The organism is Pseudomonas sp. B21-032, from assembly GCF_024748965.1.
In the GTDB taxonomy this organism is placed as follows: Bacteria; Pseudomonadota; Gammaproteobacteria; order Pseudomonadales; family Pseudomonadaceae; genus Aquipseudomonas.
The window spans coordinates 3,299,947-3,357,617 of the sequence record NZ_CP087180.1 but is presented as its reverse complement, the minus strand read 5'-3'; the positions used below and the strand labels follow the sequence as shown (position 1 = coordinate 3,357,617).

The window sequence follows — 57,671 nt, the reverse complement described above, 5'->3', positions numbered from 1 at the left end:
ACAAAGTACAGCGCCGCCGGCAGCAGCAGGCACATGTCGGCCCACAAGCCGCCGAGGTGGTCGGTCGCGCATTTGCGCCGCAGCACGAAGTACAGCGGGTAGCCTGCGGCGACCAGCAAGGTCTCCCAGGCAAAGCTGCCGTGTTGGTAGAGCTCATGGCCGACACCGGTCATCGCGCAGGCGACCGCGACTTTCTGCAGCCGCGACAATTGTTCGCCATACACCAGGCGGCCGGTCAGGACCATGGTCAGCGGCAACAGGAAGTAGCCCAGCGACACTTCCAGGCTGCGTCCGTGCAACGGCGCCCAGAGGAACAGCCAGAGCTGCACGCCCATCAATGATGAAGTACCCAGCAGGCCGAGCAACAGCACCGGCGTGCGCCTAACCCGCGCGAGCAAGCCGGTGACCAGCGGCCAGTCGCGGGTAAACAGCATGAACAGGGTAACGCAGGGCAAGGTCAAGAGCATGCGCCAGCCGAACACCTCCTCGCCGTCGAGCGGGGTGAGCAGCGAGGTGTAGTAGTACATCACGGCAAACAGGAACGAGGCCGTGACCGATGTAATGATGCCTTTTGACACAAATGCCTCGGTTGCAGAAAAAACAGAGCGGGGAACCCGCCATGATCTCAGGGCGCAGGCCTAACCGGCAACCTTCGCGACCTGCGGCGCGGTTTCGGCCTGGGCCGCCAGGGCGGCGACAAAGTCCTCGATCGGCATCGGCCGGGCAAACAGGTAACCCTGCTGGAAATCGACATTGTGGCGCGCCAGGTAATCGCGCTGGGTTTCGTTCTCGACGCCTTCGGCGACGATGCCCAGCTCAAGCTTGGCCGACAGTTCGATAATGCTGTCGAGAATGTGCAGCGACAACGCATCGACCCCGATCAGGGCGACGAAGCTTTGGTCAATCTTCAGGTAATCGACCTTGAACTGGCGCAAGTAGCTGAGGCTGGACTGGCCGGTGCCAAAGTCGTCGATGGCGATCATCACCCCCAGTTCGTGGAGTTTGCCGAACAGCGTCTGGGTAACTTCGCTGGGGGCGATCAGCTTGCGTTCGGTCAGCTCCAGGGTCAGCAATACCCGACCAGGCGGGAAGGCGCCGAGAAAGGCCCGGCAGTCGTCGTACAGGGCCAGGTCCTGGCAATGATCGGCGGTGATGTTGATGCCGACATGAAAACCCTCGCCCATCAATGCTGCATGCGGCGCCAGCAATTGCGCAGTGCGCTGCATGAGCATGCGCGTCATCGGTACGATCTGGCCGCTGTGCTCGGCGTAGGGAATGAACAGGTCGGGGCGCACCAGACCGTCGCGCGGGTGCTGCCAGCGCATCAGCACTTCGGCGCCGGCCCAGCGGTAGTCGCCCTTGCGCACCACCGGCTGGAAGTACGGCAAGAACTCGTTGGCTTCCATGGCCCGCTGCAACTCGGCCCGTGGTGAGCTGGCACGGCGCAGCATCCAGCGGCATACGGTACCGGCAATCACCCCGAGAAACACCAGCAGGCCGAACAGGGCAGGGTATTCATCGCGCATTACCTGGCCGACCTTGCCTGGCGCATAACCGCTGTGGATCGAGAACGGGTAGTGGCTGGAGGTCAGGCGCACTGGCGCGACCTCAGCGGCGGGGGCGATCCCTTCATGGACCACGCCGTCCTTGCCCATCCAGTAACGGCCCACCTGTAGCAGCAACTGGGTCTGCGGGCCGATCAGGCGCAGGGCGGTGAGCAGGTGGTCACCATCGACGGTAGTGATGGCGCCGCGCTCGCCTTCATAGACCCGATACACCAGCAATGGGTGGCCAGGAGTCACCGAGTTGCCGTTCATCAGCCAGAGCTTGCCGTCGACATAGTCGCTGGCATTGACCGGTTCGCTGTAGGGGCCGAACAGCGAGCTGCAATACAGCTCGTTGCGGTACACCAGGTTGGTCGAGCGTACGAACGAGCGGCGGGTGACCTGGTCGCGCAGGGCCAGTTTCTCTTCCACGCACGGCATTCCGGCCAAGGGCAGCAACGACCTGGCCGCGCCAGAAATGTTGTCGAGGATCAGCTCTACCTGGGCCACCACTTGCTGCGCCGTGGCGCGGCTGCGGGCGTCCAGCTCGCGCTGGGCCTGCAGGTGCATGATCAGCAGCCCGCACAGCACCGGCACCGCGCCCACTACCCAGGGCAGCAGGGCACGCAGGGTCCAGCGTCCGGGGCGTTTTACCGTGAGCGGCATGGCGGCTAACCTGTACAAGCGGAGGGAAGTAAACGGCTGTGTGCCAAGGATAGCCGTTCGTCGCCGCTCGGGCGTCAACTAAAGTGCGGACAAAACGGTTTACGCACTGTAGAATCCCGTTACGCATACAATAATAAGGTTCTCCACCTTCGGGGAATCAACCCGCCGAGAATGGGTCCATATGAAGTGTCATGGGTTCAAGCTGATCTATGGTGACTACCTCGCCAGAAGTGTGAGGGGCATCTCTTGCGCGCCACCACGCCTGCTCGACATCGATAGCAATTAACGACCGTTATTTACCCGCTTTGATGATGAGGAAACGAGCATGGCTGATATCTTTGAAAACCCGATGGGCCTGATGGGCTTTGAATTCATCGAGTTCGCATCGCCGACCCCGGGCGCCCTGGAACCGATCTTCCAGATCATGGGCTTCACCAAGGTGGCCACCCACCGTTCCAAGGACGTGCACCTGTACCGCCAGGGCGGTATCAACCTGATCCTGAACAATGAACCGAAAAGCGTCGCCTCGTACTTTGCCGCCGAGCATGGTCCGTCGGTGTGTGGCATGGCCTTCCGTGTGCGTAACGCCCACGAAGCCTACGCCCGCGCCCTGGAACTGGGCGCCCAGCCGGTTGAGATCGAAACCGGGCCGATGGAGCTGCGTTTGCCGGCGATCAAGGGCATCGGCGGTGCGCCGCTGTACCTGATCGACCGTTTCGAGGAAGGCAGTTCGATCTATGACATCGACTTCAACTTTATCGAAGGCGTCGATCGTCACCCGGTCGGTGCGGGCCTGAAGATCATCGATCACCTGACCCATAACGTTTATCGCGGGCGCATGGCCTACTGGGCCGGCTTCTACGAGAAGCTGTTCAACTTCCGCGAAATCCGTTACTTCGACATCAAGGGCGAATACACCGGCCTGACCTCCAAGGCCATGACCGCGCCGGATGGCATGATCCGTATCCCGCTGAACGAAGAGTCGTCCAAGGGCGCCGGGCAGATCGAAGAGTTCCTCATGCAGTTCAACGGCGAGGGCATCCAGCACGTGGCCTTCCTCAGCGACAACCTGCTCGAGAGCTGGGATGCCTTGAAAAAGCTCGGCATGCGCTTCATGACCGCGCCGCCAGAAACCTACTACGAGATGCTCGAAGGGCGTCTGCCGGGCCATGGCGAGCCGGTCGGCGAACTTCAGGCCCGTGGCATCCTGCTCGATGGTTCCTCCGAGGCCGGTGACAAGCGTCTGCTGCTGCAGATCTTCTCCGAAACCCTGATGGGCCCGGTGTTCTTCGAGTTCATCCAGCGCAAGGGAGACGACGGCTTCGGCGAAGGCAACTTCAAGGCCCTGTTCGAGTCGATCGAGCGTGACCAGGTCCGTCGTGGTGTACTCAGTACCGACTGATCCGGACCGTCACTGAAAAAGGCCATTGAGCAAACGCTCAATGGCCTTTTTTCATGGTGGAGCTCACGCTGTTTTTCGTCGTTGCCTGAACAGCCCCCAGTAGGCCACGGCGCTGGTGATAATGCCGACCAGAAGCAGGGAAGGCGCTGTGGAGGCCATGGCCTGGCTGAGCATCTTGCGGGTGTGGCCATCGGGGTAGCCGGCGTGGACGGTGTAGCCGTACTTCTCCGAGACCATGCGCTGGCTGTTTTCTTCATGGTTGGGTACCTGCTTGGCGCTGCCACTGCCGGTTGCCCAGACAAAATCGCTGCCGAACTGCAGGGCCAGGACAATGGCGTTCTTGAAGCCCTGCAGTTCTGTTTGCAGGGAGCGCGCATCGCTGATGGCGATGACGCCCATGGGATACTCCTGCAGGCGGTAGTGCAGCACCGGCATGTCCGGGGTGATTTCGTTGCGCGAGTCCAGGCGCAGGCGCTGGTTGAAGTAGCTGCCCGGGTCGATTGCCGTGTCGATGCTGCCGAGCAGGGTGCTGCAGTAGGCACGGTTTTCCCGGGTCAGCACCAGCGAGCGCACGCTTGGCTGCCTCAGCGCTTCCTGGCGCAGAGTCGGGAGGATTTTCTCGCAGGGTTGCCCGACCAACCCGAGCACAGCATTGCTGGAGCCGTGCATGGCATCGAAGACCCGGTCGATAGCATAGATAGCCTCGACCACAGACACCTCGGCGGTTTCTTCCTGCTTGCGCTCGACCTGCAGGGCCAACACCAGAAGGCCACAGGCCACGGGCGCCAGGCCGATCAGCAAGGTTATCAGAAACTCGAGCAGGCTGCGGCCGGCAAGACGGGTTGGAGCCATGAGTGCACCTCTATGCTGAACAAGAGCCCGACCTTCCTGGTCGGGTGACACTCGTCAGCATAAAGAGCGCAATCAGCGGCGGATGTAGGCCGCGTTTACCCTCGGCGAAGTATCTATCGGCAAGCCAAGTAGGCGCCTCAGCGCTTTTTCAGTGCGGCCACCACCAGGTCAGCCACCGCGCCCCCGGAGGCGGGATTCTGTCCGGTAATCAAGCGTCCGTCTTTCTGGTCGGCGATGGCGAAGGCCTGCCACGGCTCTTCTGCCTTGCGGTACAAACCGCCGCGGGCCTTGAGCTCGGTTTCGGTGAGGTAAGGCACCACTTTGTCCAGTTCGGCCAGTTTCTCTTCGGTATCGGAAAAACCGGTGACTTCGCGGTCCTTGACCAGCAAGGTGTTGTCACTGAGCTTGATATTGAGCAGGCCAACCGCGCCATGGCACACCGAGGCCACTACGCCGCCGGCCTCGAAGATGCGCCGGGCCAGGTCCTGCAGCCCACTGTTGTCGGGAAAGTCCCAGATCACCCCATGACCGCCGGCATAATAAATGGCGCTGTAGTCCTGGGCCTTGACCTCGCCGGGGCTCAGGGTCTTGCCCAGGCGGTTCATGAACGCCTTGTCCTGGTACCACTGCCAGTCGATATCCGCGGCCATCTGCAGGCTATGGGGGTCAATCGGCACGTAACCGCCGCTGGGGCTGAGGTAATCGACCTTGTAGCCGGCGTTTTCGACCTTGTCGACAAAGTGCACCGCCTCGCCCAGCCACAATCCGGTGGCGCGCTTAAGCGTCGGGTATTTGGCCGTATTGGTCAGCACCACCAGTATTTTCTTGCTCATCGCAACGCTCCCTATACTGGAACGGACCCGGACTGCCCAGGTCGCAGAGGAGAAACCTGTTCAGCATAGTAGCGACTGGCATGGATGCCATTCCTTGCTGGCGGTATGCTAGCCTGCGAAGAAAACCGCTTTGCCACAGGGAGTCGACCAACCGATGAGCACGTTGAACCAAGACGTAGATGCGTTCATGCAGGCTGCTATCGATGAGGCCCAACTGGGCCGCGAAGAAGGCGGCATACCGATCGGTTCGGTGCTGGTACACAATAACCAGATCATCGGCCGTGGCCACAACCGCCGGGTTCAGGAGGGCAGCGCGATCCTGCACGGCGAAATGGACGCTCTGGAAAACGCCGGCCGCCAGCCGGCCAGGGTTTATCGCGAGGCGACCCTGTACACCACCTTGTCGCCATGCCCGATGTGCAGCGGGGCGATCCTGCTGTATGGCATCAAACGCGTGATTGTTGGTGAAAACCAGACTTTCATGGGCGAGGAAGCGCTGCTCAAGGCCCGCGGCGTCGATGTGCAGGTGCTGCACAATGATAACTGCGTCAAGATGATGCGCGCTTTTATCAAGGACAGCCCCGAACTCTGGAACGAAGATATCGGCGTTTAGGTCCGATTGTTCAGGCCCCCACCGTCAGCCGAGCTTGCCCATGCCAGGATCAATGAGTGTAAAGGTGCGTAACCACGACTGGGCCAGTACCGCCCTTGGGCCTTTGCACCTGTGGCCGGCGCCCTTGCGCATTGCCGTGGACATGCTGCTGGCGTCGAAATTCCCCGGTTGCCTGGTCTGGGGGCCGCAGTTGGTGACCATTTACAACGATGCTTTCAAGCCGATCCTCGGGGCCAAGCCCGAGGCACTGGGACGCGGGTTTGACCAGGTGTGGAGCGAGGCCTGGGAGAACATCGGCGCGCTGGTCTTCCGTACCCTGTCGGGGGAGGCGATCTTCATCGAGAACTTCCCGTTGATGATCAATCGCAACGGCAGCCTCGAACAGGCCTATTTCACCTTCTGCTATAGCCCCATTCGAGACGAGCGCGGGGCGGTGGCCGGCTTTCTCGACACGGTGATCGAAACCACCGCCAGCGTCGAATCGGCGCAGCAGTGGCGTCACCTGGCCAATACCTTCGAGCGCCAGGTGCAGGAGCGCACCTCTGATCGAAACCATTTCTGGGACTTGTCCGGCGACATCATGGTGATTGTCCTGCCGGATTTGCGCATCAGTGCGGTCAACCCGGCCTGGAGCCAGATCCTTGGCTGGGCAGCAGACGAGGTGCTGGACACCTCGATCATGGACTTGCTGCATGCCGACGACCAACCGCAAGTCGCCTCGCTGGTTGAGCGCCTGCGCGCCGGCCAGCGCACCGAGAACACCATCAGCCGCTTGCGTCACAAGGACGGGCACTACCGTTGGTTCAACTGGGCAGCGGTACCCTCGGAGCTTGGTTTTACCGCCGTGGGCACCGACATCAGCCAGGAGCGCGAGCGCGAAGAGGCGCTGCGTCACGCTGAAGAACTGTTGCGCCAGAGCCAGAAGATGGAAGCCATCGGCCAACTGTCCGGCGGCATGGCCCATGACTTCAATAACCTGTTGACCGGCATCAGCGGCAGCCTGGAGTTGCTCGAGCGACGCATTGCCCAGGGAAATGTGGACAACCTGCAGGTCTACCTTGATGCCGCTCGGGGTGCGGCCAAGCGCGCCGCCACGCTCACCCACCGCTTGCTGGCCTTCTCCCGGCGCCAGGCGCTCGACCCTAAGCCCGCTTGCGTCAATCAGCTGGTGCAGGACATCGAGCAGTTGGTCCAGCAGACCGTGGGTAGTCATATCGACCTGCAGGTCCAGGTGGAGCCGGCGCCCTGGTGGGTACTGATTGATGCCAACCAGCTGGAAAATGCCCTGATCAACCTGTGCATCAATGCCCGCGATGCTATGGGCGCCGGTGGCTGCCTGCGCATCACCACCGCTAACGAACGTCACGAGCTGGCCCTGGAGGGCGAAGACAGCCTGGGCCCGGGCGATTACTTTGCCTTGCAGGTGCAGGACAACGGCCACGGCATGAACGCCGATATCGTCGCACGGGCCTTTGACCCGTTCTTTACCACCAAGCCGGTCGGCCAGGGCACCGGGCTTGGCTTGTCGATGGTCTATGGCTTTGTCCGTCAGTCAGGGGGCCGGGTGTGGATCGATTCGAGCCCTGGCCAGGGTACCCGGGTGAAGGTCCTGCTGCCGCGCTATGTGGGCGAGCTGCCGCAGCCACTGGCCGGCGAGCCGGGGCGCAAGCGCTACCCACGCGCCAATGGCGAACGCATCCTGCTGGTCGACGACGAGAGTACCTTGCGCTTGCTGATCAAGGAGGCGCTGGAGGAGGAGGGCTTCGAGGTGTTTACCGCCGCTGACGCCAACAGCGCGCTGCAGCAGTATCGCCAGTTGGGTACAGTTGACTTGCTGATCACCGATATCGGCCTGCCGGGCGGCTTCAGTGGCCGTCAGCTGGCCAATGCCCTGCGCATGCTGCAGGCGCAGCAGAAGGTGCTGTTGATCACCGGCTTCGCCGAACAGGAAGTGACCGACCAGAAGGTGCTGGAGCCCGGCATCGCCCTGATGACCAAGCCCTTCGCCCTGGAAGACCTGGTGTACCAGGTTCACGAGATGCTCGAACCGGTTCAGCCGGTGGTTTGCGAACTTTCCCCGCTGGCGCGCTGACTGGCCAGGCGCTCGAGCATCAGGTAGGTCAGCGTGGCTACCAGCAACGGCAACAGAAAGTAGATCGCCCGGTAGCCAATCAGCGCCGCGAGCAGCGTGCCCTTGCCGTAGGTGCCTTGCAGCAGGGTCAAAAACACCGTCTCGAGTACCCCAAGCCCGGCCGGAATATGAGTAATGACCCCGGCAATGCTGCTGATCATCAGTACTGCCAGCATGGTCGGGTAGCTAGCCCCCTTGGGCAGCAGGATGAACACCACCAGCGCCATCAACGACCAGTTCAGAGCGCCCATCACCACTTGCAACGCTGCCAGGCGGATGCCTGGCAGGGTGATCTGCTGCTTGCGAAAGTGCCAGGTGCGGCGAGTCGCGAAGGCGCAGGCCAGCAGGTAAGCGATGACCACCAATAACAACGCTGCACCGATCAGGCGCAGGCCGGTATTGCCGATCTCCATGCCCGCTGGCAACTTCGGCAGCCCGCAGACGAACAAGCTGCCGGCCACCGCGAAATAGCCTGCCCAGTTGGTCAACAGCCCCAGGCTGAGGATGCGGGTGATGGTCGCGACCTTGAGGCCGAGGCGGCTGTACAAACGATAGCGCAGGGCGATGCCGCCGACCCAGGCGCTGAGGTTGAGGTTGAAGGCGTAGCACACGAAAGCCAGCGGCAACACCTGGTGCGCCGGCAAATGATGCCCGGTGTAGTAGCGCCCGAGCAGGTCGAAGCTGCTGAACAGGGCAAAGCTGCACAGGGTTACGCCTGCGGCCATTGCCAGGGTGCGCCAGCGATAGGAGGCCAGGGCTTGGTACACCTCTTGCCAGTCGAGGTTTTTCAGCACGCTGAACAGCAGCACCGGCACCAGAATGAAGAATGCCAGGGTCAGCGCCTGGCGGGCACGGCGCCAGTGCTTATGCTGCTTGCTCATGTCGGCTTGCCCGCAGGTTGCTCGCCGTCATACAGCGGCTTGAGCCGTGGTACATGGGCTGGCAGCCAGCCGATCACGGCCGGGAATCGGCGGATGAAGTGAAAGGTCAAAAAGATCAGCGGCGCCCGCCACCAGTAGCCACGCAGTGCCCGCTGCAGGCTCACCGGTATGCAGCGGTGGGCGGTAAGCTCCTGCAGGTGTTCATGCAGGCGGCTGTTGAAGGTCTGGTCGCGGATGACCAGGTTGGCCTCAAGGTTCAGGGCCAGGCTCAAAGGGTCGAGATTGCTTGAGCCGACCGTCGACCAGTGCTGGTCCACCAGTGCCACCTTGCCGTGCAAGGGCCGTTCGCAGTATTCGAAAATGCGAACGCCGTCGCGGATCAGGTAGTTGTACAGCAAGCGCGAGCACAAGCGCACCCAGGGCATGTCGGGCATACCCTGCAGCACCAGGGTAACCTTCACGCCCCGGCGCGCGGCGTTGCGGATCGCCCGCAGCAGGCGGTAGCCGGGAAAGAAGTAGGCATTGGCAATGGTGATCCGCTCGCGGGCGCCGTTCAGCGCCCGCAAGTAGTGCTGTTCGATGTCGTTGGGGTGATCCTGGTTATCGCGGATGCACAGGGTCATGCTCGCCTGTTCGCTGTCGGCGGCGATCGGCACCCGGCGTTGCCACCAGCGCCGGGTTCCGGGCTTGAGCGCGCTCTGTTGCTCCAGCAGGGTCAAGGTGGCGCGCTGCAGGTCGGCGACGATCGGCCCGCGCACTTGTACCGCGTAGTCCTGCTTGGCCATCGGTCCGAAATCGGCCAGGTGATCGGCGCAATAATTGATGCCGCCAACAAAACCGACCTCGCCATCGACCACCAGGATCTTGCGGTGCAGGCGGCGAAACAGATTGGTGCGCATGCCCAGGCGTTTCGGGCTCGGGTCGAAGGCCTGCAAATGCACGCCGGCGTCGCTGAGCTCGCGCAGGTAGTCAAGGCTCAGGTCGGCGGTGCCATAACCGTCGACCAGCATCTCGACCTTTACCCCGCGCCGGGCGGCGGCGATCAACAGTTGCTGCAACTGCTTGCCGACCTTGTCTTCAAAGATGATGAAGGTTTCCAGGAGGATTTCTGCCCGGGCCTGCTCGATAGCGGCAAAGGCGCTGGCGAAATAGTCCTCGCCGTTGATCAGCAGTTGCACCTGGTTGTCAGGTCGCCATTGGCTGTTCACAAGAGCACCTCCACTGCCAATGGCAGGTGATCGGACAGGTGGGTCCAGGGCTTGCGCGCCATGACCTTGGGCGTCTGTGCGCGGGCATTGCGCAGGTAGATGCGGTCCAGGCGCAACAGCGGCCAGCGTGCCGGAAAACTGCGTGCCGGGCGACCATGGGCCTGGCTGAACACTTCATTCAGGCCGCATTCGGCCAGCACTGCATCCGCGCGCTGGCGCCAGTCATTGAAGTCGCCGGCGACGATCACCGGCGCGTCGATCGGCAGGCTGTGCAGTAATTCGCAGAGCAGGTGCAACTGCTGCTGGCGCTGGCGCTCGTCCAGGCCCAGGTGCACACAGACGGTATGCAGCTCGCACTCGGCGGGCAAGGCCAGTACCGAATGCAGCAAGCCGCGCTGCTCGGTGCCATGGACGCTGACATCGAGGTTGGCGTGGCGCCGGATCGGGTATTTCGACAGCAGGGCATTGCCGTGTTCGCCGTCCGGATACACCGCATTGCGGCCGTAGGCGAATTCTGGCCAGAGGCTGTCGGCAAGAAACTCATATTGCGGCACATCCGACCAGTTGCGGTGGCGCAGAGCGTGCTGGCGGTGGCTGCCGAGCACTTCCTGGAGGAACACCAGGTCGGCGTTTTCGCTGCGCACCGCCTCACGCAGTTCTGGCAGCACGTAATAACGGTTAAGCGCGCTGAAGCCCTTGTGCGCATTGACCGTCAGCACCCGCACCCTCTGCACGGCCGGCGCCGCCGCCAGGGCGGCGCTGGGTTGCACCTGGCTCATGAGGTGCTGCCCTTGCCAAGCATCTGCGCGACCTTGGCGGTCAACTGGGCGAACTCGAAGGGTTTGCAGATCATCTGCATGCCGGGGTCAAGAAAGCCGCCACGGGCCACCGCAGTTTCGGCGTAACCGGTGATGAACAGCACCTTGAGTTGCGGGCGCAGTTGCCGGCCGATTTCCGCCAGTTGCCGACCGTTCATGCCTGGCAGCCCGACGTCGCTGACCAGCAGGTCGACGGCTTCTCCGGCCTGCAGAATGGCCAGGGCGACATTGGCATCCTCGGCCACCTTGCACGGGTAACCCTGGTCACTCAGCACCTGATGCACCAACTGGCGCACAGCGGGGTCGTCCTCGACGATCAGCACCGTGTGGCTGTTGCCGCAAGGTGGCGCCGGCGTTGCTGGCTCTTCGCTTTCACGGTTGGGTGCGGCGTGGCGCGGCAGGTAGACATCGACCCGGGTGCCGTGGCCGATGCGGCTTTGCAGCGCCACATGTCCCTGGGACTGCTTGCTGAAGCCATACACCATCGACAGCCCCAGGCCCGTTCCCTGGCCGATTGGCTTGGTGGTGAAGAACGGGTCGAAAGCGCGGTCCAGGGTACTTTGCGGCATGCCACAGCCATTATCGTTGAAGCTGATCAACACATAGTCGCCAGCGGCCAGCGAGTGGCCACCGAACAGGCTGCCGTCCTGGCGCTGATTGCTGGCGCTGACGGTCAGGCGCCCGCCGTTGGGCATGGCGTCGTGGGCGTTGCTGAGCAAGTTGCCGAGGGCTTCCTGCAGCTGCGCCGGGTCGGCTTCCACGGCCCACAGATCCGCCTCGATATGCAGTTGCAGCTTGATCTGCGGGTCAAGCAACGGCTGCAAGCGCTCGGCCGTGAGCAGGGTGGCAACTTCCACGGGCTGGGCATCGAGCGATTGCCGGCTGGAAAACGCCAGCAGGCGGTGGGTCATGCTGGCGGCGCGCTTGACCGCCGCCTGGCTGAGGCTGAGCAGGGCGGGCAGGGCGTCGTGGCGACCCTGCTGCAGGCGTTTGCCGATCATTTCCAGGCTGCCGCCGATGCCGGTCAGCAGGTTGTTGAAGTCATGGGCGACGCCGCCTGCGAGCTGACCGATGGCTTCCATTTTCTGCGCCTGGCGCAGGTACTGTTCTTCTTCGCGCAACTGGCGCAATTGCTCTTCGACCCGTTGGCTCTGGCGCTCCAGTTCCTGGCCCTGGTTGCGTGCCTGGTACTGGCGCCGCCGCGCGCGCAACGAGGAATGGGTCAGGGCCAGCAGGTTGTCGGGTTCGAATGGATACTGCAGCAGGAACAGGTTGCCGAGCGCGGCGTGCTGGCTTTGCGGCGGGCTCTGGCCCTGGACTGGCGGGCCCGTCAGCAGCACCACCGGCAAGTCCGACCAAACCGGCTGCTTGCCAAGGTAAAGGTGCAAAGGCGAGCGTACGCTGCCGTCCAGGCAAGTGTCGGCAATGATCGCCAGGCCCACGCCTTGCTCCAGGGCAAGGCCCAGGTCTTCCATGCTGGCCGCTTGCAGCGCCTGGATGCCGGCCTGGTCGAGCAGGCGCTGGGCCAGCTGGCTAAGCTGGGCCGGGGCCAGGATCAGCGCTCGTTCGGCATTGGCTAACGCGTCGCCCACGGGTGTTCTCCTTTGATAACGCTCAGGCAAGCACCGCCGGTGCCTGCCGTGTTCGCACTATCTCTGGACCACAGGCTGGGTTGAGGGGTTCAACCGGGTTGTCAGACGGTCGTTTGCAAGCCTACAGGCCTTGCTGCACCAACGGATCGTCGGGATTCTGCTGCTCCAGCTGGGCCAGCAGCACCTGCACATTCTGCAACTGGCCGGTCTCTTTCCAATACTCGATCAGCAGCACCCGGGCCTTGCGGTTGGCCGGTTGCCGGGCAAGGATGGTTTCCAGTTGCTTTTGCGCGGCGTCGACCTGCTCCAACTGATGCAGGCTGGTGGCCAGGGTGTAGCGGTAGTCATTGTTGTCCGGCTCCAGCTCCAGGGCCCGGGCAAAGGCCAGCAGGGCGTATTCGTCCTGGCCGTGGCGCAGCAGCCAGCGGCCCAGTTCATGTTGTAGAAAGGCCGAGTCGGGACGTTGTTGCAGGGCCTTGGCCAGCACCTGGCGCGAGGCGTCGGTCTGGTTCTGGCGCTCCAGCAACTGCACCTGCGCGGCCAGTGCTTCGAGGTTATCCGGCGCCAGCTGCAAGGTGCGCTCAAGCGCCTGCGCGGCCTCCTGGTAGCTGTTTTCATGCAGGTACAGCTGCGCCAGGTGCAACTGCGCGCTGGCATCGTCGTCGCGCTGCGCCAGCACCTGCTGATACTGCTCCAGCACCTCTTGCAGCGGGCCGAAGTACAGGCCGATGTCATCGGCGCTGAGCCCCAGCAGGGCATCGACCACGGCGAAGCGTACGCTTTGCTCCTCATCATCGAGCAACGGCCCGAGCACCAGGCTGCGCTGGGCGCCGGGCAGCATCGTCTGGATACTGGCGATGGCCGCGCGACGCACCAGCGGCTCGTCATGCTGCAGGTCGCGGCTGGCCAGTTTCAATGCCAGCGGCGAGGGGTAGTTGGGCAGTTCTGCATACAGGCTGGCGCGGCGGATCGGCGACAGGTCATTGCGCCCCAGTTGCTGGTAGAGCACCCGGGCGGCGCCGGGCTGGCCGTCCTGGGCCATGGTCAGGGCCTTGGTGTAGCTGTGCTTGAGGGCAGGCGTCGGCGCCGGGCTGTCGTCACGCCAGAAATAGCCACCCAGGCCGAGGATGATGAGCAGGGTCAGGCTGATAAGCGTGTACTGGCGCTGTTTCGACATGGTGAATCCGAAGCGTGTCGCGGCTGCAAAGGCTTGAGCTTGGGTCACGAGGGCCGGTGGCGTCAAATGTAAAAGGGGGGTGGGGCCCTATCGCGGGGCAAGCCCGCTCCTACAGATATCGCAGCGATGCCAAATCTGTAGGCGCGGGCTTGCCCCGCGATCGGCCATAAAAAAGCCCCGCAAGCGGGGCAAAAGGCCGGTCAGAAACCAACCAAAGGAGCCGTTGAATCAGTTCGCCGCAGCCACGCTTTCGGCCTGCCAGCCGCCACCGAGGGCCTTGTAGATGGCGACGATGCCGCGGTACAGGTCGACTTCGCCCTGGGCCTGGGCATCTTCGGCGCTCAGGCGTTCGCGTTCGGCGTCGAGCAGCACCAGGTAGTCGACCGTGCCTTCGCGGTAGCGAATCGAGGCGAGGTCGGCCGCCTTGCGGCTGGCTTCGCTCTGGCGCAGCAGGGCCAGCAGCCGTTGCTGGCGTTTGCTGTAGTCGCTGAAGGCGTTTTCCGATTCTTCCAGGGCCAGCAATACCTGCTGCTCATAGTTGGCCAGCGCACCCTCGGCATCGGCGTTGGCGCCGCGCAGGCGGGCGCGCACGCTGCCCAGGTCGAAGGCCGCCCAGGTGATGCTCGGGCCCAGGGCCCAGGCCTTGGCGGCCGAGGAGCCCAGTTGCGAGCCGCGCCCGGCGGTAAAGCCGAGAAAGCCGCTGAGGCTGACCCGGGGGAACAGGTCGGCGGTGGCCACGCCGATGTTGGCGGTTGCCGCTGCCAACTGGCGCTCGGCGCTGCGGATATCCGGGCGGCGCTTGAGCAGCTCGCCGGGGTCGCCCACCGGCAGCGCCTTGGCGATGGCCGGCAGTTGCGCCGGCGACAGGTCAACCGCCAGGGCATCCGGGCGCTGGCCGAGCAGAGTGGCGATGCGGTTGCGCGCCCGTACCTGTTCGGCCTGCAGTTGCGGCACGCTGGCCTCGACCGCCGCCAGGCGGGCATCGGCCCGCACCACATCAAGGTCGTTACCGACCCCGGCGTCACGCAAGGTTTCGGTGATACCCCGCGAATCCTGCTGGGTCTTGAGGTTGGCCAGGGCGATCTTCTCGCGCAATTGCGCACCGCGCAGCTGGCCATAGGCATCGACCAGTTCGGCGATCAGGCTCACCTGCAGTTGCTGCAGGTCGGCCTGGGCGGCGTCCTGCTCGGCTTCGCTGGCTTCAAGTTGACGCTGGATGCGGCCGAACAGGTCCAGCTCCCAGGCCATGTCCAGGCCCAGGTCGTAGCGTTCGCTGTTGACCCGGTCCTCGCTCTGGCCAGGCACCTGGCCCTTGCCCAGGTCGGCGCTGGCACGGCTGGTGACGGTGGGCAGGGCGTCGTTGCTGACATCGTCGCGAATCGCCCGCGCCGCTTTCAGGCGGGCGAAGGCCACGCGCAGTTCGCGGTTGCCGTCCAGCGACTGGCTGACCAGTTTGTTCAGTACCGGGTCGTCGAACTGATTCCACCAGATGCTTTCAAAACGGCTGCGGTCGAAGGTGGCCTTGGCGCTCGGTTCGTTGGCCGCGCTCAATTGCGCCGCCGCGGTGTCCGGGGCCTTGTAGTCCGGGCCCACCGCACAAGCGGCCAGGGCCAGCACCAGCAGGCTGGGCATAAAGAGTTTAATACTGCGGTTCATGCATGAGTCTCCAGCTTCAGCGCACGCGCCGCTTTGCGGGCCTGGCTGCGTTCCACGTAACGGCGGATCAGAACAAAGAACACCGGCGTCAGCAGCAGACCGAAGAAGGTCACCCCGATCATCCCGGAGAACACCGCCACACCCATGGCATGACGCATTTCAGCACCGGCGCCGGAGGAGAACACCAGCGGCACCACACCCATGATGAAGGCGATCGAGGTCATCAGGATCGGCCGCAGGCGCAGGCGGCAGGCTTCCAGTACCGCGGCCAGCGGGTCGAGGCCTTCGGCCTGTTTGTCCTTGGCGAACTCGACGATCAGGATGGCGTTCTTGCACGCCAGCCCCACCAGTACGATCAAGCCGATCTGGGTGAAGATGTTGTTGTCGCCACCGGACAGAATCACCCCGGTAATCGCCGACAGCAGGGTCATCGGCACGATCAGGATCACCGCCAGCGGCAGGCTCCAGCTTTCGTACTGGGCGGCCAGCACCAGGAAGGCCAGCAGTACGCAGAGCGGGAAGACGAACAGCGCGGTGTTACCGGCCAGGATCTGCTGGTAGGTAAGCTCCGTCCATTCGAAAGTCATGCCGTTGGGCAGTTCTTCCTTGAGCAGTTTCTCGATGGCTTTTTCCGCTTGCCCGGAGCTGTAGCCCGGTGCTGCGGCACCGTTGATCTCGGCGGTGATGAAGCCGTTGTAGTGCATGACGCGGTCCGGCCCCGAGGTGTCGCTGACCTTGATGAAGGTCGCCAGCGGGATCATCTCGCCCTGGTTGTTGCGCACCTTGAGCTGGCCGATCTGCTCGGCTTCAAGGCGGAACTGCTGCTCGGCCTGGACGTTGACCTGGTAGGTGCGGCCAAAGCGGTTGAAGTCGTTGGCGTACAACGAACCCAGGTAAATCTGCAGGGTGTCGAAGATATCGCTGATCGCTACACCGTGGGTCTTGGCCTTCTCGCGGTCGATGGCAGCATCGACCTGCGGCACGTTGACCTGGTAGCTGGTGAACAGCCCGGCCAGCTCCGGCACGTTGTGGCTCTTGGCGATGATGTTCTGGGTTTCCTTGTACAGCGCTTCATAACCCAGGTTGCCGCGGTCTTCGATCTGCAGGCGGAAACCACCGATGGTGCCCAGTCCCTGTACCGGCGGCGGCGGGAAGATCGCGATGTAGGCGTCTTCGATATCGGCGAACTGCGCGTTCAGCGCGGCAGCAATCGCGGCGGCCGACTGGCTCGGGTCCTTGCGCTCGTCGAAGGGCTTGAGCGGGGTGAAGACGATGCCGCTGTTCGGGCTGTTGGTGAAGCCGTTGATCGACAGGCCCGGGAAGGCCACCGAGTCAGCCACGCCCGGTTGCTTGAGGGCGATCTCGCTCATTTTCTTGATCACCGCCTCGGTGCGGTCAAGGCTGGCGGCATCCGGCAGTTGCGCGAAGGCGACCAGGTACTGCTTGTCTTGCGCCGGTACAAAGCCGGTAGGCGTCGACGAGAAGCCCAGCCAGGTCATGATGATCAGGCCGCCATAGACGAACAGGGCGATGCCGCTGCTGCGGATGACCCGGCCGACAGCGCCGACATAGCCATGGCTGGCACGGTCGAAGAAGCGGTTGAACGGGCCGAACAGCCAGCCACCGAGCAGGCGTTCGAGCACTTTCGAGAAGCGGTCTTTGGGTGCGTGGTGCTCCTTGAGCAGTACCGCGGCCAGGGCCGGCGACAGGGTCAGGGAGTTGAAGGCCGAGATCACCGTGGAAATAGCGATGGTCAGCGCGAACTGCTTGTAGAACTGCCCGGTAAGGCCGGAAATGAACGCCGCCGGCACGAACACCGCGCACAGCACCAGCGCCGTGGCGATGATCGGCCCGGTCACTTCGCCCATGGCCTTTTGCGTGGCTTCCAGGGGCTTGAGGCCCAGGCCGATGTTACGCTCGACGTTTTCCACCACGACGATGGCGTCGTCCACCACGATACCGATGGCCAGTACCAGGCCGAACAGCGACAGGGCGTTGAGCGAGAAGCCGAACAGGTGCATCACCGCGAAGGTACCGATCAAGGAAACCGGAACCGCCACCAGCGGGATGATCGAGGCGCGCCAGGTCTGCAGGAACAGGATGACCACCAGCACCACCAGGATCAGCGCTTCGAACAGGGTGTGGACCACCGCCTCGATCGAACCGCGAACGAATACCGTTGGGTCATAGACAATGCTGTAGTCCATGCCTTCAGGGAAGTCCTTCTTCAGCTCGGCCATTTTCGCCCGGACCTCGTCGGAGATCTCGATGGCGTTGGAGCCTGGGCGCTGGAAGATCGGGATGGCCACGGCCGGCTGGTTGTTCAGCAGCGAGCGCAGGGCGTACTGGCTGGAGCCGAGCTCAACGCGGGCGATGTCCTTGAGGCGGGTGATCTCACCATCGGCGCCGGAGCGGATGATGATGTTCTCGAACTCTTCTTCGCTGACCAGGCGGCCCTGGGTGTTGACCGACAGCTGGAAGCTGGTGGCCCCGGGTGCGGGTGGCGCGCCAAGTTGACCGGCGGCTACCTGACGGTTCTGCTCGCGAATGGCGGCGACCACGTCGCTGGCGGTGAGGTTGCGCGAAGCGGTCTTGTTCGGGTCGAGCCAGACCCGCAGCGAATAGTCGCCCATGCCGAACAGTTGCACGTCACCGACACCGCCCAGGCGCGCCAGCTCATCCTTGATGTTGAGGATGGCGTAGTTGGACAGGTAGAGCATGTCGTAGCGGTTGTCCGGCGAGGTCAGGTGCACGACCATGGTCAGGTCGGGCGAAGCCTTGTCGACGGTAATACCGATACGCGTAACTTCCTCGGGGAGCTTGGGCTGGGTGCGGGTCACTCGGTTCTGCACCTGAACCTGTGCGTTGTCCAGGTCGGTACCGAGGGCGAAGGTGACGGTCAGGGTGACCTTGCCGTCGGCGGTGGACTGCGAGGACATGTAGAGCATGTTCTCGACCCCGGTAATCGCCTGCTCAAGCGGCGCGGCGACGGTTTCGCCGATCACTTTCGGGTTGGCGCCGGGGAAGTTGGCACGCACCACCACGGTGGGCGGTACCACTTCCGGGTATTCGCTGATCGGCAGCTGGAACAGCGAGATGCTGCCGGCGATCAGAATCAGCAGCGACAGCACCGCGGCGAAGATCGGCCGGGTGATAAAAAACTTGGAAAAATTCATCGGACTGATCCCTTAACCGCGCGGTGCCGAGGCACTGGCGAGTTTTACGCTGGGGGTGGCCACTGTTTTGCCCTGGATACTGGCTTCGAGCGCCTGACGTTGTTGGGCGAGGGCGGCGATGGTCGCGTCACTGGCCATTGGCGTGTCCTGCGGGTCGACTGGCGAGCCCGGGCGTACCCGTTGCAGGCCCTTGACGACGATGCGGTCATCCTTGCTCAGGCCGTTGCGCACGATGCGCAGGCCTTCGAGTTTCGGCCCCAGCTCAACGGCGCGGTAGGCGGCCTTGTTGTCCTTGTCCATGACCAGCACGAACTTCTTGCCAAGGTCGGTGCCGACCGCTTCGTCGTTGATCAGCACCGCCGAGTAGGTGGCGCTGCCGACCAGTTTCAGGCGTGCGTACAGGCCCGGGGTGAACTGCCCGTCGCGGTTGTCGAACACCGCGCGGCCACGGATGGTGCCGGTCTTGGGGTTGACCTGGTTGTCGACGAAGTTCATCTGGCCCAGGTGCGGGTTGCCGTTTTCGTTGGACAGCCCCAGGTACACCGGGGTGCTCTGGCCGCGCTGGCCGTCGCGCGCCAGCTGGGTGTACTTGAGGTACACGCGCTCGTCGGCGTCGAAGTAGGCGTAGACCTTGTCGGTGGAGACCACGCTGGTCAGCGGCGTGACGTCAGCCGTGACGATGTTGCCGGCGGTGAATTGCGCGCGGCTGACCCGGCCGCTGATCGGCGCGGTGACGCGGGTGAAGCTTAAGTTCAGGCGCGCCAGGTCCAGTTGCGCCTGGATCGCGGCAACGCCGGCGCGGGCTTCGGCAGCGGCGCTGGTGCGCGACTCGGCAAGCTCGGCGGAAATCGCGTTGCTGCTGCGCAGGCGCTCGCCGCGCTGGGCTTCGTTTTCGCTACGGATGGCGGTGGCGCGGGCTTGTTGCAGTTGGGCTTCGAGGCGGCGGACCTCAGCCTGGAACGGACGCGGGTCGATCTGGAACAGCAGATCGCCTTTTTTCACCTGGGCGCCTTCGGTGAAGGCCACCTGGTCGATCTGCCCGGAGACGCGCGGACGCACCTCGACGGTTTCCGGCGCTTCCAGGCGGCCGGTGAACTCGTCCCACTCGTTGATCGGTTGTTCCAGTACCTTGGCCACGCTGACCTTGGCCGCGGCCGGCGCCTGTACGGCCTCCGGGGTGCGACCGCAGGCACTCATCACCAATACAGCCAATAGAGCAAGGGGGTAACGCAAAGGTTTGAGTGACTGTTCCATGGGGAGTCCGCCAATTTATTGATAGTGGGCGGATTCTGCGATTTGAAACTATCAACGACGAATCGAATGGGGCGAAGGTTATTATCATTGGGAATGATATGAGGAGTGTAAGGGCAGCGTTTCGAGGGTATGCTCCTGGCGATTGATGGCTAGAGGCCATGCAGGGATAGGACCGGAGTAGCAATGCCAACGCATGAAGTACAAGGTGCAGTTGAAGGCCACGACAGAGCCGCGCAACAGCGCGAAGACGATTTGCTCGATCGCTGGAGCATCGCCCGATCGGTACTGCGCGCCGCCAGCGCAACACCCGCATGGTCGACGCGAATTGCCTTGTGCGGCAGGTGGGGTAGTGGCAAGACCAGCGTGCTGAATTTCATTGAGCGTCAGGCTGGGCAAGAGAATCGCCGACGTTGTCAGGCAGATAGGCAATGGGTGATTGTGCGATTTTCAGCGTGGAATGCCACCGAGCAAGGGGGGATCGGCAGTTTTTACCAGGCATTGCTTGGCCAGCTGGGTAAACAGCAGATCAAAGTACCCAGGCTGGCCCGATGGGCTAAAAACGCCGCTGCGAAACTGGGCGGTATGGCCGATGTCGTGAAGGTCGTTATCGACGCGGGGGTGAAGCTCCTGCCTGGCGCAGAGGTCACGACGGCCGCAGTCGGGGGAGTGCACAAGTTGCTCGCCAGGCTACCAAAATGGCTGCAACCAGGTGCCGAGGATTTGCGTGCTTTGCAGGCGGAACTGCATTCGGTTCAGGTGCTGGTATTTATCGACGACCTCGACCGCATCGACCCCAAATTGATCCCCAGCGTATTGATGAGCTTGAAAGAGCTGCTGGACTGGCCAAGGTTCGTCTTTGTCCTGGCGTTTGACCTGGAGGTTGTCAGCAAAGCGCTCAAGGATCATTCGCAAGCCTTCGGCCCTGATGCCCAGCGGTTTCTGGAAAAAATCATTGATATTCGCTTCCACTTGCCGGAACCAGAGGCCGAGCAGGCAGCCAGCCTGGCCTGGTCATTGTATGAGCAGAACTTGGCGTTCATACCCAGGCCGGCCTATGCCAGGGTCGTTGACTGTATGCCGGGTAACCCGCGCTTGGCGAAAGCGATTGTCCGGGAACTCTGTTTGTACCGGGAGGTGGCAGGAAGGCACGCCAGCCACGAGCTACGCTGGGAAGTCATTGTTTTGCAAACCATCTTGCGCCATGAAGCGCCGGCAACCGAACGTGCACTTGCGAGGGCTTTGCAATCTGCAGAGAGTGGCTTGAAAGCAAAAAAAGACAGTTTTGTAGCTGAATCCATCAAGGCAGACGAGGTGGGTTTCGAGGCATTGCAGCGCAAGGTTCAAGAGTTCCTCTTGCTGTGTGAGCGCGTGCCCGCAACATTGCTAGCAAAACAGGCAAAGTTGCTGATCAGCGAGCCCGTTTTCACTGACAAGGAATATCAGGACTTTCTTCGCCGATGGAACGCACAAGAAGAGGCCGAGCAGGTGTCTGCATTTATCAGACAGTGCGTTGACATTGCCTTCAAGCGGCCAGGTGATGTGGCCCGTGAATTTCTCGAAAAGGTTCTGGCTGACTACGGGGATGCTTCACGGAAAATGGTCGATCAGCACAGTGAAGGGTTGCGTCGGTCATCTACCGATGCGGCTCATAAGCAGCTTTCGTTACTTGAAACTAGCTGGCGCATGAGTGATCCGGCGATCCAGGAAAGTTGCCAGAGCCTCGACGCCTTCACGCGCCTATGGGGTAATACGTTGTTGAGCAGAATGTCCTTCATGTCGGCATCGGCGCCTCGGGACTTTGTGCAACGCGAAGAGCAGCTGCTCGAACGTGCGCTGGAGGGGTGTCGTAGCAAGATCGAGCTGTTCGAGTGGATGCAGGCGATGCTCTATCGGCATTCGCTGGAAAAAAGGACGAGCCAGCGCCAACTTCAGTTCATCGATAAACTGGCGCGGTCATTAGATTCTGAGGTTATCGACAGCACCCTGCAGGCGTTTATCCAAGCCAGGGGAGTGGCCCGTGCGCAGGCGCAGTCAGGCAATCCACACGGTTCGTTGTACTGGCGGTTAACCTCTGAGGATTCACCACTCTACACTCCGGCGGGATGCCGCCGGCTGTGCCAACTGTTCGAGGACGTGCCATCGGCGGTTACGGCGCGGGCTGATTTCACGGAGAACGTCGTTGATTATCTGGTTATGTTGGCAAGTCGCATCATGCCCACCCAGAAAATGGAAACCTACACTGCGCAGCAGGTACGGCAAATGCAGGACATTGCTGCGACGGCTTGGCGTACCTTGCTCTCGACCGCTCAGGATTATAAAGACCCGGGGAGGTTGATGGATAATCACAAGTACCTGTCCTCTTACCTTGATAGCGCGCTCATCCCAGTACCTGAATGGCTATCGCAATGGCATGAGCGTACGCGGATGAGCAGGGTCGAAAATTAGCAGCAATAATAATCGGGCCATGCCCAGCATGGCGGGCAGGATGTGGGAATGGAAACGGTAGACGAAGTGAAGGATGTATTGTTGGCAGGTATTCGTAGCGGTCTTGAACTCGGCTATGTAGCAATGGTGCTGCAGTACGCCGGTTTTATCTGCATCGCCGCAATCATTGGTTTTTTGTGGGTGACTCGCCGGGTCAAGGAAAATAAGGTTCCGCTCACCGAGAATAGCTTCCAAACGTTTTATTGGATCAATCGGCGGGGCGTTTTCTCGATCATCATACTGCTATCGATTTTTAGTTTATTGAATGCGATAGTTATTGTCTGTTCCGCAGAGGGCGGCGACTTCCATAATAGCCTGTCCGTGCACCCAGAGGTTTTGTTGTACTCGACGGTTATTGTGTTATTGATGGTCATTTTCATGCGCGGGCAGGGGTTCGCCCTTCCTTTGGGCGGCGGGGTTTCGCTGGGTGTCGACGCTACAGAGCTTCAGGCTGGCAAGCCAGTCAAGCGCGTCATGAGTTTTCACCTGAGTTGCGATTTTGAGAAAAATCGGTCCTTTGTACTGGAGAAAGTTGAAAAGGCGGTCCGTGAAATTCAAGGTGGCGGGCCAGCGTTCGAGGTGGTACTGAAAAGCTGGTTTCTCGCCAGCAAACATGGAATGGATGACGCCTTGGTCAGGCAGTTTCGGCAGCACATGCGTGGCACACGATATGCTGTGCTATCCATTGTTGCTGCGTTGGTATCTCTGTTTGTGGCGATGGTGATATATGAACTCTTCACTTACGTTGCTGCGCAGCAGTGTGTGGGCTGGCAGTGCGTGTCCTACGCAGGGTTTATTGTAAAGGTCTGTGGTGCAATAACGCTGATCGGCATGTTCGATGTGCTAATCGAGTTGTTTTACGCTCGTAGAAAAATGAAGGAGATCATTAGTCGCTACCGAAAGGCGCCGTCACTGGTTAACAACCGCAACGCATTCGAAAACGGCAATTGTGAAGTGGTCGCAAAGCGAATGCAGCGTAAAGCCGCTGTTCACTGTCGGTTCATCAAACCTGAACCGATGAGCCTGAGAAATTTTCTTTCCATCAGTGTGTTGATGCCCAATGTTATGAACACCTGTGTCGGGGCTGAGGCCGGCTTAATTTTCTCCGGGTGAGGCGAGGGCTCTCAAGGGCACTGCACCTCTACAGTGAGCGCAGGAATTCCAGTAACTCCTGGCGCTCCTGCCGCGAATAGCCTGCAAAGCGCTCCCGCGCCACTGCCGCCTCCCCACCATGCCACAACACCGCCTCCTCAAGCGTACGCGCCCGGCCATCATGCAGATACCCGGCACCGGGGTTGATCCGTTCGAGCAAGCCCAGGCCCCACAGTGGCGGGGTGCGCCACTCGCGGCCGGTGGCCAGGTAATCGTCACGGCCATCGGCCAGGCCCGGGCCCATGTCATGCAGCAACAGGTCGCTGTAGGGGGCGATCTGTCGCGCTGACAGCAGCGGGAACAGCGGATGCTGGCCCGTGCTCAGGCGCGGGCGGTGGCATTGTGCGCAGCCAGCCTGGTTGAACAACTGCTCGCCACGTTGCACCTCGGGTTTGCTCCGGTCGCGGCGCGGCGGTGGCGCCAGGTGGGCCAGGTAGAAGTGCAGGTCGCTCAGTTGCACGGCATCGAGCTCCGGTTCGCCGCCGCTGGCGGCCTGGCGACAGGCCGTTTGCAACGGCGTGCAGTTCTGTTGGGGATACAGCGGCGAAGTGATCCCCAGGTCACCGTGCATGGCGCCGGCAATCTGCTGACGCAGGTCCGGCTGGTTGGCCTTGAGGCCAAAGCGCCCGGGCTCAAGGCGCTGGCGTTCGACGCTCCATACCTGGTTGATGCGGCCCTTGACGCCATCGGGCTTGGGCGCGTCGGCCAGTGCCTGCAGGGTGCTGGCCTCGATGGCTTCGAGCAGGCCCAGGCCGAACACCGGCGAGCCGACCCGCATCGAGGTGCGCACGTTACCCAACGGGCCGTAGGCCTGTTCGCTGAAGCTCAGGCGCGGCGAACGCAGGCCGATGCGTTCGCCATTGGTCAGGGTGGCCCACTGCTCTTGCCAGCGCACTTGCGCCCGACCTTCAGCGGCCACGCCGGGAACAGCCGATTCGCTGAGCTGATCACCATAGACCGGATGTGGCAGCGGCCCGCCGTGGGCATCGTGCCCGGGTAGCGACAGGCGCACCAGCATCGTGCGCAGCGGTTGCTGTTCACTGGCAGGTGCCTGCCCGCGACCATTCTTGGGGTGGCAGGCAATGCAGCTGATGCGGTTGTACAGCGGCCCCAGGCCATCGACCGCTTCGTCCCGTGAAGGCGCCACCACCCAGGCCTGGCGGAACAGGCTGCGGCCGTGAAAGAAACGCTCCAGTTGCTGCGCATCGTCCAGCCCCGGCAAGGGCTGGGCGAAGGCTTCACGGCTGACGGCGGCGCTGGCGGGCGTGCTCAGCAGCGTGGCGAGCAGCAAGCAGATACCGCGCTTCACAGGCCCATGGCCGACAGCAGGCGCTCGGCTTGCGCCTGTTGCCGGGCGCTATGGAACTGCCAGGCGATTTCCTCGCGGCCGAGGGCATCCTGGTCGCTCGCGGGCTGGCGCTGCATGCCATGGTCCTGGCGCTGGGCAAACAGTGCCAGCAACGGCGCCGACGTCGCTTGCTCCTCGTCGATCGGCGGCACGCTGAGAAACTCGCGCACCGCGGTCAGGTCGCGGCCCTGGGCTTCACCGGCATGCACCCGCGCCCACAACACGGCGAGGCGTTCATGGGGTTGGCCGAGCCATTGCTCGAACAGCGAGGTGATCAGCGCCAGGCGCTCGCGCGAGCTATCGTCGGTGTAGCCATAGGCGCCCTGGCGGGCGGCGGCGAAGGGGTCGTGATAGCCCGCCGGCAAGTCGGCATAAATGCTGGGGCGCACCGGCAACTTGCGAATGTCCGGGTCGGCCAGCAGGCGTTGCCCTTCAGGCGACAACACGAAGCGCACGAAGGCCCGCGCTCCCTCGACCTGCCTGGCCTGGCGAGGGATGGCGATATGCGCCGGGTTGAGCCCGCCGTGGGCCGGGTAAACAAACTCGACCGCTTCGCCGTTACTCACCGCCGAAGCCACGAAAAAGTCGATCGACACACCCACTGCCGAACGCCCGCTGGCGACCTCGTCACTGACCAGGGTGCCACCGCGACTCACCAGCCGCGATTGCCCGGCGAGCTCGCTCCACAGCGCCCAGCCTTGATCCCAGCCGTAGGCCTGCAAAACGATATCCAGCAGCACTGGGGCAAAGCCGACGCGCGCAGGGTCGGGCAAGGCGACGCGCCCGCGCAGGCGGGCATCGAGCAGGTCCGGCCAGTCTTGCGGGGCAGGCATGTTCAGCTTGGCCAGTTCTTCCGAGTTAATGGCAAAGCCGTAACCGGCAAGCTCCGTGGCCTGGTAGCGCGCCGCGCGATCGCGCAGGGCGATGCCGCCAATGCGCGGCGGCAAACCGTCCAGCTCGACCCCTAGCGGCTGCCAGCCGGCGTCCTGGGCCAGACGCTTGAAGTTGCCCGGTGACGGCGCCCAGTAGACATCGACCCCGCCCTGATCGGCCTGACGCAGATAGGGCAGGGCATCGAAGCCCTGGCGCCAGAGGATCTGCAGGCGATAATCAGGGTTGGCGCGCTCGAAGGCCTCTTCGAAGCGCGTCATCATCTCCTCGGGGTAGCTGGTCAACACCACCACCGGCTGCGGCGCGCCCGCCCGGGCACTGGCTGCGCCCAGCAGCAGCGCCAGCAGCCAGGCCTTAGAGCGGCACATTGAACTGTACGAAGTAGCTGCGGCCAATTTCCGGGTACCCCTCGCTGTATTCATAAAGGCGATCGAACAGGTTGCGGATGCCCGCTTCGATGCGCACGTCATTGCTCAAGCGATAGCCGCTTTTGAGGTTGTACAGCGCGTAGCCGCCGCTCATCTGGCTGCCATCGGACATGTTGTAACGCCGCGAAGCGGCTTCGACGCTGGCGGTGTGGCGCCAGGCGTCGAGGTTCAGGCTGGCCGAGGCGAACAGGTTGTGGCGCGGTGTATCGATCGGGCGCAGCTCGGGATTGCTGCGGTTTTCACGATCGAGGTAGGTGTAGCTGGTGTTGAATTCCCAGTTGCCCAGATCGCCGCGCAGGCCCAGTTCGACACCCTGGTTACGCGCCTTGGCGATGTTCTGGTATTGGCCGCACGGCGCTGCGCAACCGGCGACCGGGGCGACGGTGACCTGCTGGATGGAGTCTTCGATGTTGCTGACGAACAGCGCCGTGTCGAGGGTCCATTGGCGGCTGATCGCGCCGCTGTAGCCCAGCTCGTAGTGGGTGGCGCGTTCGGACTTCAGATCGGGGCTGGGGATCACCGTGCCAAAGCGGGTCGAGTAGCGGTCCTTGATGGTTGCAAAGCGGCTCTTGCGCGCCACGGTCAGGCGCACCTGGCCGTTGTGGTCGATGTCCAGCAAGGGACCTGTGTTGATGAACAGGCCCAACTGGCTGTTGACCGCATCGTCGCTGCCGGTCGGCTCGTCATACAGGGTCTTGACCCGGGGTGAGGCGGCGCTGGTACCGAAGTTTTCGGCCTCGAGGCTCTTGCGGTAGTTGTACGACACCCCGCCGACCAGGCTGAAGATGTCGTTCAGGCGCAGGGTATCTTCCAGGGCGATGGACTGGGTCTGGTCGCGAAAGTGGGTTTGCGGGTCGCTGCCATCGCGCGAGCGGTGCACATCTTCCTTGAAGTGATAAGCGATGCCCAGGCGGTTGCCGGTGCTCAGCGCCAGGTCGCCCTCGACCGAGAAACCGGTGGACTCGTCATCGTATTTGCTCGGGAACCCCGGCTGCATCGCGCCATGGATACCGTTGTTGTAGACAAAGCTTTCCAGCGAGTTCTTGAAGGTGTCGCGGAACACCCGGGTCTTCAGGCCGTGCTCGCCGAAGCGCGTATTGGTGGCCAGGAACAGGCTGGTCTTGTCCCACTGCGGCCACTCCCACCAGCGCTTGCGCTGGCCGCTGGCGGGCAGGTCGCCGGCGTAGGGCGGCTGGCCCTTGCGGCCTTCCTGCTGGACATAACCGAGCACGTACTCGTCGGTATCGTTGGGGGTGAAGCCGAGCTTGAAGCTGAACTTGCCGTCGCGCTTGTTACTGTTTTCCCGACGGCCCTTGCCTTGCTGGTTGTTGGTTGGCTCGAAGTCGTCGGGCAGCATCGTGTAGTCATAATCGACATACGATACGCCACCCTGCATCCACCAGTTGCCCTGGTTGGAACCCAGGTTGGCGTAGCTGCGATAGGCGTTGACGTTGCCGTGGTCGGTCAGCTCCAGGCCGCCACCGACTTCACCTTCGAAGGTTTCGGTGGGCCGCCGGGTGATCAGGTTGATCGCCCCGCCCAGGGTATTGGGGCCGTACAGCAGCGAGGCGAAACCCTTGGCCACTTCGATGCGCGACAGGTCGTAGGTGGTGAAACGTCCCAGGTCGATGTTGCCGTCATAGGGCACATAGGTGGGAATGCCGTCGATATACACCGGCACCTGCAGGCGGTCGAATCCGCGCACGTACACCACCTGCTCGGCGCGCCCGCCCATGTAGGCGAGGTTGACCCCAGGTGCCAGGGCCAGGGCGCGGTCGACGGTCTCGCGGTCATGCAGGCGCATGTCTTCGAGCTCGACGACGCTGCTGCCGGTGGCGAGTGCCTCATCCTGCGGGGCCCAAATCTGGATTTCACCGAGGCTGAAGGTTTTCTTCTGCTCGGCCACGGCAGCCTCGGCGCTGATGGCGGCCAGGGCGAGCAGCAGGGTACGGGGGGCGAACGGGGTCATGACGCTCCTTTGTCGGTATCGTTATATATTATTTTATATAGCGCGTGGCGCAAAACGCCCGACAGCTCCCTCCCCGGAGCCGTCTGATCGCATCGATCAAGCGGGTACGCGCAACGGCAGAACGCCGCCGATACTAGAGTCAGGCGAGCAAATTGACAACGCTATATAAGAATTTATATAGCGTATGGCTTACAGAGGGGCGAGGGTTTGTACGAAAAGTCGCCGAGCGGCGATCAGGCAAGGCGAGAACAGGCGAGGAACGGCCGGGGTCGCGCACGACTTTACGAGTTGTAAATGAGCATTCCGAGCCTGTTCTCAACGCCGCATGATCGTCGCGCAGGCACTTTTCGTACAAAGCCTAGCGTTTGCACTCGGCCAGCACCACCTTGCAGGTCCTGGGCTGGCCGCCGGAGCGCCCGGCGTAGCGGATGCAGTTGTTCATGGATTTCTGCCGGGCGATCTGCAAGGTCGGGCCCCACGCCAGGCCGCCTTCGCCGGCTGTGGGCACGGCTTTGGCGTGGCAGTTGGAACCGGCGTTGGCGGCCAGGTATTTGGCCTTGGGTTTGCTCGAGCAACCGGCCGTAAGTGCCAGGCAGAGGGCGAGCAGGCAGGTGGTGAAGAGGGTAGTGTTCATGTCAGAGGCAGTCCGGATCGCCGAAGGGGGCTGTGCCCGGGTTGGCTACCGGTCCAGCTAATTATAGGTTCTTAGTGCAAACGGTGGAAATTGGTCCTTGGGTCTGTAAGTTGGGGCACCGAGCTTATCCATTCGCTGTGGCGCTGCTGCTGGCCCCTTCCGCCTTTACGGCGGCCTACTTTTCTCTTGGGAAGAAGTAGGCAAAACCGCTCGCTCCAGCATACGGCCCTACGCTACGGCGCCTTCCGGGGCATCGCGGCCTACGACTTGCTACGCCAAGTCTACGTCTCGCGTCTTCGGCTGACGCCGAAGGTGCTGCGCACTGCCCCTACAGGCACCTACGCTCGGCCTCCTGAAGTCGCGAAGTTACGGGCGGTGCCTGTGCTGGCGTATCTACGAAATTGGATATCGGCAGAGCTTAGCGCCACGTCGAATGGATAAGCCCATCATCACCCCATTCAAGCCTGCAACGCCAACTGCATCCCCGCAAGCTTGATGCAGGTCTCCTCGTATTCACTGGCCGGGTCCGAGCAAGGCACGATGCCGCAACCGGCGAACAGACGGGCCTGCTCGCCGTTCAACAGCGCCGAGCGCAGGCCGACGATGAATTCGCCGTTGCCCCGCGCGTCCAGCCAGCCCAGGGGCGCGGCGTACCAGCCACGGTCAAAACCTTCGCAGTGGCGAATATGCGCCATGGCCTGCTGGCGCTCGTGGCCGCCGACGGCGGGTGTCGGGTGCAGGGCTTCGACCACTTGCAGCAGGCTTGTTTGCGGGCGCAGGCGACCTTCGATCACCGTACTCAGGTGCTGGACCCGACTCAGGCGTTGCACCGACGGGGTCGCCGGTACCTGCAACTGGCTTGCCCACGGCGCCAGGCCGCTTTCGATGATCTGCACCACCAGTGCATGTTCGTGGCGGTTTTTCTCGCAGTCCAGCAGCGCCTGTGCCAGTTGCGCGTCTTGTTGCGGGTCGGGGTCGCGGCGGCTGGTGCCGGCCAGCGCCAGGGTCTGCAGGCGGCCGCCGTCGAGCTTGACCAGGCGTTCCGGCGAGGCGCCGATAAAGCAGCTTTGCTGGCGGCGAAAGGCGAACAGGTAGGCCGCCGGATCGTTGCTGGCCAGGCGCGCCAGGGTGCGTCCCGGGCTGACGGCCCGGGAAAACTCGCTGAGCACTTCGCGCGCCAGCACCACCTTTTTCATCGAGGTATCGCGTAGCGCGTCCAGGGCCTGGACGATTTTGCTCTCCCAGCAGGCGCGCGGCAGGCTCTGGTCGCGGCGGTGCTGCGCGGGCGGCGTGACAACCGGCGCCGACAGGTAGCGATCCATCAGCCCGTGCCACTCATTGAGCACCTGCTCGCAGCGGCTTTGGGCAGTGTCCGCAGGCCCGACCAACTGCTGGCACAGCAGCCAGCAGGCGTCGGCGTCGCGTATCAGCAGCAAGGTCATCAGTCGCATCGAGGCGTCGCCAAAACCCTGCCAGGCGCTGCTGGCCTGGACCTGGTGGTCGAAGCGAAACCCCCCGCACAGCAGCGGCGGCTGCGGGCCGTGGATCACCGCGCTGCGCAGCCAGTGCTGCCACTGCTGGTCAACGCTGGCGAAACGCTGCTCGCCAGCACCGCTCAGCTCTGCAGCCACGCCCCAGCCGAACAGGCTCCTGCCGCCATCGGCGGCGCGCCAGAACACGGCTTCGGCGCAGGGCTGGTCGACCCGGCAAAACAGCTCCAGCAGGTCCACCGCATCGATCGCCAGGGCGTAACTGGCCAGCACCGGCTCAGCTTGCAGCACCGCGCGCTGGCGGGCCTGCTCGAACACCTGGGTCAGCTCGCCGAGGTGCTCCTCCAGTCGGGTCAGGGCTTTCATGCGGGCACCCTCATGCTGCGCCAGTGCACGACTTGCTGGGCGATGTACCAATGAATGATCTGGGCAAACAGGGTTTCGACAAAGTGTGCATCGAGCCCGGCGTCCTCGGCCCACTGGCGCCGTTGCGGGAGCATCTGGGCGACGCGCTCGGGCGCGGCGATGCTGTTTTCGGTCGGTTTGAAGCGGGCGGCGGCTTTGACGTAAGCCATGCGTTGGCGCATGAGTTCGATGATCTGGTGGTCCAGTGAATCGATGGCGATCCGGATGTCCGGCAGGCCTTCACAAGCGTCAGGGGATTTCATCAGAGGGCTTCCTCAAGGGCAGGTGATGTCAGCGGGCGACGGCCGAGCAGGCTGGCCGCCAGGGCATCGAGCAGCGCCTGGCGCTGCTCGATGAGGTAGAAGTGCTCGCCCTGCCAGCGCTGCAGGTGCAGTGGCTGGAGGCTGGCGGCTTGCCAGGCCAGGGCTTCGTCAAGGTCGATCTCCGGGTCCTGCTCGGGGTAGAACACGGTGATGCGGCTGTTGAGCGGCTGCGGCGCGGCGCGGCTGTAGGTCTCGACGATCTGGTAGTCATGGCGCAGGCTGGGCAGGAACATCTGGCACAGGGCCGGATCTTCGAGCAGCGGGTTGGGCCGGCTCGACAGCCGCCGCACATCGTCGAGCAACGCTTGGTCGGGGCCGCTGTGCAACTGCCCGCCACGCTGGCACTGCGGCGCCGGGTGGGCGGAGACGAACAACTGCTCGACGGCGATTGTCTGCTGCGCCAGGCGCACCGCCACTTCATAGGCGACCACCGCGCCGAGGCTGTGGCCGAACAGCGCCAGCGGCCGGTCGGCATAGCCATGCAGCGCAACGCTCGCGGCCTCGGCCAGGCTGGGCATGTCGCTCAGGCAGGCTTCGCCGAAGCGGTCTTCACGGCCCGGGTACTGGATGGCCAACAGGTCGATATCGGCGGGCAGGGCGCTGGCCCAGTCGCGGAAAAAACTCGCACTGCCGCCGGCATGGGCAAAGCACACCAGGCGCCAGCGCGGCATCGGCGTCAATCGATACGGGCGCACCCAGCGCTCGCCCTGGGACAACAGCCCGGCCATCACGAGGCGACGCTCCCACAGTTGGCATCGAGCCAGGCCTGGCGCAGGGTTGCGCGCAGGTCCTTGCGGCTGACCTTGCCGACCCCGGTCTGCGGGAACTGCGCCACGAACTCGATGCGGTCTGGCACCTTGAACGCGGCCAGGCCCTGGCTGCGCAGGTGCTGCTTGAGGCCAAACGCCGAGGGCGCCGGATCGCGGGCGACGATAAAGGCGCAGGTGGACTCGCCCAGCACCGCGTCGGGCATCGCCACCAGCGCCGCGTCATGCACCTGGGGATGGTTGATCAGCAGGTTTTCCACTTCTTCGGCGGCGACCTTTTCGCCGCCGCGGTTGATCTGGTCCTTGTCCCGTCCCTCGACCACCAGGTAACCCTCGGCGGTGCGCCGCACGCGGTCGCCGCTGCAATAGAAGCCATCAGCAGTGAAGGCCTTGGCGTTGTGTTCGGGCAGCCGGTAGTAGCCGCGAATGGTGTAGGGGCCGCGCACTTGCAGCTCGCCGACTACACCGTCGGGTACTGGCTGGCCCTGTTCGTCGACGATGCGCAGCTCGTCATCGGCGCACAGTGGCCGGCCCTGGGTGTGCAGAAGCAATTCCTCGCGATCGTCCAGGCGGGTGTAGCAGAGCAGCCCTTCGGCCATGCCCAGCACTTGTTGCAAGGTGCAGCCAAGCACCGGCTTGACCCGCGCCGCAGCAGTGCTGAGCAGCTTCGCGCCGCCGACCTGGAGCAGTCGCAAGCTCGACAGATCGGCCTGGCGCTGGGCCTGGGCGTCGAGCCAGAGCATGGCCAGCGGCGGCACCAGGGCGGTGACGGTGACCCGCTCGGCGCTGATCAAGGCGAAGCAGGTGTCCGGGTCGGGGCGGCGGCTGCACACCACCCGGCCACCGGCGAGCAAGGTGCCGATCACCCCGGGGCAGCAGAGGGTGAAGTTGTGCGCCATGGGCAGCGCGGCAAGGTACACGGTCTGCGCGTCGAGCCCGCAGACCGCGCTGCTGGCGCGCACGTTGTAGAGATATTCGGCGTGCCGGCGCGGAATCAGCTTGGGCGTGCCGGTGGTCCCCCCCGACAACTGGAAGCACGCCACCGCCTCGGGATCGCCGGCGTCCTGCTCCATTGCTTCGCCGCCGTACAGCGTGCCGAGGGCAATGAACTCTTCGGCGTCACCGTCGATCAGCACATGCCGCAGGTGCGGGTTGGCAGTGCGCAACTGGCGCGCCATCTGCCGGCAGTCGAAACCTTCGAGCTGATCGCAGCCGATGTAGGCCGTGGCCTGGGCGAAGCTGCAGAAGCCGCCGATCTCGTGCTGACGATGAGCGGGCAGGGCCAGGATCGGCCGCGCGCCGAGGCGAAACAGGGCAAAGCACACTTCGACAAAGGCGCTGCCATTGGGCAGGTGCACCACCACGTTGTCACCGGCGTTGAGGCCAAGGGCACGCAAGCCGCCGGCCAGGCGCTGGCAGCGTTCTGCCAGGCTGGCGTAGCTCAAATGCAGGGCGCCGTCGCTGATGGCGATCGCTGCCGGGTTGCGGGCCGCGGCGGTGTCGAGGGCCTGGGCAAAGGTCTGCGCTTGCCAGTAGCCGGCCTGGCGATAGCGCCGGGCAAAGGCCGGCGGCCAGTCGGGCGCGTCGCCTACGGCATCTGGCAGGGGCGTCGAAGTGTTCAAGGACATGAAATCTCCTATTTGTAGAAATAATTGGCTACAAATGGCTTAATGAGATCTATTATCATTATCCTTCGCCGAGCGCTTCTCAACGCCAAGGCTTTCGGTGCCGCGACTTTTTCATTAGATGAAATACGCAGTGGCTTCAAACAGGGAGGTTGAGGGTTTACAAACCTCCCGTTATTTCAGGTCAGGCCCCACGTAATGGCCTCAGGAAAAGGGAAAACCCAATGACTATTACGATCATCGCCCCCACTCACCCAGAGAAGCAGGCCGAACCCAAGGGCAACCAGCCCGGCACGGTCTACCTGGAACCGCACATGACCCTGGTTACCGGCACCCTCTGGTCCGAGAGCGAGGCCTGGGTCGAAGACCCGCTGGAGCGCGGTCTGAAGCTGATCCTGGTGCAGAGCGGCGAGTTGTCCTGCCGGATTCCGGGGCACGCCGAGCAATCGATCCGCGGCCCGAGCCTGTGCACCATCGTCAATGACGGCGAGTTCACCTCGTCGCAGATCTACGGCACCTCGACGCCGTTGCGCTACACCATCGTCCAGCTCGACCTGGAGTCGCTCGACCGCCACCTGGGCATGGCCCCGCGCAAGCTGCTGGCGGCCAGGGGCGGCGACCCCTACATGATGGTGCGCCCGGCGCCGCGGGCAATGCAGGCCCTGGCCACGCAGATCGCCACCTGCCCGATGCAGGGCCCGAGCCGCTCGCTGTACCTGGGTGGCAAGGCCCTCGAGCTGACCGCGCTCAGTGCCCAGTTTTTACTGGATGAACGCGCCCAGCCAGAGCAGAAACTGCGCATCACCGCCTCGGATGTCGAGCGCGTGCACGCCGCCCGTGACCTGCTGGTGCGCTCGCTGCTCGAGCCGCCGAGCCTCAATGCCCTGGCCGCCCATGTCGGCATGAGCCCGCGCAAGCTCACCGCAGGCTTTCGCAAAGTGTTTGGCACCAGTGTGTTCGGCTACCTGCACGAGCATCGCCTGAGCGAAGCGCACCGCATGCTCAGCGATGAAGAGAGCAACGTTTCGACCGTCGCCTATGGCGTGGGCTACAGCCCGGCGCATTTTTCCATTGCCTTTCGCAAACGCTACGGCGTATCGCCCAGCGAGATCCGCTGACGCGCGCTGACTCTGAATCGAATAAAAAGGCCTGTGCATCTAAAGCCTTGAGCGCTTCCTGAAAACCCGCCTGCGATAAAGTCTCATTTGATAATGGCTTGCATCTTGGTGAGCCACGCAGACTTTATTCTTACGGGCTACAGGAAGCTTTTCATGCGCGAGCTGACCACAGCAGACACCCCCTCGGCCAACCCGTTGCGCCTCTGGCTGATCGAACACCTCGCCCAGTTGCTGGGCGCCTCGGTGGCTGAAATCGACAGCCTGGGCGACGAGCAGAACCTGCTCGGCTGCGGGCTTGATTCGATCCGCCTGATGTACCTGCAAGAGCGCCTGCGCAGCCACGGCCTGCAGGTCGAGTTTGCCCAGCTGAGCGCTGAACCGAGCGTGGCCGCCTGGCTGGCGCTGCTGCACGGGCAAACCTTGCAACCTGCGCTGGCGCCTGGCGTTGCACCGGTATCAGCTGACGAGCAGCACTTCGAGCTCAGCGCCGTGCAGCAAGCCTATTGGCTGGGCCGGGGCGCCGCCGAAGCGCTGGGTAATATCAGTTGTCACGCCTGGCTCGAGTTCGACTGCCAGGGCATCGACCCGCAGCGCCTTGAAGCGGCGGTGAACCTGGTGCAACGCCGCCACCCGATGCTGCGCGCCCGTTTCAACGACGGCCAGCAACAGATCCTGGCGGCGCCGACCGCGCAGGTCTTCGACCACCAGGACTGGCGTCAGCAGTCGCCCCTGGGCGCGCAGCAGGCCTGGGCTGAACTGCGCCGCTGGCGCTCGCACCAGTGCCTGGCGGTGGAGGCGGGGCAGGTGATGCTGGTGGGCCTGGTGCAACTGCCGGGTGGCCGCGACCGGGTCTGGCTGAGTGTCGACCTGCTGGCCGCCGACGTAGAAAGCCTGCGCCTGCTGATGGCCGAACTGGGCCAGGCTTACCAAGCGCCGGCGTTGCTGCCGGCGCCGCCGACCCTGCACTTTGCCGACTACCTGAGCCGCCGCCAGCAACGGCGCGCCGAGGCTTACGGCCGCGACCGCGAGTACTGGTGCCAGCGCCTGGCGCAATTGCCCGATGGCCCGGCGCTGCCGCTGGCCTGCGCCCCTGAGTCAATCCGCGAACCGCGTTTCAGTCGCCAGGCGTTTGTCTTAAGCGCCGCTGAAGCCGAGCGTTTGCAGCGCCAGGCCAGCGACCATGGCCTGACCTTGTCCTGCGTGTTCGCCACTGCTTTCAACGCAGTGCTGGCGCGCTGGAGCGGGCAGTCGAAGTTCTTGCTCAACGTGCCGTTGTTCGACCGCCATGATGACCATCCGGACATCGACCGGGCGATCGCCGACTTCACCACCTTGCTGCTGGTGGAATGCCAGGACGCGCCGCAGTTGCCCTTCGCCGAGGCGGTGCGCGAGTTTCAGCGCAGCCTGCACGGCGCCATCGACCGTTCGGCCTTCCCGGCCCTGGAAGTGTTGCGCGAAGGCCGTCGCCAGGGCCATCCGCGCTCGGCGCCGGTGGTGTTTTCCAGCAACCTCAACGAGACGGGGTTTGTTCCGGCAAGCTTTCGCCAGGTGTTTGGCGACCTCGACGACATGCTTTCGCAAACCCCGCAGGTATGGCTCGATCACCAGCTGTACCGGGTTGACGACGGCCTGTTGCTGGCCTGGGACAGCATCAGCGAACTGTTCGCCGAGGGTGTGCTGGCGGCGATGTTCCAGGCCTACATCGAATTGCTGCAGCGCCTTGCCGACAGTGACTGGAGCCTGCCGCAACCGGTGCTCCTGCCGCTGGCGCAACAGGCCCGGCGCGAGCGCCAGAACAGCGTACCGGCGCTGGCCCCGGGGCGCGGCCTGCTGGACGACTTTTTCCGCCACGCCAACCAGCGCCCGGATGACCTGGCGCTGATCTGTGGCGCCCAGCGTTGCAGCTACGGCGAACTGGCCACGCGCGCGCTGCGGGTGGCTGCCGGCTTGCTGGAGGCCGGCATGCGCCAGGGCGAGGCGGTGGAAGTCTGCCTGCCGCGCGGGCTTGGGCAGATCGTCGCGGTGTTCGGCGTGCTCGCGGCAGGTGGCTGCTATGTACCGGTCGACACTGCGCAACCGCCGGCGCGCCGTAGCCTGATCGAATCGGCGGCGGGCATCAGCCTGGTGATTGCCGAGCAAGCACCAACGCCCACGGCGCATAGCCCGTCATTGCGCTGGCTCAACCTGGCGCAGCTGGAACAGTGCGCAGCATTGGCAGCGCCGCGGGCGGTGGCGGCGCAGGCCAGTGCCTATGTGATCTACACCTCCGGCTCCACCGGTGTGCCCAAGGGTGTCGAGGTCAGCCATGGCGCGGCGATCAATACCATCGACGCGCTGCAGGCCGAACTTGGCATCGACCGCGACGACTGCCTGCTGGCAGTGTCGGCGCTGGATTTCGACCTGTCGGTGTTCGACCTGTTCGGAGTGCTGGGGCAGGGCGCGCGCCTGGTGTTGCTGGAGCCCGAAGAAACCCGCGATGCGGCGCGCTGGGCGCAATTGATTGCCGAGCACCGGGTGAGCCTGTGGAACTCGGCGCCGGCGTTGCTGGAAATGGCCCTGGGCATTGCCGCCAGCGACTGCCACTACCAGAGCCTGCGGGCGGTGTTGCTGTCCGGCGACTGGATCGCCCTGGACCTTGCCGCGCGCCTGCGCCGGCATGCCACGGCGCAGTGCCGGGTGTATGGCCTGGGCGGGGCCACCGAGGCCGGGATCTGGTCGAACCTGCACAGCATCGACGAGGTGCCGGGTCATTGGACCTCGATCCCCTATGGCAAACCTCTGGCCGGCCAGGCCTATCGGGTGGTCGACGACAGCGGCCGCGATGTGCCCGAGCAGGTGGTCGGGCAATTGCTGATTGGCGGCGCCAGCCTTGCCCGTGGTTATCGCAACGACCCGCAATTGACTGCCCAGCGTTTTCGCAGCGACGAGCGCGGGCGTTGGTACCACACCGGCGATCGCGGGCGTTTCTGGGGCGACGGCACCATTGAGTTTCTCGGCCGTATCGACCAGCAGGTCAAGGTGCGTGGGCAACGCATCGAACTGGGCGAGATCGAGGCGGCGCTGAGTGCCCATCCTTTGATCGACAACGCCTGCGCGGCGGTGCTGCCAGGCACTGTCGCCAGCCTTGGCGCGGTGCTGGTGAGCAGCCCGGCGCCGGTGACTGTGGCCACGGATGCCCTGCAAGGCGGCTCGATGCTGGACGACACCCTGCAAGCTGAAGCACGGGTTAGCGCCGAGCTGCTGCAACGCCTGCTCAATGGCCAAGCGTTGCCGGCGCCGGCGCTGCTGGACACCTGGCGCCAGTGGTTGGGCGAACAACCCACCCAAGCCATGAGCCTCGGTGATGCCCTGGCGCAACTGGGCTGGCGCGAGGCCGACCTGCAGGCCATGGTCGCTTCGCTGCAGTCGCTGTTGGCGGTCGAGGGTGGCGCTGCCCAGGTGCTGTTCGATCCGCTGCTGGCGCCCCAGGCCATGGCCCTTAACCTGCCGGCCGGGCGCCAGTTGCTCGATGCCATGAGCCAGGCGCTGCAGCAGCAGTGCAGCGCCCAGGCCGGGCCGCTGAAGGTCGCGGTGCTGGATGTGCGCGGTGGCCAGTTGCTCGAACAATGGCTCGACCACCTCGGCCAGCGCGAGCTGCAATTGACCCTGTTCGACACCAGCCCCGGCCTCTTGGCCGCCTCTACCGGCAAGCGCCCGGGCGTTGCCAGCCAACTGCTGGTGGATGGCCTGTTGCCCGTCGAGCAGTGCGCGCAGTACGACCTGGTGATCAGCTTCGCCGCCTTGCACAGCTATGCGCAGCCGGCTGACTGCCTGAACCTGGCCCAGGCGCTGCTCAAGCCGGGCGGGCGCCTGCTGCTCGCCGAGCTGTTGCGTGACTCGCCGCTGAGGCTGGTCAGCGCAGCACTGCTCGACAGCCGCAGGCCAGTGCTGCCTGACCCTGCGCAGATCGCCCAGCTGCTTGGCCGCAGTGGCTTTGCCGAGCTGCACAGCCTGTGGCAGAACCCGGCGATGCTGTTGCTCAGCGCCACCGCCACGGCCGATGCCCTGAGCGCCGACAGTCTGCAGCACTGGCTGCAACAACGCCTGCCGCAAGCGATGCGCCCCGAACACCTCTGGTGCCTGCCGCGCCTGGAGCTCAACGCCAACGGCAAGATCGACCGCAAGCGCCTGCAAGCCTGCATGATGCAAGCGCTGCAGCGTCAACAACCGGCCAGCAGCGAGGAGGGCGAGCTCAATCCTGCACTGCAACCCCTGGCCGGGTGCTGGGAGGCGGTGCTGGGACGCCCGGTGCGCAGCGCCCAGGGCAGTTTTTTCAGCCTCGGCGGCGACAGCCTGCTGGCGACCCGGCTGCTGGCCAGCGTGCGCGAGCAACTGGGCGTGAGCCTGCGCATGAGTGACTTCTACCTGCAGCCAACCTTGGCCGGCATGGCCGCGCTGCTGGCCAGCAGTGCCGCAGTAGAGGAGGGCGTGCTATGAGCCTGAATGACCTGTTGCACATCTGCCGTGAGCGCCAGATCGAACTCTGGGCTACTGAAGGCCAGTTGCATTTTCGTGCGCCGCAAGGGGCGCTGGACCCGGCCCTGGCCGAACGTATCCGCGCCCAGCGCGAGGCGTTGATGGACCATCTGTTGCCACGTTCGCAATGGCGCTCGCAACCCGATCAGGCGCTGCAACCTTTTGCCCTGAGCGCGGTACAGGGCGCCTACGTGCTGGGGCGCAATCCGGCCTTCGACTATGGCGGCAATGCCTGCCACTTGTATGTTGAATACCCCTGGCCGGCCACTGTCGACAGCGAGCAACTGAACCAGGCCTGGAACGCCCTGGTGCAGCGCCACCCGATGTTGCGCGCGGTGGTGCAAGACAACAGCCGTCAGTGCGTGCAGGCCCAGGTGCCTTGGCAATGCCTGCCGTTGCATGACCTGCGCCAGGCTTCGGCGCAAGCCTTCGATGCGCACCTGCAGCAGGTACGCGAGCGCCTCGATCATGCCTGTCATGCCCTCGACCAGTGGCCGGTCCTGCTGCCGGAACTGAGCCTGGGCGCCGATCGCGCGGTTCTGCATTGCTCGGTGGATTTCACCCTCATCGACTACGCCAGCTTGCAACTGCTGCTGGTAGAGCTGAGCCAGCGCTACCTGGAGCCAGACCGGCATTGGCCGGTGCTGGAGGCGACCTTTCGCGACTACCTGCAGCATGAACAACAGAGCCGTGAAAGCGCTGCCTGGCAGAGCGACAAGGCCTGGTGGCTGGCGCGCCTGGAGAGCCTGCCGGGGCGTCCGGACCTGCCCTTGAGCGATGACGCCGGGATTACCTCGCGGCGCTTTCAGCACCACCATGCCAGCTTGAGCGTGGCCCAGTGGAATGCGCTCTGCGCCCTGGCCAGCGCCCAGGGTTTGAGTGCGACGGGGGTGACCCTGGCGGCATTCGCCGAGGTCATCGGGCGCTGGAGCCAGAGCGCTGACTTTTGCCTCAACCTCACCGTCCTCAACCGCCCGGACCTGCACCCGCAACTGGGCCAGGTGCTGGGCGACTTCACCGCTTTGAGCCTGTTGCAGGTCAATGGCGCCAGTGGCGCCAACTTCGTCCAGCGGGCACGGCGCATCGGCGCGCAGCTGTTCGACGACCTCGACCACAGCCGCTTTACCGGGGTCGAGGTGTTGCGCGAACTGGCACGGGGCCAGGGCCGTGGCGCCGACCTGATGCCGGTGGTGTTCACCAGCGGCATCGGCAGCGTCGAGCGCCTGCTGGGGGATAGCGGGCGCTTGTTGCAGCCGCCAAGCTACATGATCAGCCAGACCCCCCAGGTGTGGATCGATTGCCAGGTCAGCGACCAGTATGGCGGTTTGCAGATTGGCTGGGACGTGCGCGTCGGCGTCCTGCCGGACGGCATGGCGGCGCAGATGTTCGAGGCCTATGTCGCGTTGCTGCAGCGCCTGTCTGCGGATGCACAGCTTTGGCAGCAGCGCGGCGATATCGTCCTGGCACAGCAGCGGGTCGCGCATCTGCCGGGGGCGAAAGCCGAGGATCGCAACATCGCCAGCGGCTTTGCCGGTCAGGCGTTGCGTAGCCCGGATGCGCCGGTGATCAGCGATCGCGACGGGGTTTACAGTTACCGCCAGGTCGCCCGGCACGCCGACGCGGTGCGCGCGGCGCTGGAGGCCCTTGATGTTGCCCCCGGGGCGCGGGTGGCGGTGATGCTGCCCAAGAGCGCCTGGCAACTGATGGCCGTGCTCGGCATCAACCAGATGGGCGCAGCCTATGTGCCCATCGATATCCGCCAACCGGCCCTGCGTCGCGAAGCCATTTTGCGCGATGCCGGGATTGCTGCGCTCATCTGCCTGGAGGCCGAGGTGCTGGCGGAGGGCCTTGAGCTGCCGCGCATTGCCATCGACAGCCTCACGGCCGCCAGCCACTGGCCGCCACGCGAACCGCTGGCGGTGCAGGCTGGCGACCTGGCCTACATCATCTACACCTCCGGCTCCACCGGCACGCCCAAGGGCGTGATGCTCAGCCATGGCGCGGTGGTCAACACCCTCGACGACATCAACCAGCGCTACGGCGTCAATGCCCGGGACCGGGTGCTGGGGCTGGCGGAGCTGAGTTTCGACCTGTCGGTGTACGACTTCTTCGGTGCCACCGCGGTGGGTGCGCAGGTGGTCTTGCCAGACCCCGAACGTGGCGCCGATCCCTCGCACTGGGCGCAGTTGATGGCCGAGCACGGTGTGACCCTGTGGAACTCGGTGCCGGCCCAGGGGCAGATGCTGATCGATTACCTGGAAAGTGAACCGGCAGCCATTCCTGGGCCGCGTTGCGTGATGTGGTCTGGCGACTGGATTCCCACCACCTTGCCAACCCGCTGGTGGCAGCGCTGGCCCGACAGCCAGCTGTTCAGCCTCGGCGGTGCGACCGAGGCGGCGATCTGGTCGGTGGAGCACCCGATTCGCCCCGCCGACACGGCCTTGCCGAGCATCCCCTACGGCCTCGCCCTCAACGGCCAGACCCTGGAAGTGCTCGACAGCCTCGGCAGGCAATGCCCGCCGGGGGTACGCGGCGAGATTCATATCGGCGGCCTGGGCCTGGCATTGGGCTACGCCGAAGACCCGCAACGTACCGCCGAGCGCTTCATCACCCATGCCAGCGGCCGGCGCTTGTACCGCACCGGCGACCTCGGCCGCTACCTGGACGAGGACGGCCTGATCGAGTTCCTCGGGCGCCAGGACGATCAGGTGAAAATCCGCGGCCATCGCATCGAGCTTGCGGAGATCGACGCTGCCTGGCTCGCTCATCCACAGATCGCTGCCAGCACCACGGTACTGGTGGGCGAGCGTCACGAGCGTTCGCTGTGCAGCTTTGTCACTGCACAAACTTCGGCTAACGATCAACAACGGGTTGGCGAGGAATTGGCCGAGGTTATGGCCAAGGCGCGTGACACCCTGGAACAGGCCGATTTCGGCCCGCGTGAAGAAATTCACGCCGCCCTGGCGGCGCTGGACCGGGCGGCCGATGCCTCGCTGCTGCACTGGCTGGCCAGCAGCGGCCTGCTCGCAGCGGGCGAGGAGGTGGCCTTTGCCCCGCTGTGCCAGGCGCTCAAGCTTGAAACCGGTCAGCAGCGGCTGCTGCAGCATTGGCTGATGCTGTTGACCGACAGCGGCTATCTGCAACGTGCGGGGGCAGGCTGGCGCTGCCTGGTAGACCCCGGCGCGTTCGATCAGGCCCAGGCCTGGGCGCGTTTCGCCCAATTGGCCCCGGCGCCGTTGTGGCCGGTGGAACTGGTCGACTACCTGCGTGGCAGCGCCATGCGCCTGGCCGAGCAACTGGATGGCCGGCTGAGCCCGGCCAGCCTGATGTTCCCCGAGGGCTCGGCGCATATCGCCGAGGCCATGTACAGCCGTGGCCTGCATGCCCAGGTGCTGCACCAGGCCATGGCCGAGGCGGTCAGGGCGATTGTTGCCCGTGAAGGCATGCGCAACTGGCGCATTCTTGAAGTCGGCGCCGGCACCGCTGCCGCCAGTGCCTCGGTCATTGCCGCGCTGGCGCCTTTGGCGGCAGCCGGGGTGCAGATTGACTACCTGTTCTCGGATGTCTCCAGCTACTTCCTCAATGCTGCCCGGGAGCGCTTTGCCGAGTACCCGTGGGTGCGCTTCATGCACTTCGACATGAACAAACCCGCCTGCGAGCAAGGCCTGCAGCCAGGCTCGGTGGACCTGCTGCTCAGTTCCGGGGCCTTGAACAATGCCCTCGACACCCCGCGCTTGCTGGCCGGGCTGCGTCAGCTGTTGCAGGCCGATGCCTGGCTGGTGATCCAGGAACTGACCCGCGAGCACCGGGAAATCAGCATCAGCCAGAGCCTGATGATGGAAACGCCGCAAGACCTGCGGGCGAGCACCGGGCAATTGTTCGTGCACCGCCAGCAGTGGCTGGACTGGCTCAACGCTCAGGCCGGCGACCATGCCCAGGCCCTGGGGTCAGCGGACAGCGTATTGTCGTTGCTGGGCTATGACCTGCTGGTGGCACGGATGAAAACCGACCGCCCCGTGCTCGCCAGCAACGACCTGCTGGCGTTTATCGCCGAGCGTGTGCCGCGCTACATGGTGCCGGCCCAGGTGCGGGTGCTGGACGCGCTGCCGGTCACCGCCAACGGCAAGATCGACCGCCGCGCCCTGACCCATCAGGCCCAGCAGCGCCAGCTGGAGCCGGTGCGCCAGGTGCGCAGCGAGGTCAGCGATGAGTTGGTCCAGCGCCTGATCGGGCACTGGCAGCGGGTGCTCGACTGCAACGAGCTGTCGGCCGATCAGGACTTCTTCGCCGCCGGTGGCGACTCGCTGCTGATCGCCCAGTTGATCGCCGGCCTGCGCGAGCAGGAAGCGCTGGCCCGTGCACACCCCTTCGATCGCCTGTTGCGCTGGGCCCTCAGCCAGCCGACCCCGGCCGGCCTGGCCCAGCGTTTGCGTAGTGAGTCAGGGGCTGAGGCGCCGGCCGCTGAACAGCCGGCAACGCCTGTTTTGCAAGCCACCCGCGCGCCGCTGGCCGGGCGCGTACGGGTCGACGCCTTGAGCGAGCTGGCCGCAGGCGAGGGCATCGCCCGGGTGCTGGTGCATGAAGGCCTCGGCACGCTGTTGCCGTATCGCCGGCTGATTGCCGAGCTTGCCGGCAGCGGCCCGCTGCTGGGGCTGGCGGTACACGACAGCGAGGCCTACCTGCGCCTGGCGCCGCAGCATGTCAATGCCACCCTCGGCAAGCGTTATGCCCAGGCTCTGTGGGACAGCGGCCGGCGCAGCTTCGACCTGCTGGGCTACTGCTCCGGCGGGCTGGTGACCCTGGAACTGGCCAAGGCGCTGCTGCAACTGGGCGCCGAGGTGCGCCGGGTGGACATTGTCTCCAGCTACCGCATCCCGTATCGGCTGGATGACGAGTTGCTGATCCTCTACAGCTTTGCCGCCACCCTCGGCCTCGACCCGCAGGCGCTCGGCTTGCCGTCGGCCGAGCAATTGCAGGCGGCCCTGGCGCCGCTGCTGCAGGCATCCGTGCAACACCTGCCGGCGGGCAGCTTGAGCGCAGCCTTGCCGGCCTTCGACGTTGCCCAGCTCAAGGCCCGGGTGCTGAGCGCCGCCAGTGGCATCGCCGATGAACAGCTGTACCGGGTGTTTGCCCATTCGGTACGGGCCAGCCACTACAGCGACAGCGCGCCGTACATCGGTGCCGTGCGCCTGTTCGTGCCCAGTGTCGGCAACCCCTTAATCGCCAATCACCAGGCCAGCCTGCAGGCCTGGTGGCAGGCCGCGTCGCTGGCGCCGCTCAGTGTGCAGACCCTGCGCGGCAATCACTTCGATTGCCTGAACGCCGGGCTCAGTCGTTACTTGCTGGAGGAACAGCGCCCATGAACACTCCCGTCAAAACCCTGGTAGTGGGTTCCCGATTCGGCCAGTTCTACGCCGCCGGTGTCGCCGCTGCCGAGCAGCTTGAACTGGTCGGTGTGCTGGGCCAGGGCAGTCGCCGCTCACAGGCCCTGGCCCGGCATCTTCATGTACCGTGTTTCGCTGCCCTTGAGCAGTTGCCCGAAGACGTTCGCCTGGCCTGCGTGGCGGTGGGCGGCGCGGCGCGCGGCGAGCAGGGCCCGGCTCTGGCGCAAGCGTTGATGGCGCGCGGTATCGATGTGTTGATCGAACACCCGCTGTTGCCTCAGGAGCTGCACGAGCTGTTGCGCTGCGCGGCGCGCTTGCAGCGCCGTTGTCTGCTCAACAGTTTTTACCCGCAGTTGCCGTGGGTGGCGCGCTTCATCGAGCTGGGCCGGCAGTTGCATCGTCAGCAGGGCATCCGCCATATCGAGGCCAGTTGTGCGGTGCAGGTCAGCTACGCCACCCTCGACATCCTGGCGGCGTTGTTGGAGTCGGTGGGGCCGTGGTCGCTGGACAACCTGGCACCGGCGCTGTCGCCGTGGCGCGATGTCAGCCTGGTGATGGCCGAGGTGCCGGTGTCGTTACGGGTGCTCAATGAACTGGCGGCGGCCGATGACGGGCGCATGCAGATGCTCCAGCGCATCAGCCTGGCCACCGACAGCGGCACCTTGCTGCTGGCCTCACCGCACGGGCCGCTGCTGTGGATGCCAGCGGTGCGCGCGCCGCGCGAGGACGAGGACGGCTTGTTTGTGCTGAGCGGCGGCGCCTTGCCATGTGCCGAAGTGCTGATGGACGCCGCCACGGACTGGGGCCAGGTCTATCGGCAGCTCTGGCCACAGGCTGCGGCCAGGGCCTTGGAGCCGTTGCTCGACGGTGCAGGGCTGGTGCGCCGGCAACAGCGCAGCCTGGAAGTGGTCGCGCTGTGGCAGCAGGTGACAGCCGCCATCGGTTTTCCGCAAACGCCCGCACAGGCCTTGCCGGCAGCCACCCTGGCGCAGGCGCTGGAGGGGTGCCAATGAACCTGTTGGGGCCTGAACTGCAGTCACTGCTGCGCCCGTTCCGGGTGCGTTTGTGCCTGGCGGTGGCGGTGCAGGCCATTGCCGGGGTCAGCTCGCTGTTGCCGCTGATTGCCCTGGCGCACCTGGCCGACAGCCTGCAACAGGCGCCGCCGCTGGCGCCCGGGGTGATGAACTGGGTGCTGCTGGCGGTGCTCGGCTCGGCCCTGTGGCTGTGTGGCCAGACCCTGGCCCTGCACCTCACCCACGGTGTTGATGCCGACCTGTGCGAGCGTTTGCGCGTGCGCCTGGCCGAGCATCTGCAACGCTTGCCGCTGGGCTGGTTCGCCCGCCTCGGGCCCGAGGGCGTGACCCGCTATGCCGAGCAGGACGTACGTGCATTGCACCAGTTGGTCGGCCATGCGCCGACCGATCTGGTCAACCTGCTGCTGATCCCCCTGGCCACCTTCGGCTACCTGCTGTGGAGCGACAGCGCCCTGGCGCTGTGGTGCCTGCTGCCATTGGCACTGGGGGTGCTGGGGTACTGGCGGCTGGGCTCGGCGCACTACCGCGAAGATGTCGAGCAGCGCAATGCGGCGGTGCAGCAGTTGTTCAGCGACTACAGCCAGTTCGCCGCCAACTTGCGCCTGGTGCGCCAGTTCCCGGGGGCCGGCGTGCAGCGCAGCCTGCAACAGGCGGTGCAGCGTTTTGATCAGCGTTTCAGCCACTGGGTGAGCCGCGCCGGGCAACTGGCGGCGTTGGTCCAGGTGCTGCTCAGTGCGCCCTGGCTGCTGGCCTGGGTGGTGCTTGGCGCGTTGCTGCCGGGGCTCAGCGAGGTCGGCGCGGCGCAGTTGTGCGCCTTTGTGTTGCTGGTCCGGGCCATGGCCGCGCCGGTGCTGGCCATGGGGCACGGCCTCGATGCCCTCAATAGCGCGCGGGTCAGTGCGCAGCGCTTGCAGGCAGTGTTGAGCACGCCGCCGCTGGCCGAGCCCGACGCGCCGCAAGCGCCCAGGGACGCCAGCGTGGAAATGCGCGAGGTGTCCTTCGCCCATGGCGAGGTGCCGGTATTGTCAGCGATCAACCTGCGCCTGGAGCCAGGCACCACCACGGCCCTGGTGGGGCCGTCGGGCGCGGGCAAAAGTACCCTGGCCGGCTTGATTGCGCGGTTCATGGACGTCGACAGCGGCCAGGTGCTGGTCGGCGGGGTGGATGTTCGGCAGATCGCCAGCGCGCAACTGCAACGGCATCTGGCGCTGGTGTTCCAGCACGCCGGAGTGCTGCGCCTGTCGCTGGCACAGAACATCGCCCTGTACCAGCCCGACGCCAGCCTCGAGCAGATTCGCGAGGCTGCACGGGCGGCCTGCCTCGACAGCCGGATCATGGCGCTGGCCAAGGGCTACGCGAGCATAGCCGGTGACGATGTGCAGTTGTCGGGCGGCGAGCTGCAACGCCTGGCCATTGCCCGGGCGCTGCTTTCGAGTGCGCCGATCATGCTCCTCGACGAGCCGACCTCGGCCACCGATCCGCACACCGAGCGGGCCTTGCGCATGGCCCTGCACGAGGGCGCGGCCGGGCGTACGCGGTTGATCGTTGCCCACCGCTTGCAGAGCATCTGCCATGCCGAGCAGATCCTGGTGTTGAACCAGGGCCGGATCGTTCAGCGTGGCAGTCATCAGCAGTTGCTGGCCATGGACGGCCTTTACCGTCAGTTGTGGCGTGAACAAATGTCCGATGCCGAGCAAATGGAGCCTGTGTCATGAGTGTTTTTTCGTCCTTGCGCCAGTTGCCGCAGCGCACCTGGCAAGCCCTGCGCGCGGCGCTGATATGGATGGTGCTGGCCGCGGTGCTTGATGGTCTGGCGGGGCTGGCACTGGTGCCGCTGGTGCTGGCCTGGTTCGACCGCGCAGGCGCCGATGTGCTGCAGCCGGTGGCGCTGCTGCTGGGCCTGACGCTGCTGCAGGCCCTGGTCAGTTACATCGCCCAGCGCCGTGGTTACCTCGCCGGGGCAGGGCTGGCAGCGGGGCTGGTGTCGCGCTTGCTGGAGCATTTGCCACGGCTGGCGCAGGGCCGCCAGCGCCATCTCGATGACCTGGTGCGCGGGCCGGTGTTCAGCAGCATGAGTATCCCGGCGCATCTGTTGGCACCGTTGATTACCGCGTTGGTGACGCCAACGGTGGTGGTCCTTGGCCTGTTCGCCCTGGCGCCATCCGTGGCGCTGGCGCTGGCCGTGGCCTACCTGCCGTTGTTCGGCCTGCTGCGCTGGGCCGGGCGGCGCAGCCTGGACCTTGAGCAACAGCGCCAGGCGGTTGATCGGCATGCCGGGCAACTGCTGCAAACTTTCGCCGAACAACAGGCGCTGATGCGCAGCAGCGCCGTTGCCAGCCAGGGCCAGGTGGCCCTGCGCGAGGCCCTGCAGCAGCAACATCAGGCGACCCGTTCGCTCAACCGCCAGGCATTGCCCGCCAGCCTGGGCTTTGCCAGCGCAGTGCAACTGGTGTTTTCGGCGCTGCTGGTCGGCGGCGTGCTGGCGGTCGCCGCCGGGCATTTGCCCGGGGCGCTGCTGGTGGCGGTGCTGGTATTGCTGGTGCGCTTTGTCGAGCCGCTGTCACAACTGGCGCAACTGGACCAGGCCCTGCGCATGGCCTGGCAGGCCTTGGCACAGGTGCTGGGGGTATTGGCGCAACCGATCCTGCACAGCCCGCAACCCGGCTTGCAACCCCTGGACGCCAGCCTGCAGGGCCAGGGCCTGAGTAGCTACGGCGAACATGGCGAGCACCTGCTCAAGGACCTCGACCTGTACTGCGCGTCTGGTACCTTCACGGCCATTGTCGGGCCGTCGGGCGCCGGTAAAAGTACGCTGCTGGCGTTGCTGGGGCGGGGCATGGATGCCCAGGCCGGCGAAGTGCGTCTGGGCCAGGTGGACATCCGCCAGTTGAGCGAGCAAACCCTTGCCGCGCACTTGACCCAGGTGTTCCAGGACAGCGGCCTGTTCGCCGGCAGCCTGCTGTGGAATGTCAGCATGGCGCGGCCACAGGCGACAGCTGCGCAATTGCAGCAGGCCGCTGAAGCGGCGGCGCTGGATGAGGTGATCGCCAGCCTGGCCGAGGGCTGGCACAGCGAGGTCGGCCCGGGCGGCGCCTTGCTCTCCGGTGGCCAGCGCCAGCGCGTAGGGCTGGCGCGGGCGCTGCTGTCGCCGGCGCCGATCCTGTTGCTCGACGAGCCCACTGCCAGCCTCGATGCGCGCAGCGAGGCGCGGGTCAATCGCAGCCTGCGGGCATTGCGCGGCCGGCGCACGCTGGTGCTGGTGTCGCACAACCCGGCGCTGGTGCGCGACGCCGATCAGATCCTGGTGCTGGAGGCCGGGCGCCTGAGCGGCAGCGGCAGTCATGAGCAACTGCTGGCCACCCACCCGTGGTATGCGCAGTTCGTCGAGCAGCACGGTGTCGTCGATTGAATGCACCGGTGCCGGGCATCTATTGAAAAAGTCCCTAAATCGAAAAGTTCGCCCACTCGTTTGAAGGATACTAATGAGAATTATTATCGAAATTGGGGCGGGGCAATGTTACATCAGGGAGTCAAAAAGGCAGGACGGATGGGGCAACGCAGCCGGGCGCACTTGGCGATGGTCCTGGTACTGGGCCTGAATCCGCTGGCGCTGGCGATTGCTGCAGAGAACGGCAACGGCACGCTGCAACTGGGCAACATCGAGATCACCGGCAAGGACAGCGCCAGCAGCGTGACCGCACCCGGTGTCACCACCATCGGCAAGATGCCGCTCAAGCTGCGCGAGACGCCGCAGTCGGTGAGTGTGATCGACCATGAACGCATCGAGCAGCAGAACCTGTTCAGTCTCGACGAGGTGATGCAGCAAGCCACTGGCGTCACCGTGCAGCCGTTCCAGCTGCTGACCACCGCTTATTACGTACGTGGCTTCAAGGTCAACTCGTTCGAACTCGACGGCGTGCCGGCCTTGCTCGGCGACACCGCCAGCTCACCGCAGGACATGGCGGTGTACGAACGGGTCGAGATCCTGCGGGGCTCCAATGGCTTGCTGCACGGCAGTGGCAACCCGGCGGCGACGGTCAACCTGGTGCGCAAACGCCCGCAAAAAGAGTTTGCCGCCAGCACCACCTTGAGCGGTGGCAGTTGGGACCGTTACCGCGGCGAGGTCGATGTCGGCGGGCCGTTGACCGAGTCTGGCAATGTGCGCGGGCGCATGGTCGCCGCCTACGAGGACCGCGACTATTTCTACGACATCGGCAAGCAAGACACTCAGCTGCTGTACGGCATCAGCGAGTTCGACCTGAGCCCGGACACCCTGCTGACCCTGGGCGCGCAGTACCAGACCATCGACTCGGTGACCAACATGGCTGGTGTGCCGATGGCCAAGGACGGCTCGAGCCTGAACCTGCCGCGCTCCACTTACCTGGATGTCGACTGGGACCGCTTCAAGTGGACCACGCGGCGGGTATTCGGCTCGCTCGAGCAGCAACTGGACTACGGCTGGAAAGCCAAGGTCGCCGCCGAATACCAGGACGCCGACTCCAGCCTGCGTTATGCCGGCGCCTACGGTGCGATTGACCCCGTCACCGGTGACGGCGGCCGCCTGATGGGCGCGGCGTACAAGTTCGAAAGCACCCAGAAGAGCGTCGATGCCTCGGTCAACGGGCCGTTCTCGCTGTTCGGCCGCAGCCATGAACTGCTGCTGGGCAGCAACTACAGCCAGGGGCAAACCGAGCAGCGCACGGCGGACTTCACCACGCCGTTGAACGTGCCGGTCAACGTCTATCGCTGGGACCCGCACAGCGTGCCCAAGCCGGGTATCGGCGCCTACACATCGCCGGGTTCGACCACCACCACCTCCAAGGGTGTCTACGCGCTGACCCGCTTCAAGCTGCTCGATCCGCTGACCCTGGTGGTCGGTGCCCGGGCCAGCTGGTGGGACCAGGATGCACCGAGCGATCACTTCAAGCCCGGGCGCGAGATCACCCCGTACGGCGGGCTGATCTGGGACTTCGCCCAGGACTGGTCGTGGTACGCCAGTTACGCCGAGGTGTTCCAGCCGCAGACCGGGCAGACCTGGAGCGGCGACCTGCTCAAGCCGGTGGAAGGCAAGACCTACGAGACCGGGGTCAAGGGCGAGTTGCTGGAGGGCCGCCTGAACGTGTCGCTGGCGGCGTTCCGCATCGACCTGGAGAACAATCCGCAGGTCGACCCGGAACACCCCGGCGCCGGCCCCAACACCTACTACATCAGCGGCGGCAAGGTGCGCAGCCAGGGCTTCGAGCTGGAAAGCACCGGCTATATCACCCCGGACTGGAGCCTGTTCGCCGGCTACACCTACACCACCACCGAATACCTCAAGGACACCCGCAGCAACTCCGGCGAGCGCTATGCCGAGTTCACCCCGCGGCACATGCTGCGGTTGTGGAGCCAGTACGAGCTGCCTTGGCAGGAGCGGCGCTGGAGCGTCGGTGCCGGGGTGCAGGCGCAGAGTGATTTCTCTGCGCAGTCGGGCGCCGTATCGATGCAGCAGGGCGGTTATGCGTTGCTCAATGCACGGGTTGCCTATCGCATTGACGAACACTGGACGGCCTCGCTCAACGGCAACAACCTGGCCGACCGCAAGTATTACCAGAGCCTTTCCAACCCCAACTGGAACAACCGCTACGGGGAGCCGCGCAGCCTCAACATGACCTTGCGAGGCACGTTCTGATGGCAGCCCCGGGCCTTGGGCCATGGTCGCTGCGCATCAGCCTGGCGCTGGCTGGCAGCGTGCTCAGCAGCCTGCAACTGGCGGTGCTGCTGGCCCGCCACTACCCCTGGGGCGACGGGCTTGAGCGGCTTTATGCGGCGATCTTTATCGGCCTGGGGTTTCTCGTCACGGTGCTGTTGTGGGCGCTGCTGGCGCCGGACTGCAAGCGCGTGGTCTACCGCTCCAGCGCCTGGTTGCTGCTGTTCAGCCCTTGCCTGGCATGGGCAGGAGCCGGGTCATGATGGGCGCACCGCGGGCGCTGGTGCAGCGCGTGCATGCCGGTGCCGGCGGGGTGTTCGGCGTGCTGCTGTTGGTGATTCTGCTCAGCGGCGCCTGGAGCATGGCCCATGAGGACCTGCGCAGCTGGTTTCGCGGCCCGGCAGCCTTGACGCCAGGGCCGCTGTTGCCCTTGGCGCAATGGCTGGCGGTGGCCAGCCGCCACGGCCTGGCGCCCGAGGCGTTGCAGATTCGCCTGCCCGACGGCGAGCGTGCGGTGGTCGAGCTGTGCGCGCCTGCCAAGCCGTGCAACCTGGCCCTGGACCCGGCCACTGGCCGGGAGCTGGCGGCAGAGAACGCCGCCGATATCCTCTTCAACCTGCACAAGAGCCTGTTTGCCGGCTTCCCCGGGCGGGTGCTGATCAGCCTGCTGGGGGTGGCGCTGTTGCTGATGATCTGGGCCGGCAGCGCGCTGCACAGCGGCCGCTTGCAGGACCTCACGCGCTTGCGCCGTGACCGTGGCCCGCGGCTGCTGGCCCACGACCTGCACAGCCTGATCGGCCGCTGGGCCGGGCCGTGGCTGCTGTTGTTCGGGGTTACCGGGGCGATGTCCGGCCTTGGCGCCCTGGGTACCCTGACCCTGGCCGGGCAGGCGTTTCCCGGGGCCCCGCAACAGGCGTTCATGCAGCTGCTGGGCGCACCACCGCAGGTCGATCCGCAGGCGGCGCCGGCCCAGCCGTTCGATCTCGATCAACTGCTGAGCAACGACGCGGCGGCGCACCCGGGCTTCACCGCCCAGAGCGTCACCCTGCATCACTGGGGCGAGCCCGGAGCCTGGCTGGAAGTGGCCGGCATCGAGTCCGGCCTGCCCAGCACCGCAGTGTTCGAGCGCCATGCCTACCGCGGCGATGACGGCCAGCCGCTAGCCACCAGCAGTGCCAGTGGCCGAGGCTTCTGGCTGCAGGCGTTTATCGCGGTGCAGCCGCTGCACTTTGCCGATTATCGCTGGCTACCCCACGCCGGGCCGCTGTTGCGCGTCGTGCATTTCAGCATGGCCCTGGGCGCCGCAGTGCTGGTGCTCAGCGGCCTGTACCTGTGGCTGGAGCGCCGGCGGCTGAAGGGCGGGGCAGGCTGGCAAGTGCTGCTGCGCCTGGTGGTCGGTGGCGGCGGCGGGTTGCTGGCGGCCAGCGCCGTGCTGCTGTGCGCCGGGGCGCTGGCCAACCTCGGGCTGTTGCCGCGCAGTTCACTGACGGCGTGGTTCTGGGGCTGCTGGATCGCCAGCCTGCTGCTGGCCGCGCTGATGCCGCCGCAGCGCCAACCGCTACGCCTGCTGTTGAGCGTGGCCGGCCTGGCCTTCCTGAGTGCTGGCGCCTTGCACCTGGCTGGCAGCCTGGTGCACGCCAACCTGAGCCTATGGCCGATTGACCTGGTGCTGTTGCTCGTGGGCGCCAGTGCCCTGTGGGCGGTGCGCCGCCTGACTGTTTTTTCGCGTACGGCGCGGGCTGCCGACGCCAACGCTATCTGAATGGAGACTCGCATGCTGGATCTGTTGAAACACTGGCGCATGGTGCTGACCTTCGCCCTGTTGTACCTGTCCCAGGGCATCTGCTTCGGCATCGCCATGGACGCCTTGCCAACCCTGTTGCGCCACGACGGCGCGGCCCTCGATGCCCTGGCCTTCCTGCCATTGGTGGGCCTGCCGTGGGTAGTGAAATTCATCTGGGCGCCGCAGGTCGACAACCACTGGAGCCCGCGCCTGGGGCGGCGGCGCAGCTGGATCATCCCGATGCAGATCCTTGTGCTGCTGTGCCTGGTGACTCTGGCGAGCATCGGCCTGAGTGTCGATACCGCCGGCTGGGCCGTGGGCCTGCTGATCCTCGCTTCGTTCGCCAGCGCCACCCAGGACATCGCCACCGACGGCATGGCCGCCGAGTATTTCAGCGACAACATGCTCGCGCGGATCAACGCCATCCAGGTCGGCGGCACCATGTTCGGCTTCTTCGTCGGCGGCGCCGGGGCGCTGCTGCTCAGTGGCCATTTCGGGCAAACCACGGCCTTCGGCCTGTTGGCCCTGGTGCCGTTGGCGAGCCTGTGCTGTGTAGCCTGGCTGCACGTGGCACCGGCTAAAGAGAAACAACCCGACGTCGCCCACGCCAGCCTGTTGCGCTTCATCAAGCGCCCCGGGGCGCTGTCGCTGGTGGTGCTGGCATTGCTCTCGGCGATGACCGCGGTGTCTGGCTTCGGCCTGTCGAAACTGTTCCTCAACGATGCCGGCTGGTCGTTGCAGGCCATCGGCCAACTGGGCATGAGCGGCGGCGTGGTGACCATCGTGCTCGGTTGCGGCGGCGGTGCCTGGCTGATCCGCGTGCTGGGCTTGTGGCCGGCGTTCATGCTGGCGGTGGCCATGGCCGGGGTGGCGGCGCTGGTCTGGCTGCTGCAGGCAAGCGGGCTAGTGGCGCCCCGGGTCGAGTTGATCTGGCTGGCGGTGGGGCTGGGCTCGTTTGCCACCGGCGCGACCTCGGTGGCAATCATGACCGCCTCGATGGCGTTTGCCGGGCAAAGCGACCAGGCCGGCACCGACATGACCGCCGTGCAAAGCACCCGCGACCTTGGCGAAATGCTGTCGTCCTCGCTGTTGCTGGGGCTGACCGCGCAGGTCGGTTACAGCGGCGGGTTCCTCACCGGGGCGCTGATGGCGGTGGTGGCGCTGCTGGTGGCGCTGAATTTGGCGCGGTATCGGGTTATTGCGCAGTAGGGGGATCGTCCGCTCGAACGGCGATTAGACGGTGGGAGCGGGCTTGCCCCGCGATAGGGTCATGGCCGCGTGATAGACAATGCCCATGGCCCGGATCGCGGGGCAAGCCCGCTCTCACTTGACCGTCATGCATCGGCGGCTGAGGGTTGAACTAATGGCCGCTATCGACCCAAAGTAGCCCTTTGGCATTGCCAGAAATCTGCCAGAAGCAGCCTGTAACAGTATCAACTCTTATTGATTGGTATGCTCAAGCTCTTGACAGCAGCGGCCACCCGTTCGATGCGCGCCAGACTTGCTCACCTAGCGTTAGTAACATTGTCTGACACGACACATCAGGGAGGAAGCTCTGTAATTCTACATAGCTGAACGTCCACTGGTATTTTCGGAGTTCAGGGTACAAGGAGAGAGCAAGTGCTGCTGTCCCAAAGTCTGGGAAGGTGTGCTCACGAGCTCGTGTCTGTAAGTTAGACGCAAGCCCCGAGTACACGAATTTAGTATTCCAAAACTCCTCTAGGTCGTCTGAATAGCGTGCAGCGCTACCGGCAATATCATAGATTTTTACCGGTGCATCGTTTCCAGATTTTTTTTGCTTGTACAACAATTGAGGTCGGTGCTGCTGCTTGAGTACCTCTAGCGGAGTATCTGTCTCAATAAAATACCAACCAGCACTGCGCGGAATTTTTCCGTTGATGTGCCACTTAAGGTCATCCAGTGCCATATTGACTGGGTTGGCTAAGTGGTCGAGATGCTGAGCCAAATCGCACAATTTCCGACGCAAGACTTGAGTGGGCTGACTTGTCGTTATATCCGCAACGATCGAGGTGTTCTCTTCCATATGCTAGCTCTTCACTGGAAATTCTGGGCGGTTCATCATGCCATAGCAGATGATTTAATCTCAAATATTCGAAGTCCGGCGCTTGCAGCGAGCCAAGATGGTTCCGGCCAGATGACCGCTATCGGCCAGAAGCAGTCATTGAGTTACTACTGAGTTAGCTTGTAATATACATACTTATCTAGTTGGCAATGGAATGCCCGCCAATGGCCAGATCAACAATTTTCATACTCGGCAACCAATTACACCAGAAAAGACTCACGCGAGCCTCTAATTTTGCCTGCCTGATATTCATTGAGCTTCAGGCAGGCACGGGGTGATAAATTAGGATGTAAGTGTTTCGTTCAAGTCAATACGCTTTTTTAGCGAGCTTTCTTCAATGGAAGAAATTGGCAATGCATGCCCTCCATAAAGATAGTCATCTTGGTAGTTATGATTATTTTTAACCAAAGCATCCAGTGCAAGCCTGAACGTCAACTGGGTAGACATCACTTCAAGGTCACTAGCGACCAAGTGACCGGAAGATAGCCAGTCATAGATATACCTGCACTCATCAAAAGGAAGGACATCAAGAAACATCCGGTTCTTTTTACCATCGGCGACATACGTAAACCGCTTAGCCTCTTTAATATTCAAATGCTTCGGATAGGAAAACTGTGCAAATAACGGATAAAAGCCTAAGCCCTCAGTGGGTACATCGCATAGCTGAGGCATTTCTAACCGATAATTGAAGTCCCGAACATCTAGCATCCCCGCCCGCCACAAACCCTTATCCTCTTTGCAAGCATAAAAAGCGAGAATAGTTTCGATGGCTTTCTTTTCGTTTCCACTGGTATAAACTAGTTGCTGCATCCATCGACGAAAAAAGTTCCGTTCGCTATCCGAATACGGAACATCTTGTCCCTCATAAATATCAAGAAAGTCAATTGTTCTTAATAGCGAAAAATTGCCTCCCTCATGAACGTAGCCGCACTCATTCCCCAACAGATTTTTTTTGGCCGAGGCAATGATCTCTTCTTTTTTCAAAAACATATTATCCCACAGCTTGCTGTTGATCAGTCTCTCTGTGGGGGCGATAATAGAGCCTATATCCATTATCTGCCGCGTTATATAGGAGCCATAGTAGAAATCAAAGTTTGACTTTACCTTGTCGAATAAGAACTCATAACCTGGCTCCTCGCCCTCTATTATAGAAGAATCATCTTCGTGATCCACTGTAGAAGAATCATCTTCATCAAGATCGTGCATAGTCGTCTCGGAAACCCACATCCCGTGCTCTTCCGCACTGGATCCAGCATAGAATCTTTTTCCTGAGGTCGTGTCCAAAGTTCGCTTTGGGTAAAGATATGATGCTATCAAGTGCGAATATTTATGCAGATCGGATTCTTTATTGGTGTCTGGCGCGCTGAAGTTAGTAATAAGTACCCCCAAAGGGTTCAGTGATGAGTTTCGAAAAATTGAAGATACGGTTTGTAGAGTTCTTTGATCGCTGCTAGGAAATGTTGCACAAGCATCGTAGTATATAATATCAAATCTCCGAGGGGTGGCCGCGAAGTACTCCTCCATTTTCATTTTTATTAATTTAACGCCCCTAATATTACTATCACGAACCTCCTTGAGGGCTCGTTCAAATTCATTATCTGAAATTTCAAAGGCCCAAATATTTTCAGCGCTCACCCCTAGATCAATCAAGGTTTTTATGTCATTCATGGGCTCAGGTCCCGCGAGATATGCGATGGTTAGATCTCTCGCTTTTAATCGACCAACTACAGAAGCCCGGAAATCTTCCCATGCTGTCACATCACGATCCAAACAGCGATCAGCGGCCAACTGATATTCGCCGTAATCTAGGGCGCTGCATAAGTTTCTCGCTGTGCGCACATAAGCTCTAGGGGCTATAGTCGACTTCTGTCTACGAGTGGTTAAAAGTTTTACAGCGTGGGTCAGCGCATTAGATCGAGCCAAAGTTTTCGTGGGTTGCTTGTATGAAGTTGCATTTTTATTATCCATTCGTAAAAACCTATCCTGGTTAAACCGACTTTAAGAGCTTCCTAACTAACAATTCACAGGGTCGCACGCACAATTTTCGGGTTTGCCAAAGCTAGCAAGTATGAAAGCGTTCATCTGTGAGAAAACATGGCCTCCAGCTTGACATAATCTGTCAGTCGAGATTTTTTTCCAACTACGAAAACGCCTTAGCCTTCGCCTAATTTTGAACGGCCGCAGCTTGAAACCGCTAACCATGATGGCGGCGCGCACGAGCGCAGAGCCTAATACGGGGTTAGGGAAGCACTGGGGAATGGCCGCCTTAAGAGCCAAGTTTCTCCCTTGCCGACAGGCAGCAATTGGCCGAAAGGTGCCCCCTCGTTTCCCACGCGTGCTTGAAAGCCTGCTTTTTGCCTAGACGAATGACAGGTTCTGGCCGTATGCAGACTCCGGCGAGGGTTTGCTATGTAGTGGTCAACTAATCCCGGACACTGCGTTAACTTTTTCCTCGGCCACAGCGGGCGCCAGCCCGCTGTTAAATTGATGTGGCCGTTGCCAGTTGTAGCGCTGCATCAAAAACCGGCCGATATCCTGCTGTGCTAACGAAGCGCTCATGTAGCCCACGGTCGGTATCCATTCCGTTTTCAGGCTGCGAAACAACCGTTCCATCGGTGCATTGTCGTGGCAGTTTCCACGTCGACTCATGCTCTGTTTGAAGCGATAGCGCCACAGTCGCTGACGGAAGCCTCGGCTGCCGTACTGGCTTCCTTGGTCGCTGTGAAACAGAACGTTCTGAGGCCGA

38 protein-coding genes (2 of these 38 only partly in view) are annotated in these 57,671 nt (G+C 63.7%); 15 read left to right on the top strand and 23 right to left on the bottom strand.

The genetic code is table 11. From position 1 onward, the window contains the following. Both rarD and LOY54_RS15370 read right to left on the bottom strand, forming a co-directional pair. Positions 1-578 carry the 5' portion of an EamA family transporter RarD gene (gene rarD / locus LOY54_RS15375; protein ID WP_258607011.1) on the bottom strand. Its footprint begins 310 nt before the window's first position, so the window shows 578 of its 888 coding nt (coding positions 1-578); the start codon lies at positions 576-578; its stop codon lies off the left edge, out of view. A 60-nt stretch (positions 579-638) separates the two neighbouring features. Then, positions 639-2,210 carry an EAL domain-containing protein gene (locus LOY54_RS15370; RefSeq protein ID WP_258607009.1) on the bottom strand — a complete coding sequence of 524 codons (1,572 nt, stop codon included), beginning with the start codon at positions 2,208-2,210 and terminating at the stop codon, positions 639-641. Positions 2,211-2,535: 325 nt separating this feature from the next. On the opposite strand from LOY54_RS15370, the gene hppD reads away from it, so the two are divergent. Beyond that, positions 2,536-3,612, top strand: a complete 1,077-nt coding sequence (gene hppD, locus LOY54_RS15365; protein ID WP_093381938.1) for a 4-hydroxyphenylpyruvate dioxygenase — start codon at positions 2,536-2,538, stop codon at positions 3,610-3,612. 63 nt (positions 3,613-3,675) lie between these two features. On the opposite strand, the gene LOY54_RS15360 is transcribed toward hppD, so the two are convergent. After that, entirely contained in the window at positions 3,676-4,464 is a 789-nt protein-coding gene (locus LOY54_RS15360; protein WP_258607007.1) for a CSS-motif domain-containing protein, read from the bottom strand. 137 nt (positions 4,465-4,601) lie between these two features. Then, on the bottom strand, positions 4,602-5,297 hold the full coding sequence (locus LOY54_RS15355) for a type 1 glutamine amidotransferase domain-containing protein (protein ID WP_258607006.1): 696 nt from the start codon (positions 5,295-5,297) through the stop codon (positions 4,602-4,604). A 154-nt stretch (positions 5,298-5,451) separates the two neighbouring features. Between LOY54_RS15355 and LOY54_RS15350 the strand changes: the two genes are divergently transcribed. Both LOY54_RS15350 and LOY54_RS15345 read left to right on the top strand, forming a co-directional pair. Further along, positions 5,452-5,910, top strand: a complete 459-nt coding sequence (locus tag LOY54_RS15350; protein ID WP_258607005.1) for a nucleoside deaminase — start codon at positions 5,452-5,454, stop codon at positions 5,908-5,910. A gap of 64 nt (positions 5,911-5,974) precedes the next feature. Then, positions 5,975-8,002 carry a PAS domain-containing sensor histidine kinase gene (locus LOY54_RS15345; RefSeq protein WP_258607004.1) on the top strand — a complete coding sequence of 676 codons (2,028 nt, stop codon included), beginning with the start codon at positions 5,975-5,977 and terminating at the stop codon, positions 8,000-8,002. On the opposite strand, the gene LOY54_RS15340 is transcribed toward LOY54_RS15345, so the two are convergent. The 8 genes from LOY54_RS15340 to mexE form a co-directional block, all read right to left on the bottom strand. Further along, complete coding sequence (locus tag LOY54_RS15340) at positions 7,963-8,922, bottom strand: lysylphosphatidylglycerol synthase domain-containing protein (RefSeq protein WP_258607003.1); 960 nt, start codon at positions 8,920-8,922, stop codon at positions 7,963-7,965. The two genes, LOY54_RS15345 and LOY54_RS15340, sit on opposite strands and share 40 nt — an antisense overlap. Beyond that, positions 8,919-10,130: a cardiolipin synthase ClsB gene (gene clsB / locus LOY54_RS15335; RefSeq protein ID WP_258607002.1), complete on the bottom strand. Its 1,212-nt coding sequence runs from the start codon at positions 10,128-10,130 to the stop codon at positions 8,919-8,921. Before clsB ends, LOY54_RS15340 begins: the two co-directional genes overlap by 4 nt. Beyond that, positions 10,127-10,909, bottom strand: coding sequence for an endonuclease/exonuclease/phosphatase family protein (locus tag LOY54_RS15330; RefSeq protein WP_258607001.1), 783 nt, complete (start codon positions 10,907-10,909; stop codon positions 10,127-10,129). Before LOY54_RS15330 ends, clsB begins: the two co-directional genes overlap by 4 nt. Beyond that, positions 10,906-12,540, bottom strand: a complete 1,635-nt coding sequence (locus LOY54_RS15325; RefSeq protein WP_093381980.1) for an ATP-binding protein — start codon at positions 12,538-12,540, stop codon at positions 10,906-10,908. Before LOY54_RS15325 ends, LOY54_RS15330 begins: the two co-directional genes overlap by 4 nt. 121 nt (positions 12,541-12,661) lie before the next feature. Next, positions 12,662-13,717, bottom strand: a complete 1,056-nt coding sequence (locus LOY54_RS15320) for a tetratricopeptide repeat protein (RefSeq protein ID WP_258607000.1) — start codon at positions 13,715-13,717, stop codon at positions 12,662-12,664. A 228-nt stretch (positions 13,718-13,945) separates the two neighbouring features. Next, positions 13,946-15,373, bottom strand: coding sequence for an efflux transporter outer membrane subunit (locus LOY54_RS15315; protein ID WP_258606998.1), 1,428 nt, complete (start codon positions 15,371-15,373; stop codon positions 13,946-13,948). Next, positions 15,370-18,549 (bottom strand): efflux RND transporter permease subunit, encoded by a 3,180-nt coding sequence (locus tag LOY54_RS15310; RefSeq protein ID WP_045198110.1) that lies wholly within the window; start codon positions 18,547-18,549, stop codon positions 15,370-15,372. The genes LOY54_RS15315 and LOY54_RS15310 overlap by 4 nt, the downstream gene beginning before the upstream one ends. Positions 18,550-18,561: 12 nt before the next feature. Next, positions 18,562-19,803 (bottom strand): multidrug efflux RND transporter periplasmic adaptor subunit MexE, encoded by a 1,242-nt coding sequence (gene mexE / locus LOY54_RS15305; RefSeq protein WP_093381986.1) that lies wholly within the window; start codon positions 19,801-19,803, stop codon positions 18,562-18,564. A gap of 183 nt (positions 19,804-19,986) precedes the next feature. Here mexE and LOY54_RS15300 point away from each other — a divergent pair, with 183 nt between their 5' ends. Beyond that, entirely contained in the window at positions 19,987-22,248 is a 2,262-nt protein-coding gene (locus LOY54_RS15300) for a KAP family NTPase (RefSeq protein ID WP_258606996.1), read from the top strand. Positions 22,249-22,296: 48 nt separating this feature from the next. After that, on the top strand, positions 22,297-23,400 hold the full coding sequence (locus LOY54_RS15295; RefSeq protein WP_258606994.1) for a hypothetical protein: 1,104 nt from the start codon (positions 22,297-22,299) through the stop codon (positions 23,398-23,400). A gap of 28 nt (positions 23,401-23,428) precedes the next feature. On the opposite strand, the gene LOY54_RS15290 is transcribed toward LOY54_RS15295, so the two are convergent. The 8 genes from LOY54_RS15290 to LOY54_RS15255 form a co-directional block, all read right to left on the bottom strand. Further along, positions 23,429-24,730 carry a di-heme oxidoredictase family protein gene (locus tag LOY54_RS15290; protein ID WP_258606992.1) on the bottom strand — a complete coding sequence of 434 codons (1,302 nt, stop codon included), beginning with the start codon at positions 24,728-24,730 and terminating at the stop codon, positions 23,429-23,431. A gap of 14 nt (positions 24,731-24,744) precedes the next feature. Next, positions 24,745-26,046 (bottom strand): ABC transporter substrate-binding protein, encoded by a 1,302-nt coding sequence (locus LOY54_RS15285; RefSeq protein ID WP_258606990.1) that lies wholly within the window; start codon positions 26,044-26,046, stop codon positions 24,745-24,747. Beyond that, positions 26,033-28,075, bottom strand: coding sequence for a TonB-dependent siderophore receptor (locus tag LOY54_RS15280; protein WP_258606988.1), 2,043 nt, complete (start codon positions 28,073-28,075; stop codon positions 26,033-26,035). The genes LOY54_RS15285 and LOY54_RS15280 overlap by 14 nt, the downstream gene beginning before the upstream one ends. 358 nt (positions 28,076-28,433) lie before the next feature. Beyond that, positions 28,434-28,709, bottom strand: coding sequence for a hypothetical protein (locus LOY54_RS15275; RefSeq protein ID WP_093381997.1), 276 nt, complete (start codon positions 28,707-28,709; stop codon positions 28,434-28,436). A gap of 458 nt (positions 28,710-29,167) precedes the next feature. Next, a complete protein-coding gene (locus LOY54_RS15270; protein WP_093382000.1) occupies positions 29,168-30,565 on the bottom strand; it encodes an isochorismate synthase in 1,398 nt (465 codons plus the stop codon). Further along, positions 30,562-30,867 (bottom strand): isochorismate lyase, encoded by a 306-nt coding sequence (locus tag LOY54_RS15265; RefSeq protein ID WP_045198124.1) that lies wholly within the window; start codon positions 30,865-30,867, stop codon positions 30,562-30,564. Before LOY54_RS15265 ends, LOY54_RS15270 begins: the two co-directional genes overlap by 4 nt. After that, a complete protein-coding gene (locus LOY54_RS15260) occupies positions 30,867-31,655 on the bottom strand; it encodes a thioesterase II family protein (RefSeq protein ID WP_258606985.1) in 789 nt (262 codons plus the stop codon). Before LOY54_RS15260 ends, LOY54_RS15265 begins: the two co-directional genes overlap by 1 nt. After that, the gene (locus LOY54_RS15255) at positions 31,655-33,322 is read right to left on the bottom strand and encodes a (2,3-dihydroxybenzoyl)adenylate synthase (protein WP_258606983.1); all 1,668 of its coding nucleotides are present in this window, start codon (positions 33,320-33,322) and stop codon (positions 31,655-31,657) included. Before LOY54_RS15255 ends, LOY54_RS15260 begins: the two co-directional genes overlap by 1 nt. 221 nt (positions 33,323-33,543) lie before the next feature. On the opposite strand from LOY54_RS15255, the gene LOY54_RS15250 reads away from it, so the two are divergent. The 10 genes from LOY54_RS15250 (at position 33,544) to LOY54_RS15205 (ending at position 54,051) form a co-directional block, all read left to right on the top strand. Further along, on the top strand, positions 33,544-34,437 hold the full coding sequence (locus tag LOY54_RS15250; RefSeq protein WP_045198130.1) for a helix-turn-helix transcriptional regulator: 894 nt from the start codon (positions 33,544-33,546) through the stop codon (positions 34,435-34,437). Between the two features lie 153 nt (positions 34,438-34,590). Beyond that, positions 34,591-38,913: an amino acid adenylation domain-containing protein gene (locus tag LOY54_RS15245; RefSeq protein WP_258606981.1), complete on the top strand. Its 4,323-nt coding sequence runs from the start codon at positions 34,591-34,593 to the stop codon at positions 38,911-38,913. After that, positions 38,910-44,315 (top strand): non-ribosomal peptide synthetase, encoded by a 5,406-nt coding sequence (locus tag LOY54_RS15240; RefSeq protein WP_258606979.1) that lies wholly within the window; start codon positions 38,910-38,912, stop codon positions 44,313-44,315. Before LOY54_RS15245 ends, LOY54_RS15240 begins: the two co-directional genes overlap by 4 nt. Beyond that, a complete protein-coding gene (locus LOY54_RS15235) occupies positions 44,312-45,349 on the top strand; it encodes a Gfo/Idh/MocA family oxidoreductase (protein ID WP_258606978.1) in 1,038 nt (345 codons plus the stop codon). Before LOY54_RS15240 ends, LOY54_RS15235 begins: the two co-directional genes overlap by 4 nt. Beyond that, complete coding sequence (locus tag LOY54_RS15230) at positions 45,346-47,085, top strand: ABC transporter ATP-binding protein (RefSeq protein ID WP_258606977.1); 1,740 nt, start codon at positions 45,346-45,348, stop codon at positions 47,083-47,085. Before LOY54_RS15235 ends, LOY54_RS15230 begins: the two co-directional genes overlap by 4 nt. Further along, entirely contained in the window at positions 47,082-48,779 is a 1,698-nt protein-coding gene (locus tag LOY54_RS15225; protein WP_258606976.1) for an ABC transporter ATP-binding protein, read from the top strand. The genes LOY54_RS15230 and LOY54_RS15225 overlap by 4 nt, the downstream gene beginning before the upstream one ends. A gap of 138 nt (positions 48,780-48,917) precedes the next feature. After that, a complete protein-coding gene (locus tag LOY54_RS15220; RefSeq protein ID WP_258606975.1) occupies positions 48,918-51,041 on the top strand; it encodes a TonB-dependent siderophore receptor in 2,124 nt (707 codons plus the stop codon). Beyond that, on the top strand, positions 51,041-51,322 hold the full coding sequence (locus LOY54_RS15215) for a hypothetical protein (protein WP_258606974.1): 282 nt from the start codon (positions 51,041-51,043) through the stop codon (positions 51,320-51,322). Before LOY54_RS15220 ends, LOY54_RS15215 begins: the two co-directional genes overlap by 1 nt. Further along, positions 51,319-52,821, top strand: coding sequence for a PepSY domain-containing protein (locus tag LOY54_RS15210; RefSeq protein WP_258606972.1), 1,503 nt, complete (start codon positions 51,319-51,321; stop codon positions 52,819-52,821). The genes LOY54_RS15215 and LOY54_RS15210 overlap by 4 nt, the downstream gene beginning before the upstream one ends. Before the next feature lie 12 nt (positions 52,822-52,833). Further along, positions 52,834-54,051, top strand: a complete 1,218-nt coding sequence (locus LOY54_RS15205) for a RhtX/FptX family siderophore transporter (RefSeq protein WP_213604270.1) — start codon at positions 52,834-52,836, stop codon at positions 54,049-54,051. 247 nt (positions 54,052-54,298) lie between these two features. On the opposite strand, the gene LOY54_RS15200 is transcribed toward LOY54_RS15205, so the two are convergent. The 3 genes from LOY54_RS15200 to LOY54_RS15190 all read right to left on the bottom strand — a co-directional run. Continuing rightward, positions 54,299-54,886, bottom strand: coding sequence for a hypothetical protein (locus LOY54_RS15200; RefSeq protein WP_258606969.1), 588 nt, complete (start codon positions 54,884-54,886; stop codon positions 54,299-54,301). A 321-nt stretch (positions 54,887-55,207) separates the two neighbouring features. Beyond that, entirely contained in the window at positions 55,208-56,893 is a 1,686-nt protein-coding gene (locus LOY54_RS15195) for a class I SAM-dependent methyltransferase (protein ID WP_258606967.1), read from the bottom strand. Positions 56,894-57,343: 450 nt separating this feature from the next. Beyond that, positions 57,344-57,671 (bottom strand): IS3 family transposase gene (locus LOY54_RS15190; RefSeq protein ID WP_258606965.1) (it continues 835 nt past the right edge of the window). Within the gene, positions 57,344-57,671 belong to an annotated coding region that runs on past the window's edge; the region does not span the whole gene.

Excerpts from the sequence above, each read along its gene's own strand:
- LOY54_RS15250 (WP_045198130.1), top strand. The coding sequence starts at position 33,544 with ATGACTATTACGATCATCGCCCCCACTCACCCAGAGAAGCAGGCCGAA.
- LOY54_RS15265 (WP_045198124.1), bottom strand. The coding sequence starts at position 30,867 with ATGAAATCCCCTGACGCTTGTGAAGGCCTGCCGGACATCCGGATCGCC.
- mexE (WP_093381986.1), bottom strand. The coding sequence starts at position 19,803 with ATGGAACAGTCACTCAAACCTTTGCGTTACCCCCTTGCTCTATTGGCT.
- LOY54_RS15240 (WP_258606979.1), top strand. The coding sequence starts at position 38,910 with ATGAGCCTGAATGACCTGTTGCACATCTGCCGTGAGCGCCAGATCGAA.
- LOY54_RS15370 (WP_258607009.1), bottom strand. The coding sequence starts at position 2,210 with ATGCCGCTCACGGTAAAACGCCCCGGACGCTGGACCCTGCGTGCCCTG.
- LOY54_RS15275 (WP_093381997.1), bottom strand. The coding sequence starts at position 28,709 with ATGAACACTACCCTCTTCACCACCTGCCTGCTCGCCCTCTGCCTGGCA.
- LOY54_RS15215 (WP_258606974.1), top strand. The coding sequence starts at position 51,041 with ATGGCAGCCCCGGGCCTTGGGCCATGGTCGCTGCGCATCAGCCTGGCG.
- LOY54_RS15340 (WP_258607003.1), bottom strand. The coding sequence starts at position 8,922 with ATGAGCAAGCAGCATAAGCACTGGCGCCGTGCCCGCCAGGCGCTGACC.
- LOY54_RS15195 (WP_258606967.1), bottom strand. The coding sequence starts at position 56,893 with ATGGATAATAAAAATGCAACTTCATACAAGCAACCCACGAAAACTTTG.
- LOY54_RS15235 (WP_258606978.1), top strand. The coding sequence starts at position 44,312 with ATGAACACTCCCGTCAAAACCCTGGTAGTGGGTTCCCGATTCGGCCAG.
- hppD (WP_093381938.1), top strand. The coding sequence starts at position 2,536 with ATGGCTGATATCTTTGAAAACCCGATGGGCCTGATGGGCTTTGAATTC.
- LOY54_RS15270 (WP_093382000.1), bottom strand. The coding sequence starts at position 30,565 with ATGAAAGCCCTGACCCGACTGGAGGAGCACCTCGGCGAGCTGACCCAG.
- LOY54_RS15280 (WP_258606988.1), bottom strand. The coding sequence starts at position 28,075 with ATGACCCCGTTCGCCCCCCGTACCCTGCTGCTCGCCCTGGCCGCCATC.
- LOY54_RS15255 (WP_258606983.1), bottom strand. The coding sequence starts at position 33,322 with ATGTCCTTGAACACTTCGACGCCCCTGCCAGATGCCGTAGGCGACGCG.
- LOY54_RS15350 (WP_258607005.1), top strand. The coding sequence starts at position 5,452 with ATGAGCACGTTGAACCAAGACGTAGATGCGTTCATGCAGGCTGCTATC.
- LOY54_RS15200 (WP_258606969.1), bottom strand. The coding sequence starts at position 54,886 with ATGGAAGAGAACACCTCGATCGTTGCGGATATAACGACAAGTCAGCCC.
- LOY54_RS15355 (WP_258607006.1), bottom strand. The coding sequence starts at position 5,297 with ATGAGCAAGAAAATACTGGTGGTGCTGACCAATACGGCCAAATACCCG.
- LOY54_RS15205 (WP_213604270.1), top strand. The coding sequence starts at position 52,834 with ATGCTGGATCTGTTGAAACACTGGCGCATGGTGCTGACCTTCGCCCTG.
- LOY54_RS15300 (WP_258606996.1), top strand. The coding sequence starts at position 19,987 with ATGCCAACGCATGAAGTACAAGGTGCAGTTGAAGGCCACGACAGAGCC.
- LOY54_RS15210 (WP_258606972.1), top strand. The coding sequence starts at position 51,319 with ATGATGGGCGCACCGCGGGCGCTGGTGCAGCGCGTGCATGCCGGTGCC.
- LOY54_RS15260 (WP_258606985.1), bottom strand. The coding sequence starts at position 31,655 with ATGGCCGGGCTGTTGTCCCAGGGCGAGCGCTGGGTGCGCCCGTATCGA.
- LOY54_RS15295 (WP_258606994.1), top strand. The coding sequence starts at position 22,297 with ATGGAAACGGTAGACGAAGTGAAGGATGTATTGTTGGCAGGTATTCGT.
- LOY54_RS15245 (WP_258606981.1), top strand. The coding sequence starts at position 34,591 with ATGCGCGAGCTGACCACAGCAGACACCCCCTCGGCCAACCCGTTGCGC.
- LOY54_RS15220 (WP_258606975.1), top strand. The coding sequence starts at position 48,918 with ATGGGGCAACGCAGCCGGGCGCACTTGGCGATGGTCCTGGTACTGGGC.
- LOY54_RS15360 (WP_258607007.1), bottom strand. The coding sequence starts at position 4,464 with ATGGCTCCAACCCGTCTTGCCGGCCGCAGCCTGCTCGAGTTTCTGATA.
- LOY54_RS15230 (WP_258606977.1), top strand. The coding sequence starts at position 45,346 with ATGAACCTGTTGGGGCCTGAACTGCAGTCACTGCTGCGCCCGTTCCGG.
- LOY54_RS15310 (WP_045198110.1), bottom strand. The coding sequence starts at position 18,549 with ATGAATTTTTCCAAGTTTTTTATCACCCGGCCGATCTTCGCCGCGGTG.
- LOY54_RS15315 (WP_258606998.1), bottom strand. The coding sequence starts at position 15,373 with ATGAACCGCAGTATTAAACTCTTTATGCCCAGCCTGCTGGTGCTGGCC.
- LOY54_RS15330 (WP_258607001.1), bottom strand. The coding sequence starts at position 10,909 with ATGAGCCAGGTGCAACCCAGCGCCGCCCTGGCGGCGGCGCCGGCCGTG.
- LOY54_RS15285 (WP_258606990.1), bottom strand. The coding sequence starts at position 26,046 with ATGTGCCGCTCTAAGGCCTGGCTGCTGGCGCTGCTGCTGGGCGCAGCC.
- LOY54_RS15320 (WP_258607000.1), bottom strand. The coding sequence starts at position 13,717 with ATGTCGAAACAGCGCCAGTACACGCTTATCAGCCTGACCCTGCTCATC.
- LOY54_RS15225 (WP_258606976.1), top strand. The coding sequence starts at position 47,082 with ATGAGTGTTTTTTCGTCCTTGCGCCAGTTGCCGCAGCGCACCTGGCAA.